The sequence below is a fragment of the Corynebacterium sp. HMSC058E07 genome, from assembly GCF_001809885.1.
Taxonomy (GTDB): Bacteria; Actinomycetota; Actinomycetes; order Mycobacteriales; family Mycobacteriaceae; genus Corynebacterium; species Corynebacterium macclintockiae.
The window spans coordinates 1-57671 of record NZ_KV799274.1 but is presented as its reverse complement, the minus strand read 5'-3'; the positions used below and the strand labels follow the sequence as shown (position 1 = coordinate 57671).

Below are 57671 nucleotides of genomic sequence, written 5' to 3'. Positions count from 1 at the left end.
TGACCACCCTGGGAGCCATTAGCTCCGAGGCCTGGGTGTGCGCACTAGTGCCGTGGGTATTGCTGCCGGTGGCCAGTGCGGCGCTGCTGGCGCGGGGAACTAACGATCGCACGCGTGGCTGGCCCGACAAGCGCACGCGGGCCTACCTGGCCAAATACGCCCTGCTAAGCGCACTGGCAGTGCTGTGCCTGGGTGCGGTGAACGCCGTCGCCACCGCCGTCGCCATCCTGCCCGCCGTGATCTTCTGGCTGGGCATGTGCATTCGCCGCCCGCGGGTGGGCCTGTACTTTGCACTGTGGTGGGTGCCCGCCGGGCTGCTGGCCACGTTCTGGTGGATCGGCCCGCTACTTCTGCTGGGCAAGTACTCCCCGCCGTTCACGGACTACATCGAGTCCGCATCGCTGACCACCAACTGGATGAACCTAGCCGAGGTTCTGCGGGGAACCACCAGCTGGACGGCCTTCCTTTCCGCCGAGCGCCAAGGCGGGTACGCGCTGGTCGGCGAACCCATTTTCGTCGCCGGCACCCTGCTGGTCGCATTCCTGGGACTGTGGGGGCTGACCCGCCCGCGTCTGCCTTTCGCAGGTCGCTGGCTGGTGATCCTACTGGTGGGTGTAGCTGCGATGGTGTTCGCCACCGCCCCGATCTCCCCGTTCTCCGTCTGGGGTCGCGTATTCCTCGATGGCGCGGGTGCGCCCCTTCGCAACCTGCACAAGTTCGATCCGCTGGTGCGGTTGGTGCTGGTGGTGGGTATCGCCCACGGGTTGGCGCGCTTGCCGTGGCCGGGGTTAAGCCGCGAGCGTTGGGCGCGGTGGCGCAACCCGGAGAAGCACGCCGAAGTGCCCCGCGCCATCGCCGTCAGTCTGCTGGTCGCCGTGGTCACCGCCACCGGCTGGTCCGGGCGAATCGCCGCCGCGGATGCCTACCGCACGGTACCCGACTACTGGACCGAGGCCGCGGACTGGCTGAACTCCGAAGTAGCGAAGGAAGCCGGGGATTCGCACGTCCCCGCCCGCACGATGATCCTCCCCAAGGCCCGCTTCGCCCGCCAGACCTGGGGAAACACCCGCGACGAACCCGCCCAACCGCTCTTGGACGTACCGTGGGTCGTCCGCGACTCCGTGCCGCTGGTGCAGCCAGAGGCCATCCGTGGCCTCGACGGCGTGCAGCGCGAGTTGGAAACCGGCACGGCCATCCCCTCCCTCGCCGCCACGTTGTGGCAGCAGGGGGTGAGCTACCTAGTGCTGTGCTATGACCTCACGAGCGCCGCCGATACCCCCGGAGCCAAGCGGATTCAGCACACCCTCGAACGCTCCGGCGGGTTCGACGAGGTCGCCTCCTTCGGCGACGACCAGGTGCGCATCTACCGCGTCGATGCTGGCGCTGGCGGTCCTGGCGCTGGTAGCTCTGGGGACCTGCGGATTATTGACGCCGAACGTCTCGACGTCGCCCATTCCGGCCCCGAATCCCTCCCCCGCCTTGCTGCGGCAGACGCTGCCCTGGGTAGACAGGGTTCAGCGAGGACGCGCGTGGGGGCGTCCCAAGGTAAAGAGCTAGGGCTGGCAGCACAGACAGTGACCGATACGCCTGCGCTGCGCGACCACAACTACGGCAACGTGGTGGGCGCGGACAGCGAGATCCGCAGCATCGACGACGAAAGCAAGGTGCTCAACCCCGTGCGCGACTACCCCGTGCGCGACGCGGATGGGCGGGAGCTGGCGCCGGAACAGATGACGCGCGTGGAGGGGCGCGGCGAAGTGCGGGTCTCCTCAACCGCCGCGGATCCGACGGGCTTCGGCGGAGCGGAAACATACTCGTCCGCAACCTCCGCGGTGGATGGATCGCGCCGCACCGCGTGGCGGCCGACCGTCGGCAACGTAGCTGGCCAATACATCGAATTCCGCCTGGAAGAGGCACACAACCAACTGGCGCTGCGGCTGGACATTCAGGGGCGGCCGACTCGGGTGCAGGTGACAACCTACCTGCAGGATCGGGTGGTGGCAGGCACCTTGAAGACCCTGGAACCAGGCAAGACCAACAAGGTGAATGTGCCGGCGGGCAAGGCCGACAGGATCCGCCTGACCATCGTGGGAGCCTTCGGCGATTTCGGCGTGGCCGAGGCGAAGGTGCTGGCGGGCGAAGAGGACGTCACGCCGCAGCGAGTGCCGACGGTGCCTCCGGTGGACGCGGCGGACGGGGACAATGCACCGGGCGCTGGCGCTGGCTCCGCAGTGAACAGGTGGGTGTTCGGCCAGGAAATCAACGAATCCGTGATGCTGCGCAACTTCGAGGTGCCAGAATCCATCGGCAACGGTGCGGGACAGCTGCCGGTCGTCGTACATTCCTCCGAATGCGCCGACGACGACCAGGCGCCGGTGACAATCGACGGCCAGGACTATTCCTGCGGCGACACCCTGAACCTGCCTGCGGGGAAGCACGCACTATCCGCCACCGCGCGCTGGGTGGCGCTTTCGGTAGCCGAGCCCCTGTTCGGCGCTGCGGTGCGCGAGACCCCGGCCACGCAGACCTTGGAGCAGGCCACCCCGCGGGATCAGCTTGCCCCCGGCGAGCAGTCCACGCACCTGGAGGCCTCGGACAAGAAGCGCATTTTGTTTAGCCCCTCGCAGGCGAACCCGGGGCGCATCGCCACGCTGGAACACGACGGCGAGACCACACAACTGACCCCCATCACCGTCAACGGTTGGCAGCAGGGCTGGATCGTCCCGGAGGGCGCGTCCGGGCTGGTCACCATACATTTCGAGGGCACTGGTTTGTATCGGACGTGGCTGGCCATCGGGCTGGTAGCGGCGCTGGTGCTGGTGGGCTTGTGCATCTTTGTGGCGCGGCGGACGCGCCGGATGCCGGTGCCCGCGGAGATCGCTGCGGGCTCGGCTGGCACGGGCACGGCCGACACAGACTCAGTCGACGCTGCTGCCGATACCTCTCCCCACCTCCGCCGCATCCTGTTGGCTGTTAGGGCCATCGTCGGACTATCCGCACTGACCGCGCTGACGCTCTGCATCCGCGGCGCGTGGGGCAGCGGAAACTACTACGCGGGCGGGTTCGTGGTGAACGGCGCGCTCGCCGTCGTGCTGCTGGCCGTGGTTGCCTCGGTCCTCGCCTCGGCCTTCGTGGAAGCCCGCACCGAACGCCACCAGGAGTTAATCGCCCGGCGCGCGGGCTCTTCCACCAGCGCGTAGCTCAGCGCAGCGACGGGCACGCTCAGCACGAACGTCGCCACCAACACCAACGCCGTGTGCCCACTGAACAGATGCACCCCCAGCAGCGGGAACACCAGCGACAGCAGCGACATGTGCCACAGGAAGATCGCATACGACCAGCGGCCCAGCGCCTGCATCGGCGCCGACTCTAGGAACTTCGACCGCGGCGCCAGCGTGTACGGGATGATCAGCGCGGCGGCGAACACTAGCCCGTACAGCGTCCGGCGGGCGAACTCCGCCGGCGCCGCGTGAGTCAGACCCTCCGGCCCGTCCGAAGCCGCGACCGCCAGCGCGCCGATGGCCAGCAACCAGAACACCCAGCGGAACTTCGCGATGGCTCGAACTTCGGGCAGCTGGTACCGGGCGTCAATACCTTCGGCCCCATCCTTTCCCGTGCGCGCGTAGGCACGGTCCTGCACGATCGACTCCAGCTCCGCGCCGAGCAACCCCACCCCAAACCATGCGATAAACGCAGGTGGCATGATGTGCGGGTTCAGTCCACCGGGTGCGGGTGGCTCAGCGAATGCGGGGATGAAGGCCCAGCCGAAACTCGCCGCCGCCACTGCGACGATGCACACGATGCGCCATTTTCTTTCTTGACGCCCCCACGCCACCGCAATCACAGGAAGCACAAGGTAAAAGGCCACTTCTACGCACAAGCTCCACAGGTGGGTCAGCCCGCCGATCAGGCCACCGTCGACGTAGATCTGCACCATGATGACGTTCGAGAGCATCTGCCACACCGTCGGCGCTCCCGCGACCGGGAAGAATAGCAACACGATCGCGACGGTGACCAGGTAGGCGGGGAAGATTCGCCCCAGGCGTTTGACGTAGTAGCCCGCAAGGGTCAGCAGGTTGTCGCGCGAGGTCGATACCGCGAAATCCGCCCGGTGGCGGCGCCACAGCAGGAAGCCGGAGAGGGCGAAGAACACAGGCACGAAGAAGTCGGTGCGCGCCATCATGCGGTTCAGCAGGTTGCCGGTATCCGCCCCGGTCTGGAAGGCGACGTGGGTGATGATGATGCCGGAGCAGGCAATCGCGCGCAGCCCTTCCAGCGCAGGCAGAAAGGGCGCGGGGCGGGCAGTGGCCTTATTCGTGCTCGAGTTCTTCGTGCTCGGGATCTTCGTGCCCGGGATCTTCGTGCTCATCGGGATCAGCATAGCCGACGAACCGGACAAGCAGAGCCAAAAACGCTAGCCCCACATATGCACAAACCCGCAGGAAAACGGCCTTTCACAGACTTTTCTTGAAAAATATGTTGAAACTACGAAGTATCTAGTTTTGATTGGCTAAAGTATTGGAAGCTTTCAAGGCTAAATGAAGTCACCGGATAAATTTCGACAGATAGAGTCAGGAACCCCCTCCTATGAAGAGAATCCTTTCCTCCGTAGCGATTGTGCTCGGCGTAGCGATGCTGGTCCTAGCCATCGCCCTGCCCACCTATGTCGTCCCCAAGGGCAAGGTACTGCCGCTGGACCTGGTTTCCACCACCGGCACCCCGAAGACCCCCGGTAACCTGCTGGATTCCGGTGCGCTAGCCTCCGGCAAGCCAGTGGGCGATAACAAGGACAAGCCGGAATGCAAGGGCGATAACCCGCAGATCAAGTGCTTCATCAACAAGGGGCTGGAGATGCAGTCCCAGCGCTTCACCACTGCACAGGAGCCTTCGGACAAGAAGGTCGTCACCCTGGAGGCCGGCCAGACCCTGTTCCGTACGGACAAGGAAGAGCCGAAGAACCTGATCAGCGCGTCGATCGACCACGTCACCCTGGATCGCAAGACCCAGATGCCGGTGCCGGATCCGACTTCCTCTATTGAGCTGAACGCACCGGCGCTGGATGCAGCCGCCAAGGAGGGCAAGGACGAAGAGGTTGAGGCTTCCGTAGCTCCGTTCACCCGCCCGGGCATCACCTACCAGTTCCCGATGGGCACGGACCGCAAGTCCTACGACTACTTCGACATGCAGATCCTGAAGACCCAGCCGATCGACTACGTCGGTGAGGAAGAGCAGGACGGAGAGAAGGTCTACCGATTCGAGCAGACCGTTCCTCCGACCGAGCTGTACCCGGCACTGCGCGAGCGCCTGGAGGCCGACGGTGAGCTGTCCAAGGGCGACAAGGGCACCCTGGCCGCGCTGCGCCTGAAGTTCCCGGCGAAGGTGTGGGGCCTGAAGCCGGAAGAGATTAAGAACAAGGGCGGCGAAGGCGAGAAGAAGGCCGACGAAAAGAAGGACGGCGAGAACGGCGAAGGCGAGGACAAGAAGGAGGACCTCGGTCCCGAGGTCGAGATGTCCCGCTACTACACCGTCCACCGCGTGCTCCGCGTGCTGCCGGAGACCGGCGTGATCGTCAACGGTTCCGAAGAGGTCTTCCAGTACTACGCGCAGGACGACGAGGACGCACAGCGCATCTTCGACAACAAGGAAGAGGAAATCAACAACCCGACCCGCACCGCCGTGTACTTCCCCGGCGCATGGGACGACGATTCCCGCGCAGCGCAGATGAAGAAGGCTTCCGAGGGTAAGGAAAAGCTGAAGCTGATGGGCACCATCCTGCCGTGGATCCTGGGTGTTGTTGGCCTGATCCTTCTGGTTATCGGCTGGATCGCACACCGCTCTGCACGCCTCGCCAGTAAATAATTCCCTTTGACCCACTAGACTGTTCGCTGTGAGATCGCAGCAACCCAAGACCACCGCCACGCGCGATCGTTTGATCGTGCAGGGGTGGTCTTTTCTTATCTCGCTGGTCACGCTGTGGCCTTTTTGGCTGGGGTTGCGCCCTGATTCTTCGAAGGCCTTCATGCTGCGGGATATGTTCGTCCCGCACTCGCTGCCGGAAAACTCCAACAACTTGGGCATCAACGATGGAGCCCCGCGCGCGTTGCCGCAGGATGCGATCCTTGCCCTGTTCTCCCCCACGATTCCCTCGACAATGCTGGCCAGCGCGTTGGTCATCGGCTCGTGTCTTCTGGGCTGCTATTTCGCCGGCGCGATGGTGCGCGATATGGCGGGTGGGCGGTTGTCCGCACAACTCGCGGCGGCTCTTTTCGTGGTGTGGAATCCCTTCGTCATTGAGCGTTTCCTGCAAGGCCAGTGGACGGTCGCCACCGCGGGTATGTTGTTGCCCGCCGTTGCTTATCTCGCGGCCGCGCGGCGCCACGGGCTGCTGTATGTGGCGATCTGCCTGTGCGGTTTCGTCCCTACGGGCCTGGTGCTAGCTCTGCTGACGTCGCTGGTCTTTGCCCCTTCGCACGGGGAGCGTATACGCAATCTTGTTGCCAGCGCCATTGCCTCGCTGCCGTGGGTGCTTCCTGCCCTGTGGGTATCTAATTCTTCGGAGACCCGCTCCGATGCCCTATCTGCCGCGTTGTTCTCCACCCGCGGCGAGACCTTCCTGGGTCCCCTGGCCTCCACCATGGGTCTATCGGGAGTATGGAACGCGGATGCCATCCCGCCGTCGCGCACCCTGTTTTCCGTCGTCGTCGGCGTGCTTTTGTGCATGGTTCTGCTGCGCGGCTTCAAGGAGCTGTGGCAGGTCTACCGCGCCGTTGCGGTGCTGACGGTTCTTTCCTTAGTGACGCCCCCTCTGCTGGCCACCGGTTGGGGCGTGGATTTAATGGGCTTTGCCATTAGCCACGTTCCCGGCGCGGGCATGTTCCGCGATACCTCGAAGTTCGTCTGCCTGGCCATCCCCGGATTTGTGCTGCTGATTGCGGTGGCCGTGGAACGACTGGACCCCAGCCGCACCGATGGGAAGTCTGCCAAGAAGTCCGCTGGAAAGTTCGCGCGCGCCACATGGGCGCCGCGCGCGGCAGCGGCCGGGTTGGCAGTTGCGTGCGTGCTGACCGTACCGGCTTTCCCCACCGACGTTGCTCCGCTGAAGCGAGTACAGATATCCAGCACGTGGGAACAGATGGCGAACATCGTTTCCGGGGCTCCTAATGGAAAGATCGTTTTGCTGCCCCCGGGCAACTACCGCACTCGGCACGATCGTCCGCACGTCGATCCGGGGTTGAAGTTGCTACCGGGCTCGCCGATGGATCCCGGGTTCCTGATCGTGGACGGCAAGATGGTGGACGGCAATCCGGCCAGTATGAGGATCCTGTCGGACCTGATGAGCGGCAAGAACACCCTGCAGCGCAATGGCGTGAGCTGGGTGGTGGTGGACTGGTATTCCATCTCTGATGGCGCGGCCATGTCAAAGGCTTTGCAGGTGCTGAATTCGCAGGGCATCCGGCGCGTCCTCAGTGCCGATAATTACGACCTCTACCGCGTGCAAAGCCCTACCCTGCCGCGTTCCCCGGTGCAGGATCAGGCGCCGCTGTTCGTTGGCATGACGTTCTATTGGATGCTCATGATGTGGGGCCTGTGCATTTGGCTATGGCGTAGCGTCCGCCAGATGCAGGTACCGGGGCGGGCCAAGACAGAGGAACGCTAGCTCCCAGCCGCCGCGCGGGCTTCTGCGCCGACCTCTTCGCACAGGAGGGTCTCCCACGCCCGGCCGGTGGCATCCCAGGAAAACTCCTCCGCCCGGCGCTTCGCCGCGCGCCCCATTTCCCGGCGCTTGTCCGGGTTATCCAGCAGGTATTCGACGGCGTTCATCAGCCCGCCGGGCGAATCGCACAGCAGGCCGGTCTGCCCGTCGATGATGGAATCGCGCAACCCGGCGGAAGATTCATAGCCCACCGTCGGCACCCCGTGCTGCCCGGCCTCGATCACCGCCAGGCCCCAGCCCTCCTTGCGGGAGGGCATCACGTGAACGGAGGCGCGGTTGAGGATCCGGTGCTTCAGCTCCTCGGAAACGAAGCCATGGAAGATCACCAGCGGCTCGATCCCCAGTTCGCGGGCGTAGTCCCGCAGGCGGTCAGCCCACCACCCGTCGCCAATGATGTCCAGGCGCACGTTCGGGTGGGTGCGCGCCACAGCCGCCACCGCGTCCATGGCGTGCTCGATCTGCTTGTGCGGAACCAGTCGGGAAAGCGCCACCAGGTGAATCGTCTGCTCTTCGCTGGCGTGGTCGGAGTTGGGGCTAGGGGCGTCCGGAATCAAAGAAGGAGCAACCGGATCGATGCCGTTACGAATGATCTCGATGCTGCCACGCGGCACACCGAGCTCCACGAGCTCCTCGGCGGACGGTGCGGAGACGGTGACCCAGCGACGGCGGCGATGGATCCACGGCGAGAGGGTTGATTCGATCAGCCAGCCGATGCGGGACAATACGGGGCCAGCGACGGACCACTGCTCACGGTGGCAGTGATGAGTCAGCACGACGGTGGGAGCACCGCTGACCAGGGAGGCGAAGAAGGGCACGCCGTTTTGGGTATCCACCACAACGTCCGGGCGACCGATATCCGCCAGCGAGCCGCGCCCGAATCGCGCCGCCACGATCGCCGCCAGGGCGCGCGGGTACACAGTCAGGTTGCCGCCGCCGCGGGAGAAGCGAAAGTTGCGGCTGACCTGCTGCGATCGCGTAGAGCCGGGATAGTGGGCGGTGCGGAAAACCACCTGATGGCCCTGGGCAGCCAGGTGCTGGCCTACACGCTCCAAGTAACGCTCACTGCCGCCACCTTCGGGGTGGTCCGTGTCGCGCCAGCAGAGAAGCAATACTTTCATGATGAACACAATTCTAGCCAGCCCCACCCGCGCCTTAGATAGCTTTGGCGAATCTTCCGTAGAACCGGCGCCGAACCTGCAAAGATAGACACTCGATGAGCCCGAATAACCGCCCTTCCCGCCAGCACTCCCAACAGCGCTCCCGGCAGCGCCAAGCGTTGAGCATCTTCCGCCGCCGCGCCACCCTGCGCCGTTCCTTCGGCCTGCTGAACGACTTTAAATACGAGCAGACCCAGCCCGATATCTTTTACGGCCACCTGGCCGAGGACACGGTCGGGTTGATCCGCGACATTTACGCGGGTGTGCGCGGCGCAGGCCAGAACGAGCCCCTACGCGACGCGAAGATCCTGGACGTCGGCGGCGGACCGGGTTATTTCGGCGTGGCCTTCGACAAGGCCGGCGCGGACTACTACACCTGCGAACCGGACGTTGGCGAGATGGCCGCCGCGGGCATCAAGCTGCAGACCTCGGTGCGGGGTTCGGGGCTGGACCTGCCTTTTCTTAGTGACGCCTTCGACATCACCTACTCTTCCAATGTCGCCGAACACGTACCGGATCCGTGGCGGATGGCGGACGAGATGCTGCGGGTGACGAAGCCAGGCGGAGTGATGATCTACAGCTACACGGTGTGGTTGGGTCCATTCGGCGGGCACGAAACCGGCCTGTGGCAGCATTACGTGGGTGGCGAGTTTGCCGCCCGGCGCTACGAGAAGAAGATGGGCAAGCCGCCGAAGAACCGCTGGGGCGAAAGCCTGTTTAACGTCTCCGCCGGCGAGGGCCTGGAGTATGCGCGCAAGGTGGACGGCGCCGAGCTAGTGGCCACATTCCCCCGCTATCACCCCTGGTGGGCATGGTGGATGGTGCAGGTTCCGGGGCTGCGCGAATTCGCGGTCTCCAACCTGGTGCTGGTGTTCCAGAAGAGCTAGCGCAAGCTCCGTTGGAGCGGGGGCACCATAAAGGGGCAGAAAAAGACATAAGACTACAACTATTTCCCCGAAGAACGGGTAATGTGGCGTGAGACACAAGTCTAGTGTTGTGACCTGCTAGGTCACTGGATTAACGAGCCACTGCCCTAGCCGATCATTGCACTAATGAATCACTGTCGAGAACGATAGGAAATAGGACTGACATGACCAGTAACACTGGCGCCCCTGAGGCATTCATTTACGACGCCGTCCGCACCCCCCGTGGCAAGGGTAAGCCGGGCGGTTCCCTGCACACTGTGAAGCCCGTTGACCTGCTCTCCGGTCTGATCGAGGCCATCATCGAGCGCAACCCGGGCATCGACCCCAACCGCATCAGCGACGTCATCGCTGGCTGTGTCACCCCCGTCGGCGACCAGGGCATGGACATCGCCCGCACCGCCGCCCTGAACGCCGGCCTGCCGTATACCGCCACCGGCTTCCAGGTGAACCGCTACTGCGCCTCCGGCCTCACCGCCGTGAACCTGGGCGCACAGAAGATCCGCTCCGGCTGGGACGACCTGGTCTTCGTCGGCGGCGTGGAGTCCATGTCCCGCGTCCCGATGGGCTCCGACGGCGGCGCCCTGGCAATGGACCCGGCCTCCAACTTCTACAACGACTTCATCCCGCAGGGTATCTCCGCTGACATCATCGCCAGCCTGGACGGCCTGACCCGCGAGGACCTCGACACCTTCGCTGCCCGCTCCCACGAGCGTGCATCCAAGGCCTGGGAAGAGGGCCGCTTCGACCGCACCGTCGTTCCGGTGAAGGACCAGAACGGCATCACCCTGCTGGACCGCGACGAAACCATCCGCCCCGGCACCACCGTCGAGAGCCTGTCCGGCCTGAAGCCCGCCTTCGCCATGATCGGCGACCAGGGCGGCTTCGACGCTGTCGCACAGACCAAGTACCCGCAGCTGGAGCGCATCAACCACCTGCACCACGCCGGTAACTCTTCCGGCATCGTCGACGGCGCAGCCCTGCTGGCCATCGGTTCCGAGCAGGCTGGTAAGGACTTCGGCCTGACCCCGCGCGCCCGCGTTGTCTCCGTCGCCACCTCCGGTGTGGAGCCGACCATCATGCTGACCGCCCCGGCACCGGCCTCCCGCGCCGCTCTGGCAAAGGCTGGCCTGAAGCCCGAGGACATCGACATCTGGGAGATCAACGAGGCATTCTCCTCCGTCGTTCTGCGTGCACAACGCGAGCTGGACATCCCGGACGAGAAGCTGAACGTCTCCGGTGGCGCCATCGCTATGGGTCACCCGCTGGGCGCAACCGGCGCGATCATCACCGGCACCGCCGTCGACGAGCTGCACCGCACCGGCGGCCGCTACGCCCTGATCACCCTCTGTGTCGCAGCCGGCATGGGTGTGGCCACGATCATCGAGCGCGTCTAACCGACCTTCCCGCAGACCAAAACACAAGAAACACTCAATTTTCCTCTGACAACCTCCCGCGAACGCGAGCGTGAGGGCGTTAATAAATAAAACAAGGAGCATCACACATGAGCATGTTCAAGTGGGACCAGGATGGCGACGGCATCGTAACCATCACCATGGACGACCCGAACCAGCCGGTCAACACCATGAACGACACCTTCCAGGGCGAGCTGCCTGAGCTGGTGGAGAAGCTGCAGGGCGCAGTGGAATCCGGCGAGGCCAAGGGCGTGGTCATCACCTCCGCGAAGAAGACCTTCTTCGCCGGCGGCGACATCAAGTCGATGATCAAGTCCACCCCGGAAGACGCAGAAGCAATCACGAAACAGATCAACGGTATGAAGGCCGGCCTGCGCGCAATCGAGACCCTCGGCGTGCCGGTCGTCGCCGCCATCAACGGTGCGGCGCTCGGCGGTGGCCTGGAGATCGCTCTGGCCACGCACCACCGCATTGCTTCGGACGCCAAGGGCCTGAAGGTTGGCCTGCCAGAGGTCACCCTGGGTCTGCTGCCGGGTGGCGGCGGCGTGACCCGCGTGGTCCGCATGCTGGGCATTCAGGACGCACTGATGAAGGTCCTGACCACTGGCCGCCAGTTCCGTGCGGAGGACGCACTGAAGACCGGCCTGATCGACGAAGTCGTCCCGGCAGACCAGCTGATCGACGCTGCCAAGAAGTGGATCAAGGAGAACCCGGAAGCATCCCAGCCGTGGGACCAGAAGGGCTTCAAGATCCCGGGCGGCACCCCGACCAGCCCGCAGCTGGCACAGTTCCTGCCCTCCTTCCCGGCTAACGTGACCAAGCAGATCAAGGGCGCGCCGATGCCGGCTCCGAAGGCCATCCTGAAGGCCGCCGTTGAGGGCGCACAGCTGAAGAACATCGAAGAGGCTCTGGCCGTGGAGACCCGCTACTTCGTGGAGCTGGTCACCGGCACGACCTCCAAGAACATGATGCAGGCATTCTTCTTCGACCTGCAGTACTGCAACGGTGGCGGCTCCCGCCCGAAGGACGTTGAGAAGAAGCAGTTCAAGAAGCTGGGCATGGTTGGTGCCGGCATGATGGGCGCAGCGATCGCCTACGTGGCAGCGAAGGCTGGCATGGAGGTCGTGCTGAAGGACATCAAGATGGAGGCTGCCGAGAAGGGCAAGTCCTACTCCGAGGGTCTGGAGGCCAAGGCACTGAAGCGCGGCAAGACAACCGAGGAGAAGTCCAAGGCTCTGCTGGACCGCATCAAGCCTTCCGTCGACTACTCCGACCTGTCCGACTGTGACATCGTGATCGAGGCCGTGTTTGAGAACACCGAGCTGAAGCACAAGGTCTGGGCAGAGATCGAGGCAGCCGTGCCGGAGGATTGCGTGCTGGGCTCCAACACCTCCACCCTGCCGATCACCGAGCTGGCTACCGGCGTGAAGCGCCCGAAGGACTTCATCGGTATCCACTTCTTCTCCCCGGTAGACAAGATGCCGCTGGTGGAGATCATCAAGGGCGAGGAGACCTCCGACGAGACCCTGGCTGCGGCCCTGGACTTCACCGGCCAGATCCGCAAGACCCCGATCGTCGTGAACGACTCCCGCGGCTTCTACACCTCCCGCGTCATCGGCTTCTTCCTGAACGAGGCTATGCGCATGCTGGCTGAGGGCATCGACCCGGCCGTCATCGAGGCCGCTGGTCGCCAGGCTGGCTACCCGGCACCGCCGCTGCAGCTGCAGGACGAGCTGAACCTGAAGCTGGCCCGCAAGATCGGCGCCGAGACCAAGGCAGCTCAGGAGGCCGCTGGCCTGACCGTCGACGACGGTGGCGTGACCGAGATCGTGGACAAGATGCTGGACGTCTACGACCGCCCGGGCAAGCTCGAGGGCAAGGGCTTCTACGAGTACAACGAGGAAGGCCGCCGCACCGGCCTGTGGCGCGGCCTGTGGGACGAGCTGGGCGCCGGCAAGGTGAAGGTCGCCGACGGCGAGTCCACCGTTGCAGGCACCGGCCTGGATACCGCCGCTGCCGGCGCAGCCCAGAAGGCTGCTGCTGACCCGAGCGGCGTGGCTGCTGGCTCCAACGTTCCGGCTGACGCACCGGCCTTCATCGACCTGGTGGAGCGCCCGCTGTTCGCCGAAGCTCTGGAGACCCAGAAGTGCATCGACGAGGGCGTGCTGACCTCCGATGCGGATGCCAACATCGGCTCCATCATGGGTATCGGCTTCCCGGCATGGACCGGTGGTACCCGTCAGTACATCAAGAACTACGACCGCCCGGCCGCCGCTACCCTGCCGGAGGGCAAGGTTGCGGACCGCGACGGTGGCGACTACCCGACCCGCGGCGTTGCAGGCTTCGTTGCCCGCGCTGAGGAGCTGGCCGCTAAGTACGGCGAGCGCTTCACCCCGCTGGAGTCCCTGAAGAAGTAGTTCTTCTGTCGCCCCTTTAGTGACTAGCCCCGGCTATTGGTTCTGCGGAGCCACTAGCTGGGGCTAGTCCTTAACCTCCGTCTTGTGCAGCTGCGCATCCAGGTCCTCCGGGTCCAGATTCGCCTCGGAGAATGCACTAGTCAGCGGCAGGCGTAGCTCCAGGTCGGTCCCCGGGCAGAGTTCGATCTTTCCCTCTTCCAGGGTGAAGTCCAGCACGTGCCCGCCGACGGTGCGCGAATCGTCGATAAAGTGCACGTGGCATCCGGGGACGGAAATCCCCTTCTCGTAAACCGGCGTGCGGAAGCCCGCGATAATTCCCGTGACGTCGGTGAAGTGTTGCTCGGCGTCCTCCTCCGTCACCTCGACCATCGGCCGATACGGCGGCTCTTGTTTGACGACCGTGCGGGTGACCACGCTGCTGAAGTGCCCGGTGATGCGGACGGCGTACATGTAGTTCGAGGAGGGCGTCATGCCGTCGATGAATTTCGACAGGTCCGCGCGGCGGATGTTCTCCGGGGCGCGGCGACGGATGCGCGGCACGAAGTTGGTGGCCACGGCGTAGGGGCTCCGGGTTTCCAGGTCGGCGCGGGTGGCGGTGCCGTCGTGGCGCAGTTGGTAGCAAACGCCAGCGATGATGACCATCTCGCCATCCAGCGCGTCGAACGTCCCCAGCCCGAAGTTGCCTTTGCCCAGCAGCTCCCCGACGGTCATCTCGCCGTCGTAGATGCCGTCCAGCAGGGCGGTCATCAGGGAGTTCTGGAAGATTGTGTGCCTAGTTACCGGTGAGTCGCTCATGCCCCCATTGTTGCTGCGCTCGCCCGTCGCTCGCTTTTCTTAGTGACGCCCCTCCCGTCCCAACTACCCCCAATGTGGGGACGGGGGCGCCGGATCGGTGGGTTGGAAACTAGCTGCCCTTCTTGATGGTGATGGTCCAGCCAGCGTCGTTGGTTTGCTCGAAGTTTGTGACTTCGTGGCCGTCGGTAGCTGCCCACCGCGGGATGGCATCCGTGGCCTGGGTGCAGTCGAAGTCGATCTTCAGGGAATCTCCGACTTCCAGGTCGGCCATGGCTGCCTTTGCGTCGACCAGCGGAAACGGGCACACCGCACCAAGTGTGTCGAGCTTGTAGGTGCGATCGCCGACCAGTTCGAGGTCACTCTTCGCCGCCGTGCCGCCCACAGCTGCATTGTCCGCAGCCGGAGTCTTTCGATCCAGCAGCAGGGTTCCGGTGGTGTGGAATCCCAGCTGCTCTGCCATAGCGTTCAGCTCTGCGGCGGACTGTGCGTCGCGCGGAGTAGACTGCGCCTGACCAGCGTTCTGGCCGGTTGGCTGGGCAGTTGGCTGGACAGTTGGCTGGCTGTCCCTTGGGCTGGATGCCTGCCCCGGCACCGCGTCGGTGGGCTTGAGCCATAGCTTGGCGGCAATTCCGATTCCAATCGAGATGAACAGCAGCGCGACCCAGCCTTGGTAACTGAACAGGGAGGTCTGCACCATGCCGTTGCCCACGGTGCAACCGCCGGCAGCAGAGGCTCCCACACCCATCAGCACGCCGCCGATGACGGAACGAACGGCCTGCTCGGCGGAGGGGACGCGCAAGCGGAATTCACCGGATGCCTTAGCTGCAAAGAAGGCACCCACCAGCAGGCCGAGCACCAGCATGACTCCCCAGTCAACGGTGTCTTCGCCACTGATGAGGAACTTGGATAGGTTGGACGACGGGCTGGTGATGCCAAGGCCGTCGTTGCGACCCGTCGCTGCTGACAGTGGCCACGCGAGTACGCCCAGGGCGCCAACGATGGCTGCGGTCGGGTAAAAGTGCCAAGGCTTCTCCGCCAGCAGGTGAGCCAGACCAGTCTTCTTTGGCTTCAGAGTCGCCATCTTCGGCGCCTGAGCTTCCTGCGCCAGGAAGCGGCGGGCCAGGAAGGCAACTCCCAGGGCAAATGGAATAACGAGCCACCAGACCGAGATACCCAGGGAGGCGTGCACCGTGGTAATCGGCAGCTTCCAGCTGCGCAGGCCTTCGTTGAGGGCGGCCAGCGAGCCGCCCTTCATAGCGGCAGCACTGCCGGCGTAGAAGACCAGCGCCAGCCACGAGCCGATGAGACCCTCAGCGGAGCGGTACCAAGTACCGGATGCACACCCGCCCGCCAGCACGATGCCCATGCCGAAAAGCAGGCCGCCCAGAACAACGGCGAGCGGTGCAAACGGCTTGTACTCGGGAGTAATTACTCCCGCAGTTGTAAGCGCAGCCAGGCCGACCGCGTGCACCGCAATGACGATGAGCAGGGCGGTAAAGCCCCGCCAGGTCTTGTTCAAGAAAATGTCTCGGATCATGCCGGTCACGCAGAACCTGCCGCGTTGCATAACCCAGCCGAGGACAGCGCCTAAAGCTAGTCCGGTGAGAATCATGGGTTCCCCTACTCTAAATCAAAAATGAACCGATCTGTCTAGTTTGTTGCGGCCATACTAGTCCGCACTTACCTCCCCTTGCAAAAACGCAGCACCACAGACCGCCGCCACAAGGTCGCCGACGAGTATTAATAACGGCGGTTGGTTCAATCCCATAACCCACAACCAATAGCAACCTATTAATCGTTGAGACTTTACAAAGCCAATGCTATAATGAGTGGTGAATCGCAATCGCACCGCCTACATTGCCGACCTGGAATCTATTTCAACTTCGCGACGTCGCCGAAGAAAATAGGTAGGCTTTGTGGCGACGGTTACGAAACAACTGCCAAGAAAATCCATCGAAGCCAAGCCTTTAGGAGGCACAGCATGTCCCTCATTAACACCGAGATTCTGGACTTCAAGAACCCCGCATTCCACAACGGTGAATTCACCGAGGTCTCCAAGGACGACGTCCTGGGCAAGTGGTCCATCTTCTTCTTCTACCCCGGCGACTTCACCTTCGTCTGCCCCACCGAGCTGGGCGACCTGGCTGACCACTACGAAGAGCTGAAGGGCATGGACGTAGAGGTTTACGCGGTATCCACCGACTCCCACTTCGTGCACAAGGCATGGCACGCAGAGTCCGAGCAGGTCGGCAAGGTGAACTACTACATGCTGGGCGACTCCACCGGCCAGCTGACCAACAACTTCCAGAACATGCGCCCGGGCGCCGGCCAGGCCGACCGCGCAACCTTCCTGGTAGACCCGGAGGGCAAGATCCAGTACATCGAGCAGACCGCCGAAGGCATCGGCCGCGACGCTTCCGAGCTGGTTCGCAAGGTCAAGGCTGCTCAGTACGTTGCAGCTCACCCGGGCGAAGTTTGCCCCGCCAAGTGGGAAGAAGGCGAAGAGACCCTGACCCCGGGCATCGACCTGGTTGGCAAGATCTAACTAAACCTTCCACTCCCCTCCCCGCTGAATAGAGGCGGGAAACCCACGGCGGGCCGGGCTTTCCTTACACGGATCCCGCCCGCCGTTTTTAGTACCTCCCGAAGAACCCACGCGTGGCGCGTTTTCCCCTTGGGTGGCGTCAATAAGAAAAGAAAGCGAGCAACCCACAATGGCTAAGCAACTACTAGACGACAACCTGCGCAAGCAGCTCGGTCAGCTCGTCCCGCGCATTACCGAGGACGTCGAGCTGGTGTACGGCCTGGACAAGCGTTCGGCCTCCGAAGACCTGGAGAAGCTGCTGCAGGACATCGCTGAGCTATCCGACAAAATCACCGCGCGCCGCGACGACGACGCACACGACCGCAAGCCTGCCTTCAGCATCGTGCGCACCGGCAGCGACATCTCCGTGACCTTCGCAGGCATCCCAATGGGGCACGAATTCAGCTCCCTGGTACTGGCACTACTGCAGGTCGGCGGTAACCCGATCAAGGAAGACAAAGACCTGATCGAGCAGGTAGAAAACCTGGACGGCGACTACGAATTCGTCACCTACATGTCCCTGACCTGCCAGAACTGCCCGACCGTCGTGCAGGCACTGAACACCATGGCGGTGCTGAACCCGCGCATCAAGCACACCGCGGTGGAGGGCTCGCTGTTCCAGGACGAGGTCAACGAGAACAACGTCCTGGCCGTGCCGACCATCTACCTGAACGGCGAGGAGTTCGGCCAGGGCCGCACAACCATCGAGGACTTCGTGCGCAAGCTGGACAGCGGTTCCGCAGCGCGCGAGGCGAAGAAGCTGAACGAAAAGGACGCCTACGAGGTGCTGGTCGTTGGCCAGGGCCCGGCAGGTGCAGCAGCCTCTATCTACGTCGCCCGTAAGGGTCTGAGCGTAGGCCTGGTCGGCGAGCGCTTCGGCGGCCAGGTGCTGGACACGAACTCCATCGAAAACTTCATCTCCGTACCCGCCACCGAAGGGCCGAAGCTGGCGGCGGAATTCGAGGAGCACGTCGGCCAGTACGACATTGACGTAGTGAAGGCCCAGGCTGCGACCGGTCTGACCCCTGCCGCCGAGGAGGGTGGCCTGCACACGGTGCACTTTGGGGATGACGCCACCCTGCGCGCCCGTGCCCTAGTTATCGCTACGGGCGCACAGTGGCGAACCCTGGGCGTTCCAGGCGAGGAGGAGTACCGCAACAAGGGCGTGACCTTCTGCCCGCACTGCGACGGCCCGCTGTTCAAGGGGAAGTCCGTGGCCGTGATTGGCGGCGGAAACTCGGGCATTGAGGCTGCGCTGGACCTTGCCGGTGTGGTGAAGCACGTGACGGTTCTGGAATTCGGCGAGGCCTGCCGCGCGGATGAAATCCTGATGCAGCGCGTGGAGGAAACCGCGAACATCGACGTGATTACGTCGGCAGCTACTACGGAGATTGTGGGCGATGGCAAGAACGTCACCAGCCTGAACTACACGGATCGGACGAACGATGAGTCGAAGTCTCTGGACGTGGCGGGCGTGTTCATCCAGATCGGCCTGGTGCCGAATACTCAGTGGCTGGGCGAGAGTGGCCTGGAACTGAACAAGATGGGCGAAATCGTGGTGGACGAGCACAACGCCACCAGCATCCCCGGCGTGTACGCCGCCGGCGACTGCACCGCCGTGCCTTTCAAGCAGATTGTGATCGCCCAGGGCGCCGGTGCCAACGCTGCGCTGGGCGCGTGGCAGTACACGGTGACTGCGCCGAAGGCGTAGCTGGTTTGGTGGCACCCTTGCGGTGCCCTATACCAGGCTTAAATGTCGGAAAAGTTGCAAAACGTTATTGGGTACGTTCTTCGCTTATGCAAATTACCTGGTCAGAGCGTTTTACGTGACCAGAGTTTTGAGCCAACATTTACGTTTTGCAACTTTTCCGACATTTTCGTACCTAGCCCCCCTTCCACGGAGCGGGTTTTGCGCCACAGCGCCCCACAAAAGCCTCTTCCGCCCAGGCCGAACAGCCCACCACATACTCGTGAGCGCAGCGACTGGTGCGAAAACCACAGCCGCGTGAATAAACACATGCTGCCCAAACTGTGCCAATACTCGCTTTAGGAATTGAGGAACCCTAGGGAGCCCATCCAATAGCCAGCGGAAATATTGTACTTATGAGTAAACTCTAAGAAAAGGAACCTAATTCTCACCCTCGACAAAAGGATTATCCATGCGTTTGCGTTCCATCCTCACCCGCCCCTCGTCGAAAACCGAAGGCCACTTAGGCGCCCGCGCGAAGCGGGGTCGGTGGCAGGTTGGGGCGGTGGGCGTCATGACCATAGCAGCTTTAGCAATGACCAGCTGTTCGAGCGACGAACCGCAGGACAACACGGCGGCAAGCAGTACAAATAGGGGCGATGCGAAGGGCGGCGAGAAGGCGGAAGCAAAGGCCGACCCGACGCAGCAGGCGATCAATGCGTACAAGGATGTTTTGGATAATCCGGAAAAATACGAACGCGATTATTCTGACCGCGACGATTATTATCCGACAGGCACCTATTCTTATGCGTTGATTGAGGCGAATAATGATGAAGCTCCGGAGCTGCTGCTGAAAAACGATTGCAAGGAATTTTCTCCGGTGACTTTTATTGCAATCGGCAAGGACGGAAAGCCTTTCGCGTCAGACACTGCGCTGGTGACGGGCGCTGGATCAACCGGTTCCCGGGCTAATGTTGTGGCTTCGGGCGAGGGCGATGGCATTTTCGAGTGGGCTTATTCGTCTGGACGGCCGGAAGTTCCTACAACTCATTACACATTCGACGGCAAGCAGCTGACCAAGGGCGAGAGAAGCGAATGGAGCCAGGTCACGGGCACTCCGGCCGACCAGATCGAGCTGGAATGGTACGCCACCGACGACGCGAGCGGTCTAAAGAAAAACCAGTCTGGCCCTAATTTCGGCTCCGGCGAGTCTTCCGGAAAATCCGAAAACAAGGAAAAGAAAGGCAAGAAGAATAAGGGAAAGAAGCCGAATCCCGATCTGCCTGCGGGTTACGTAAAAAAGGACGATGCGGAAAATGACGCCCCAGCCTCCCCGAATAAGAACCTCCCCGAAGGAGCTTACGCGAAGGCCGGTGGGCCAATTCCTTCGGATGCTCTCGAAGCAACGGTTGTAAGGCGTTATAAGGAGTCTTACATGCACGACCGGGCGGTATTTCAGTCACCAAGCGGAAAAATCAAGTGTGCAGTAGACGCTTCTTTCGCAGGATGTGGAATTCCCTCTTACCGCGATACGAAACCCTACGGATACAGCAAAACCGTTGGTGCAAATTGGTGGGTGGATTTCAACAACTGGGAACTCATGTCGAGGGACGACGTACCGCCTTACGCTCCCGATGATGGAGGTTCAGAAATCGAGGATGTGCCCTACGGCAAAACCATTTACTTCGGCAACCATGTCTGTCACTCGGAATACAACGGCATGACGTGCTGGAACGCGAAAACCGGTAAGGGCGCGTTTATGAGTATCAGCAGGACGGAGTTCTTCGACTGACTTTCTAATAAACACTCTTATAATCCACCCCCATAGAAGGGTGTTTTCGGTTATCAGAATGATAGACCTTAGCCTTATAGCTCGATTACAAAATACGCTTGTTAAGCGATTTAAGGGTAAACAAACAACCTTAGAACTTCCCACAGTTCTATAATATTCACTTAGCCAACCTCTTCTTCGCAGCTCTTTAACTAGCGTCGGAATCGAGCCAAAACGCTCAATCCATCGAGAGAACAAGGAGTATAACTATGCGTAAGAAGCGCATCGCAACAGGCACTCTAATTGCAGCCTCTGCAGTTCTGCCTATGTCACTCGCCCCAGCAAGCGCACAGGTCGCCACGAGCGCCGGAAGTCCTGGCACAATCATTACCCAGCCATACGGTTTTCTTAAAGACGTTGGAAAAGGAGCTGCCCAAGGCGCTGCCGGTGGTTGTATCGCTGGACTTCCTGAAGGTGGCATTGGTTGCGTCCCGGGAGCAGGAGTTGGCGCCGTTGGAGGAGCTGCCAGTGGTGCAATCGGCTGGGCTGCGGATAAGCTTTTCGGTGATTAATCGTTTGCACCTTGTCTGCCCTTAACAACCAAAGATCGGGGTCGGAGTAATCACAATCGGCCCCAGATGAAAGGAAAATCGCTATGTCTTCCACTAAGTCGTTTGGAGTACCTTCCACTCGATCCGCTGAGGCTCTTATTCAAGCTCTGCAGAGCATGCCCAACTACAAGGCTAAGGACGCAAACGGAACGGAGGCACGTGCACGCGTAGGCAGCGAGTTCCTTTTCCGCATGATCGGTGCAGGGATTTACAACAAGTACACCGCACCGGTAAAGGTGGATATCACAACGAACGGCAGCGAAGCTAACGTCACTTTGTCGGCGACCCCGAACATCAATATTGTCGCCAAAGACCGCGTGAACGAGTTTTTCAACCGGACCTTCAGCGAAATCGAACGGAACATCCGCGCTGCCGCATAGACCTATCAAGTCCCCTCCGATGCAACTCCTCACTGACTGCACGATAGGCCGCTCCAGCACCCCGCTGGCCAGCGGCCTCAACCTCGTTGTAACCCCCGGCAAGGTCTACCGCGTGACCGGCGCCAACGGCATCGGTAAATCCACGCTGGCGGATACCATCGTCGGCTTTATCCGCCCTCTCGAAGGTTCCCGCAACGCTTGTCTTCCCCTCCCCGGAACACGAGCTCACCAACACCTATTCGGCTATTTGCCGTCGCGCGTTAGCCCGCTACCCTCCCTGAACTTTCAGCAGTGGTGCCGAGCGATCTCCACAGGCTACGGCATCCAAGAGCAGCAGGTCGAGTCACTCTGGCAGCGCCTCGGTGGACGTGCCACTCAACGTAGTCGACTAGATCAGCTTTCCAGTGGCAACTTGCGCAAAGCCTTCGCCCTCAACGCCTTCGCGATCCCACGCAAGATCCTCATTCTCGACGAGCCTTTCGAGGAACTCGACTCCCACGGCCGCAAGACCATCGCCGAGCTCATCACAGAACAGGCTCGGGCCGGCGCCGCCGTCCTGGCGATTTCCCACACTGACTTCTCGCCGAAAGACCACATCCTCGAGCTAACTGAAGACGGCCTGCAGGAGCTATTCCAGTGACTTCCTTTCAACGCCTTGCACGCGAAGTCAACCTGGTTCGCCATTCGCACTGGCTCGAAGGCACCAAACATGGTCGCCTGCTGACTGTTCTTCGCATGGCTCCGGCTTGTCTGCTAGCCGTCCAAGCGATCCAAGCTCCGGTCATCGGCGCGGAGGACACTCAAGCCGCCCACGACGGCCAGCACATCCTACCCATTACCTTCGCACGCCTAGCCATTGCGTGGTTCTGCCTGCTCATGGTCCGCCCGCCGGACACAGCCTGCATCAACCTACGCCACCCATTACTTCCCGTCGGCCGCCCGGCAATCATCCTCGGTGCATTCCTCGGTTGGCGTTTCTGGGAGCTCCTCCCCGCTCTCGTCACAGCCGTCGTCGCGACCTTTGTGGCCTCGCGGACTCCCACTGACACCTCCGACGCGACCAATATCTCCAACGTTTTCGTGACCATCGCCCAGGGGCTCGCCATCGCAGTAATCGTGCTAGCTGTGATCGGCCTCGTCCGCCTGCTCTTCGACTCCTACCTCCGCGACATCCCCACTCTCACCAGTGTCTTTGTTGCACCAATCTTCTTCGCCGCCAGCCTTTCGCTCACCCCTCTTCCGCCAAACCTCACGGTGCTCTACATCGCCCCGGTTCTGACGTTGTTGGGTCTTAATTTGGGGTTTTATGACGCCTCCCTGCGCGCCACCTCGGCCGTCCCAGGCCTTGTCACGCACATGTATTGCTCGAAAGCTTTCGCATCCTCAACGCTGGCTGGCGCCGGCCTATTCATTGCGGGCATCATCTCCTCGGCTCCCTTGTGGCATTGTCTGGCGCTCGGTTCGGCGCTATCAGCTTGCTCCCTGCTGTGGTGGCGCATCGTATGGGCGTGTAGCAGGGGGGCGACCTTCGGATTCACGCTACTTATCCAGGCGGTACTCCTCGGCGGGTTTGTCGGATTCATCAGCGCGCCCTCTGCGTTCCACTACCCACCCGCCCGAGGGGCGTTAGTTGCAGCCGTCGCTCTGGTCGGAGGCTGCGGCGTCATCGGCTTAAAGAACCTGGGCACAAAGAAAGCGCCGGGAGAAAAGCTCTCCCGGCGCCTCGCTCAGATCAGCGTCTAGCGCTAGCGCAACTAACAGCTACTTCGCAGCCTGCACGCGATCCTTCAGACCCTGGAACTCGTCCCACACCTCGGACGGAACCTTCGGACCCAGGAACTTCAGCCATTCCTCATTGTCGGCCAGGTCGCGCTCCCAGTCAGCCGGGTTCACGGACAGTGCCTCGCGGATGTCCTCCTCCGTCTCCTTCAGGCCATCGGTGTAGATATCCTCGTAGCGGGCGGTGTAGCCAACGACGGTTTCGTCGGCCTCCACGCGGCCTTCGATGCGGTCGACGATCCACTTCAGCACGCGGGAGTTCTCGCCGAAGCCCGGCCACAGGAAGCGGCCGTCCTCGCCACGGCGGAACCAGTTGACCAGGAAGACCTCTGGCATCTTGTCGCCGCCCTTGTTGCCCATGTCGATCCAGTGCTGCAGGTAGTCACCGGCGTTGTAGCCGATGAACGGCAGCATGGCCATCGGGTCGTGGCGCAGGGAGCCAACGGCAGCCTCCGCAGCAGCCGCGGTCTGGCCGGAAGCGAGGGTGGCGCCGATGAACGTGGCGTGGTTCCAGTCGCGGGCCTGGGTAACCAGCGGCACGGTGTCCGCACGGCGACCGCCGAACAGGATGGCGGAAACCGGCACGCCCTTCGGGTCGTTGAACTCCGGTGCGGCAACCGGGCACTGCTCGATTGGCACACAGTAGCGGGAGTTCGGGTGCGCGGCCTTGTTGCCGGAATCCGGGGTCCACTCGTTGCCCAGCCAGTCGATGAGGTGCTGCGGCTCACCTTCCTTGGACTCCCACCAGACGTCCCCGTCGTCGGTCAGGCCGACGTTGGTGTACAGGGTGTTGCCCGGCTCCATGGACTTCATAGCCATCGGGTTGGAGGCGTAGTTGGTGCCCGGTGCCACGCCGAAGAAGCCGTTCTCCGGGTTCACGGCGTACAGGCGGCCGTCCTCGCCGAAGCGCAGCCATGCGATGTCGTCGCCGACGACCTCTGCGCGCCAGCCCGGGATGGTCGGCTGGATCATGGCCAGGTTGGTCTTGCCGCATGCGGACGGGAAGGCCGCACAGATGTAGTAGGCCTTGTCCTCCGGGCTGATCAGCTTCAGGATCAGCATGTGCTCTGCCATCCAGTCCTCGTCGCGCGCCATGGCGGAAGCAATGCGCAGTGCGTAGCACTTCTTAGCCAGGATGGCGTTGCCGCCGTAACCGGAGCCGTAGGACCAGATCTCGCGATCCTCCGGGAAGTGGGTGATGTATTTCGTGTCGTTGCACGGCCAGGTGGAGTCTTCCTGCCCTGGCTCCAGCGGCGCGCCCACGGAGTGCAGGCCCTTCACGAACTCGCCGTTGTCGCCGATCTTGTCCAGGGCTTCCTTACCCATACGGGTCATGATGCGCATGGACATAACCACGTACGGGGAGTCGGTAATCTCGATGCCTAGCTTCGGGGACGGGTCGGTAATCGGGCCCATGCAGAAAGGCACGATGTACATGCGGCGGCCCTTCATGGAGCCGGAGAAGTGCTCGCGCATTTCGGCGCGCATCTGCTCCGGGTCCATCCAATTGTTGGTGGGGCCGGCGTCTTCCTCAGTCTTAGAGCAGATGAAGGTGCGGGATTCCACGCGCGCAACGTCAGACGGGTTGGAGCGCGCCAGGAAGGAGTTCGGCTGCGCCTCTTCGTCCAGCTTGATCAGGGTGCCGTGCTCGACCAGCTGCTCTGCCAGCTGGTTCCACTCCTCCTCGGAGCCGTCACAAAACACGACCGATTCCGGCTGGAAGAGCTCCACAGCCTCCTCGATCCAATTCAGCATCTCCTGGTTCTTGGTGGGTGCCTTGCCGACAAGCCCTCGAATTGTCATCGATATTCTCCCTACGTTTTTGTTTCCCACAACCCGACTCAGCCACATATGCGCAAAATGCACTAGCCAGCCGTATGTTTAAACGTCCTGTTCAAACGCGGTTGTATTCACCTAAAGTCTACTAAAACCTGCGATATTTAGGCGCACGGTATCGCTTTGATCTGTAATTTTCCGGGTCTGCGCATTGGCACACGAGTCCCCTTGCACCCCCAGACTATCGCGTTGCCCAGGGGTGTTGTTCGGTTCTGGTGCCTGTGGACGCAGATCACACCCGCACTAACCCCATTCACCCCGATCAACGCATTTCCAGGCGTCCGTTTCCCACTGCCCACCCCCCGTATCGGGGGTGTTCTTGTTGTTTCTTAGTGACGCCCCCTCGGCCTCCCCCGGCTCAATCCATCGCCAGGCTGACCATTGTCCGTCGTAGGACACTGTGGAAACGTAGTCCACTTTGCCGTCCCCATCCGTATCGCTGAGGATGCTCATTCCGCGGTCGTCGGCAATGGTGACGGACTCTTCGACTCCGCCCCAACCCCGACCGGTTCCGTCCACGCCGGTATCGGCTCCCCGGTTGGGGTTGTGAGCATTGGGATCATGGACGTTGAGCGCGTCGACAAAGTATTCGCGCCCCTTAAATTCAACGGTCAGGCCACCACCCAAACCATCGCTGAGACCATCGCCCAGCCCATCGCCCAGCCCATCGCCCAGCCCAGAGGGCAGCGCACTGTGCAGAGCACCCTGCAGTCCATGTCCTTCGACCAGATCCGCCAAAGGATTCTGCGGCACAGCGCCTTCCGGGGAATCGAACATTCCGTCAAACATGTCCATGCTCATCAGCGCACCTCCATGGCCAGGTTGCGGATCCGTGGCGCTACCGGCGGGATGTCTAGGCGGGCAACAACCTCCGTCACCACGCCCGCCCAGTGCTGGCGCAACACAGCGGATTCCTTAGCTGCACGAGTCTTCCACGCCTCGTGGCGCAACATCGCCAGCCGCGCGCCGACCACGGCCAACGCCACCAGCAGCCCGACCACGATTCCAGCAATCACTCCGAAGATCCTGCCGACCATCGTCCCCAGGCCTAATCCCGCTGCAATGCCCGCCGCAGCCACTGGCACCAGGCTGGCTCGTGCCCCGGCCACCACCGTCGGTCGCACCGGCGGCTGCACCTGAGTTTCGGGAAGTGGTGGAAACTGCGCCCCCTGCTCCAGTACTGCCAAGCGCAGACGAGCCATGAAGGCAGAGTGCAGGTCCTCGAAATCCTCACGGTTACCTGCAGACCGCTCGCTTTCCTCGGCCGTATCTAACACCTCCTGGGCGATCCGGGTGGCGCTCAGCCGCGTGGCAATGCGCACCCGGTCTAGGCGCTCTGCATCCGCCCGGCGCGCATCGACCTCCCACTCCTCCAGATCCACTCCCAGCTCATGGATCCAATCGCATACCTCGTCTACGCCCTCGCACCAGACCCAACCTGGGGTGTCGACCCACGCGGACGAGGGGGCGTCACTACCAAAGGGCCACAACAGCACCACGCCCATGGCCTGCGCGACTGCCCGGGCGACCTTCCGATCCTCCGGGGTGGCGCTGCTGACCACCGCAACGACGATATCGGGGCGCTGCTGCGGGCCAGCACCCTCGATGACCACTAACTTTTCCCCTGTCTTACCTGCTGTTCTTTCCACCCGCGCACGCAACAGCGCCGCACATTCGGCTACCGCGCGCCCATCCGGGCCAATGACGGAAATAGTCTTCCCCACTTTGTTAAGTCCCCCACTTGGCTTAAGACATTCTGCAGCCTGTCTGCAAGAATGGTCTAGATGAATAATTCCGATGACACTTCAGGCAGCCTTCCCCCAGGCCGCCCGCTACAGACACAGTTTAACGACGGTCGCGACTATCCGCGACTGGGCAATTTCAGCTTTCGCCGCGGCACCTTGACCGACAACCAAGAGGCGCTGTGGAACGAACACTGGCCAGAGCTGGGCAAAGTGCTTGCCGATGAGGTCATCGACCTTCCCGAATGGTTCGGCCGCGATGCGGAAACAATTGTGGAAATTGGCTCCGGAACGGGCACCTCGACCGCCGCGATGGCGCCGCTGGAAGCAGATAAAAACATCGTCGCCGTCGAGCTTTACCGCCCCGGGCTGGCCAAACTGCTGGGCTCGCTGGTGCGCGGGGACATCCACAACGTGCGCATGATCCGCGGCGACGGGGTCGAAGTCATGCAGCGCATGTTCGCACCCGAAACGCTGTCCGGCGTGCGCATTTACTTCCCGGATCCATGGCCGAAGGCGCGCCACCACAAGCGGCGCATCGTACAATCCGGCACACTGCACCTGATCGCCTCCCGATTGAAGCCGGGCGGCATTCTGCACATCGCCACCGATCACGCGGACTACGCGGAGTGGATCGACGAATTGGTACAGGTCGAAGAGCAGCTGGAGTACCTGGGCTGGCCCGAGGACCAGTCGGACATTCCACAGCTGACGGACCGGCAGGTCATCACGAAATTCGAGGGCAAGGGGCTGGACAAGGAGCACGTGATCCGCGAATACCTGTGGCGGAAGAAATAGCTAACACACCCCGAAAGGTTTGCCATTCGCCCTGGTCGGGTTCGTAGACTATAGGGAAATCTGCCAGGAAGGGTCTGGCGAAAAGGAAAGGATCTTACGTTGTTTAGCTCTTGGGGCGATGTCGCCTACCGGTTCCGCCGGCTGATCCCTCTGGTGATCATTGCGGCGATCCTGGTGCTGTATGTCGTCGCCGGGCTGAAACTGGCCGACCGGATGAGCCAGGAGGGGTGGGACGACCCCCACTCGCAGTCCACGAAGGCCGCGCAGATCGAGCAAGACGTTTTTGGTCGGGACGCCAACGGGGACGTCATCCTGATGGTCACCGGCGACAAGCCGGGGTCCGCTACCTCTGACGAGGTCAAGCAGGCCATGACCCAGCAGATTGATCAGCTGCGCAAGGATCACCCCGCTGAGATCGGTGGGGTGACCAGCTTCTTTAACCGCGGTCCGGCCGCCATGGCCAACCCGGATGGCACTGCCGCTTTTGCAGCCATCGGGCTGAAGGGCGTGGAAGATGACGTGCTGATCAACTTCCGCAAGATCGAGGATGACCTGCGTGCTATCAGCGCCCCTGGCGTGGATGTGAAGATCGCCGGCGCCACAGCGGTCTCTGACTCTTTGGACGAGGGCATGGCCGGGGATATCCACCGCGCCGAGGTCTACGCCCTGCCCGCCGTCGGTCTGCTGCTGCTGATCGTCTTCGGCGGGTTGATCGCCGCGTTTATGCCGCTGCTGGTGGGCGGCCTGTCGATCCTGGGCTCCATGGGTGTGCTGGCGATCCTGGCCAGCTTCACGCAGATCAACGTCTTCGCCCAGTCGGTCGTCACGCTGCTGGGCCTGGGCCTGGCCATCGACTACGGCCTGTTCATGGTCTCCCGCTTCCGCGAGGAAATGGCCGAGGGCAACGACACGCGCACCGCTGTGCGCAACACCACTGCGACCGCAGGCAAGACCGTGGTGTTCTCCGCGGCAATGGTGGCCGTGGCGCTGTCCGGGCTGTTCATCTTCCCACAGGCCTTCCTGAAGTCCGTGGCCTTCGGCGCGATCTCTGCCGTGGGGCTGGCGGCACTGCTGTCCGTGGCCGTGCTGCCGAGTATCTTCGCGATGCTGGGGCCGAACATCGACAAGTGGTCCTTCAAAAAGAAGCGCGACCGCCGCCGTTCCGAGCAGGTCAACGGCATCTGGGGCCGCATCCCGGCCTTCGCCATGCGCCACTCCAAGCTGTTCACGGTCGCCATCGTCGGCGGTCTGTTGCTGGTGGCAGTGCCGATTGCGGGTATCAAGCTGGGTGGCATCAACGAGACCTACCTGCCGCCGTCGAACCAGACCCGCGTGAACCAGGAAGAGTTCACGGAGAAATTCCCGCAGTTCCGCACCGACCCGATCAAGCTGGTCATCGAGGGTGATTCCCAGGCCGTGGGCGCGGTCTACCAGGAGGCCAATGCTGTGCCTGGCCTGACCGCCCCGTTCCAGGTTTCCCGCCCCACGAAGGACGGCGTGACTGTGCTGTCCACCGGCATTGCGGAGCGCAAGGATAACGACCGCATCGTCGGCGCACTGGAGGACATCAACGTCGACGGCGCCAACGTGTACGTCGCCGGCACTCCTGCCCTGGAGGTCGAGTCCATCGACGCGCTGTTCGAGAAGCTGCCGTGGATGCTGCTGTACATCGTGCTGGTCAGCTTCGTCCTGATGGCCATGATCTTCGGCTCGCTGATCATTCCCGCCAAGGCCGTGATCATGAACATCCTGGGCACCGGCGCGACCCTTGGCCTGCTGACATTGATCTTCGTCGACGGCCACGGCGCCGACATGTTCAACTTCACCGCCGGACCGCTGACTTCGCCGGTGCTAGTGCTGATCATCGCCATCGTCTTCGGCCTATCGACGGACTACGAGGTGTTCCTGGTTTCCCGCATGGTGGAGGCCCGCGCCCGTGGTGCCTCCACGGATCAGGCGATCCGCTTCGGCACGGCCACCACCGGCAGCATCATTACCGCTGCTGCGTTGATCATGATTGTGGTCTGCGGCGCCTTCGGTTTCTCGTCGATCGTGATGATGAAGTACATCGCCTTCGGCATGGTCATCGCACTGATCTTCGATGCGACGATCATCCGCATGCTCCTCGTGCCCTCCATCATGCATCTGCTCGGCCCGGACAACTGGTGGGCACCGCGATGGGTCAAGCGCCTATCGGAGAAGGTCGGGCACAACGAGCAGCTGGAACCCTCGCCGCGCGAGGCAGCGACGGCTTCCCGTTCGTCGCAGGTGACGGTTGCGGAGCTTTCTGGTGTGGACGCCATCGCCCCCGTGCCCGCCCAGCATTCCGGTGATGCTCCCGCACGCCAGCGGGATCTGCCCTTCGCGGAGCTGATGCGCCGGGTGGAAGGCCAGCGCAACAATGACGGCAACGGCGAAGGCGGCGGTGAAGGCGACGTTGAAGGCGACGGGAATATGGACGAAAGGGGCATGAATGAGTAGCCTCTGGCGGCGCGCAGATGTGCGGGCACTGTTATCCCTGGCTCTGATCGGTCTGATCGCTTTCGTCGCCCGGGAACACCTGCACTTCATCGGCGAGGGTTGGCGGGAGCTTGCCCACGCCGATAAACGCTGGATCGCGCTCGCCGTCGTGGCGCTGGCGCTCTCCATGGTCGCGCAGGCCGAGGTGATGGTGGTGCTTCTGCGCAGCGCCGGTGTGAAGGTCAAGCGCACAACCGTGAACTGGCTGGGCCTGGCCGCTAACTCCTGGTCCTCTACATTCCCCGGCGGCCCGGCGCTTTCGGCAGCCATGATCTTCCGCGAACAGCTGAAGTGGGGTGCCACACCCGTTATCGCCAGCTGGTACATGCTGCTGTCCGGCGCCCTGGCCGGTGGCGGCATGGCGATCCTGGCCATCGGCGCAGTGTTTTTCCTCGGCCAGACCGTGAAGCCGGTAACCGTGGCTCTGTCCCTCCTCGCCCTGGTCGCACTGGCACTCCTAACCAACTGGGTGGCCAAGAATCGCGACGTGGTGGAGCGGTGGCTCGTCAACAGGCTGCGCACCTACAACACCCGCCGCGGCAAGCCCGCCGACCGCTTCACCGACAGCGTCCGTGGATTCTCCCGCCAGCTGTCCGCCGTGGAGCTACCACTGCCGAAGCTCGCGGCCGCTATTGCCGCCAGCTTGGGCAACTGGATTTTCGAAATCCTGTGTCTGTTGGCCTGCATCTACGCCGTCGGCGCCACCCCGCCCATCGCCGGCGCAGTGCTGGCCTTCCTGACCGCCAAGCTGGTGGGTCAGGCGCAGGTCACCCCCGGTGGCCTGGGGCCAGTGGATGTTGCTCTGACCAGTGCGCTGGTGGGATTCGGCACGCTTACCTCCGTCCAGGCGTTCGGGGCGGTGATCGTTTTCCGTATGCTCAGCTTCGTGGGTCTGACCATCGTGGGCTGGATCGTGTTCTTTGCCACCAAGATGGTCAACCCCAAGGGCGAGGCTGAACAGGTCGCGGCGGACAATGGGCGTCCTCAAGAAAAAGTGCAAGAGCCGGTCGGCGAAGCACAATAGAAAAAGACAGTAAGATACGAGGCCATGAGCACCCCCACTAACACCGCCACCGGCGGTCTACCTGGCAAGACGCAACGCTCGCCAGTGATGGCGCTGAGCTTCGACGTCCTCGCCGTACTGCTGTTTGCCCTGCTAGCACGCATTGCGCACAATACCCCAGAGATGCCACTGAGCTTCACCGGTTGGCTGGATACCTCCTGGCCATTCCCGATCGGGGTGGCGATCGTGTGGGCGCTGCTGTGGATCGGCGTGGTGCGGCCGCGAAAAAGCGCGCAGGTCACGGGCGCGGACGGCTTCAGTGGCTTCGAGTTCTCTACGGGCGCGATGGTGTGGATCACCAATGTGATCGTAGGGTTGGGAATCTGGGGAATTCGCCACGGGGAGGTTCCGCACTGGTCGTTCATGATCGTGGCGACCGTGATGAGCGGCCTGCTACTGTTCGGCTGGCGCGGGATGTTCCGCTTGGGTCGGCTGCGTAGGCTTTCGCGCATGAAGCGCATGGGGCGGATGTTCAACAAGTAGACGTCCGCTCGCGTCAAGGAACGTTCGAAGCACACTTCAACGAATTAACCTGACGTACACCTTGGCGCAATACGGGGTTCTTTCACGTTGCTTAAAGTCTTTTGAGGTATCTGCACAGTTAGCTGTGCTGATGAGCTGAAACCCCAACAAGACTATGGCCAACCACATCTAGACGAACGACATTGTGTGGGCATGGCCGACTGCAAAAATCGAGGAGAGATCCCCCATGGGCCTGAAGGGTCGCAATCTGCTGAAGAAAATGGACTTCACGTCTAGCCGTTCCCACCGCACCTGTGTGTACAAGTGTGGCGACGCTTGCTCCAAGCCGGTGAACAATAAGTCCGACAACAACTACTTTATGGATCTGATCCAGGGCACCTTCTCGCGCCGCAGCGCACTGCGCGCAGGTGGCGCAGCAGTCGTTACCGTCGGCGGTGCTTCCTTCCTGGCAGCCTGCAGCGACGACAACGGTGAGGGTGGCGCAAAGGGCGGCAACGGCGAGAACAAGGGTGGCAACGGTTCCGGCAACGCCGACGCACCGGACGGCCTGAAGTTCGAGATGGTCGAGCCGAACACCAAGGACGAAGTCGTCGTTCCGGCTGGCTATAAGTCCGAGGTCGTTATCCGCTGGGGCGACCCGGTGGTTGAGGGCGCCAAGGAATTCGACGTTGACAACCAGACCGCGGAACAGGCCGCCAAGCAGTACGGCTTCAACTGTGACTTTGCGGCGCTGCTGCCGATCGAGGGAGAGAACAACCGCTTCCTGCTGGTCTCCAACCACGAGTACTCCACCCCGCAGCAGATGATCCCAGACTACGACCTGGAGAACCCCTCCAAGGAGCACGTCGACATCGAGCTGGCTAGCCACGGCATGTCCATCGTCGAGGTTGAGGGCAACGACAAGGACGGCAAGCTGAAGCCCGTCATGGGCAAGTACAACCGCCGCCTGACCGGCACCACCGAGTTCGAGCTGCGTGGCCCGATCGTTGGCCACAAGCTGGTGAAGACCTCTGACGACAAGGAAGGCAAGATCGTCAAGGGCACCTTCAACAACTGCTCCGGTGGCGTGACTCCATGGGGCACCATCCTGTCCGGCGAGGAGAACGTTGACCAGTACTTCGCTGGTGGAGAGAACGTTAAGGACGAGAAGGTACGCGAGCGCCTGAGCCGCTACGGCATCGAGGACGCCAAGACCGCTCGTCAGTGGGAAAAGCACTACGACCGCTTCGACGTGACCAAGGAGCCGAACGAGCCGCACCGCTTCAACTACGTGGTTGAGGTGAACCCGTGGGATCCGAAGTCCACCCCGGTCAAGCACACCGCCCTGGGTCGTTTCAAGCACGAGGGCTCCAACATCCACGTCACCAACGACGGCACCGTGGTTGCATACTCCGGCGATGACTCCCGCTTCGAGTACATCTACAAGTTCGTCTCCTCCCGCAAGATCCGCAGCGGTAACACCGACAAGGATCGCGAGGAGAACATGAAGATCCTGGACGAGGGCACCCTGTATGTTGCCACTTTCGAGGGCAACAACAAGGACTTCGACGAGAACAACCCGCCGAAGGGCGAGAAGTTCGACGGCACCGGCAAGTGGATCAAGCTGGTCACCGTCAAGGAGGACGGCTCCGCCGAGTCCCACGTCGACGGCATGTCCGCCGAAGAGGTCATCGTCTTCACCCGTGAGGCTGGCGACAAGGTCGGGGCTACCAAGATGGACCGCCCGGAGGATGTCGAGCCGCACCCGACCACCGGCAAGGTCTACGCCGCACTGACCAACAACAAGTACCGCGGCACGCAGGAAGAAGGCAAGAACAAGGAGGGTGTTCGCGAGTACGCCCCGGTCAAGGAAAACAAGAACGGTATGGTCATCGAGATCGAAGATGACTTCACCGGCGAAGACCTCAAGTGGAACCTGCTGCTGGTTTGTGGTGACCCGGACGAGGCCGAGACCTACTTCGGTGGCTTCGACAAGTCCAAGGTCTCCCCGATCTCCTGCCCGGACAACGTCACCTTCGACTCCTTCGGCAACCTGTGGGTCTCCACCGACGGCAACGCCCTGGAATCCAACGACGGCCTGTTCGCCGTCTCCCTGGAAGGCGAGACCCGTGGCCTGACCAAGCAGTTCCTGACCGTCCCGGCCGGCGCCGAGACCTGTGGCCCGCTGGTCTTCGACAAGCGCGTGCTGGTCAACGTTCAGCACCCGGGTGAGGACGAGGAAGCTACCGTCAAGACCTCCAAGTCCCACTGGCCGGACGGCGGCGACTCCATCGCCCGCCCGGCTACCGTGGTTGCTTGGAAGGAAGACTTCGGCACCATCGGCGCTTAAGTTGTTGGGTTAGCTGCCTAACCCTCCCCAGCTCCCTCTCGCGGTTTTCCTCGAGAGGGAGCTTTTCTATACCGTGGATCGAGTAGAGCGAAAGGAGCACCAACGGTGACCGGCCCCCGCGAAGACACCGAGACCACCAACGGCATTCGCCCTCTCATACCGGAGGACATCGGCTACAAGAAGGCTCTCATCGCCTCCCTGTGCTCGGGTCTGGCCTCGTACAACGCCCTGTACGCCACCCAAGCAGTCCTCCCGGCACTGTCGGAGGACTTCGGTGTCTCCCCCTCGCTGGCTGCGCTGACGGTCTCCGCCACCACGGGTGGTCTGGCGCTCATGGTCATTCCGCTCAGCATCGTCTCCGAGCGCTTCGGGCGGCGCCGGGTGATCCAGGCATCCGTCCTGGCAGCTACCCTCTTCTCCCTGGCGCTAGTCACGCTGCCGTCGATCCAGTCGATCATCGCGGTGCGCCTCCTGCAGGGCATCGCCGTAGCGGGCGTGCCAGCCGTGACCATGGCCTTCCTCTCGGAGGAAATCGACCGGCGCTACCTCCCCCGAATAATGGGTTTCTATATCGCGGGTAATTCGCTGGGCGGCCTCATCGGCAGGCTCATCCCAGGCATCGCCCTGGAGTTCACGGATTGGCGCCTAGCCACCCTCCTGAGCGCGATCTTTGCCTTCGCGATGGCCCTGATGACCACCTGGGTGCTGCCCAAGCAGCGCTTCTTCACTCCGAAGAAAATCACGCTCGCCCACGAGTTGCAGGCCTTCGCCCATCATCTGCGCGACCCTATCCTGCTGAAGCTTTTCCTGTTGCCGTTCCTGCTGATGGGCAGTTTCGTTTCCCTGTACAACTACATGACCTTCCGGCTGATCAACACCTTCGGCCTGCCGGAATCCCTCGCCGCGCTCGTGTTCGTCATCTACCTGTCGGGCACCTGGACTTCCACGCGCACGGGCACGATGGTCAATCGCTACGGCCAGGCGAAGGTCGTGGTCGCCTGCATCGCCCTGGCACTGGTAGGCCTCTTCCTGGCCTTCATCCCGACTGTCCCCACCACGCTCGCAGCCGTGCTACTGTTCACCGCCACATTCTTCCCCGCCCACTCAATCTCCAGCGCGTGGGTCGGCGAGGTCGCACGGCAGGATCGCGCCGAGGCTTCGAGCATCTACATCCTGAGCTACTACCTCGGTTCCTCTATCATCGGCTGGGTCTCCGGCTATTTCTTCGCCCACAGCTGGGGATTGCTGGTCTCTTGGTTGATTCTGTTGACCCTTATCGCCCTGGTCACGGCTCTTGCCGCCATGCGGCGCGATAAGGCCATTTCTTCTTGACGCCCCCACGCCCCAACCGCTCTTTATTCCAGAAAAATATTAAGAATAGTTGATTTTTTTACATAGAAAACCTCCTACCGCCGAGCGGTGTGTCTAAGATCACTCGCATGGGACATACTCGCAAACTTCGATTCGCATCGATCTTCGGTGTAGGGATGCTGGCTACCGCTGGGATGGGCGTCGCAGTCGCTCAGGGTGGCGTCTCTGCACACCTCGCACTATCCGGCACGATCTTCAACATGGAGGTCGGTGAGCTGGACGGTAAGGGCTTCGACCTCTTCACCGACGTTGACGAGATGCACAACGGCAAGGAAGCTATCTCCCGCCTGCGCATTAAGGATGCCAAGGTGACTGACGTCTGCATGACGGCACCGATAAAGATCCCCGGCGTTGGGGAAAAGAAGTTCCAAATGACCGTTCCGGGGCAGAACTTCTCCGCAGAGAACATGCTGATCGGTGCGCGAAAGCTCTCCGGTGATCTAACCCTGATTAACCCACAAATCGGCGTTGATGCCGGCAAGATTGATAAAGACGCTCCGGACGGTGGCTGGGGTATCTTCGCCGACTCCCTGCAAGCGAAGGGGCAGGGAATCGAGGCGACCTCTCTGTCTGCGGATAAGATGACCGCCGGCGGCAGCAAGATTGCAATTGTGGATAGCGACAATGCCGAGTGCTAACCCCAACGGTTTCGGTCATTGGCGCCGCAACCGCCCGTTCGGGGCAGGGCTATTCATGCTGCTGTCGGGCATCATCATGATCGTTCCGGCATACCTGTCGTTCGAGGTATCGAACATCGTCATCCAGGTCTCCACGATCTCCGGCGTGTCCACCCTGTTGATCGGCGCGTTGTTGATCACCTCTGGGCTGATGACGTGGTTCAAGCCAGACACTCGCCTGCTCACGGGCGTAGCCTCCCTGATCCTCGGAATCGTGGCGCTTCCCATGTCGAACATCGGCGGCTTCGTTCTGGGCACCTTGTGCGCCGTTATCGGTGGAGCTTTGGCGCTGTCGTGGACGGAGGAAGAAAAGCCGCCTAAGGGCGTCAAGAAAAGGAAGGTAGATGAGCAAGCAGCGTAAACGCGGCGGCTCCAGCGCTGCGAAGGCCGTCGTTGCAGCGGCGTCGATGTGCGGGCTGGTGGCGGCGCTGGCGGTCGAGGTTGCCCCGAGCGCCGAGGCGCAATTGCAGCTGCCACCGCCTCCTGCGCTTCCGGCTCCGCCGCCACCTCCAAAGCTCCCGGCGCCCCCGGCTCCTCCCGAGGTGCCGGAGAACCTGCGGGTGGACCTCACCCCACCGGGGCCGATCAAGGGCGAGAAGCCCGTTCAGCAGGGCACCTACGTCATCAAGGCGGACAACACGCGCCTGCTCGGGCACGTCAAAATGTCGCTGGTGCAGCAGCCCACACCCCAGGGGCCTAAGCCGGCACTGCGCATTGATGCGGACAAGGCGATCCTGACGAACCTGTCGGTGCAGTTCCCCACGCCGGGAGCTGGGCCTGAAGGCGGAATCTGGCAGCGGACTGGTCCGGGGCAGACTACGACGCTCACCGGGCATTTTCACATCGTGGTGAGTTCGCTGAACGTCACGCCTCGCGTGGCTGGACTGCCTCTAATCCCGCTGCCGATCGATGCCAACATGGCACCGAAGGAGCTGCAGGAAGCAGCAAAGAAAATCGGCCTTGGCACTCCGGATGCTCTCTCCGAACACCTGGAAATGACCAACGGCACGATGCACACGTATTTCGTGAAGGCCGACGAGCTGAAGCTGCCTGCCAGCACCAAGATCGGGATATAGTCGGCCACAGCGATGCTGCATGCATTCATCGATGAGTCAGAGTCGGGAGCCAACTATTTCTTTCTTGGCGCGCTCATTGTCCGCGAAGAAAACCTGGCCAAACTAAACCAAGCGCTGGACAAAATAATGGTGGAGTTTTCCTCCACGACTTCAGTCCAACCGGAGGCTGAGTTACATGGCTATGACATGATGCAGCAAAAAGGTGACTGGAATGGCATCCCCCTCCGACTTGCCACAGCAGTCTTTACACAGGCGATGAAGGCGATCGACGCCTATGCGGATGCATTTTATGGAGAGGGGATAGACAGGGTTAAACAGGCCGAGCGGTACAGAGTTCTTTACCACCACCGCACGGTCGCTATTGGTTACGTCTTAGAGCGAATTCAAGAGCATGCAAAGCGTCTAGACGAAAGGGCAATTGCCTACCTGGACAACCACTACACCGCACCCGAAGGCCGCAAGGAGTTCATCCAATACAAGAGCAAGGGAACCTTCGGCTACAGAAGCTCAAAACTCGACAGAATCGACGAGATGGATTTCTATGATTCCCGAAGCTATCGCGGGCTCCAGGCGGCAGATCTCTGCACCTATATTTACAACCGCACTGTGACCTGTACGCACGCCGCTCCCAAGGCACTCAAAACACAAAACTTACTTTGGGAAATGATCGCGACAATTCGAAACGAAGGGCGCTGCCGGATCTGGCCTTAGATGCACGAAACCCGCCGGTCAATCCGGCGGGTTCGGCGATGTGGAGTCGCTTACAGGCGATCTCTACATTCATCATCCTACGGGCAGCAATCCAGTGGATCAACTACTTTCACCGATCAAAACCAGCTACATCGGCATGATGGTGTGCTTCTTCGGTGGCTCCTGTACCTGCTTGTTGCGCAGCTGACGCATCGCTTGACGCAGTCGGATACGTGTCTGGTCCGGAGTGATCACGGAGTCCACGTAGCCACGCTCGGCCGCCACATAAGGACTGGTCATGTTGGCGTTATAGAAGTCCATGAACATTTTCTTGGCGGCGGGGCGCTGCTCCTCCGGCATGGCAGCCAGAGCCTTGCCCTGCATCATCACCACGGCAGCCTCCGCGCCCATCACGGCGATCTGCGCAGTCGGCCACACCAGGTTGATGTCCGCGCCCAGGTTCTTCGAGCCCATCACGGCATAGCCACCGCCGAAGGCCTTGCGCACCACCACGGTCACCTTCGGAACCGTCGCTTCGACCGTGGCGAAGCCCAGCTTTGCCCCGCGGTGAATCAGGCCAGCCTTTTCCTGCTCCACGCCCGGCATGTATCCGGGTGTGTCCACAACCCAGACGAGGGGGACGTTGTAGGCGTCACAAATACGGATAAAGCGCGCAGCCTTATCCGCAGCGTCGGCGTCCAGGCAACCGGCCAGCTCCATCGGCTGGTTCGCCACCACGCCCACCGAGTGTCCGTCGATACGAGCGAAGGCGGTGACGACGTTCGAGCCGTAGTCGCCCTGGACCTCCAGCACGTTGTCGTCGTCGAAGATGCGGGTCAGCACCTCCATGATGTCGTAGCCCGCGTTCGGGTCATCCGGGATGATGTCGTTCAGTTCGAAGTCGCGCTCAGTGAGCTCGTCGTTCGGCGCCCAGAACTCCGGAGTCTCGTCGAAGGTACTGGCAGGCAGGAAGTCCAGCAGATCCTTTACATAGTTAAACGCATCTTCTTCGCTGCTCGCGACGTAGGAAACGTTGCCGTTGCGGGCCTGTTGACGCGCACCGCCGAGCTCCTCCATCGAGATCTTTTCGCCCGTCACCGATTCGATCACGGCCGGGCCAGTAACGAACATCTGCGTGCGACCTTCGACGGCCACCACGAAGTCGGTGGTCACGGGCGCATACACGGCACCGCCGGCGGACGGGCCAAGCAGAATGGAAATCTGCGGGGACTGGCCGCTCAGCGGCAGCTGGCGGCGGGAGATCTCGGAGTACATCGCCAGGGACATCACGGCGTCTTGAATGCGGGCGCCACCGGAATCGTTAATGCCGATCACCGGGCAGCCAATGCGAATGGCCATGTCCATGACCTCGCAGACCTTCTTGCCGAAGGTCTCACCTACCGAGCCGCCGTACACCGTCTTATCGTGGGCATATACCGCCACGGTACGGCCGCCGACCTGGCCGTAACCGGTCACCACGCCATCGCCGTAGGGGGCATCGTCCTCGCCGGGGGTGCGACCCAGGGCGCCGATCTCCACGAACGTGCCCTCGTCCAGCAACGCGGCAATACGCTGGCGGGGCGTGGTCAGCCCCGCTTCGTCGCGCCTTGCCTTTGCCTTCTCAGAGCCCGGATCCTGCGCCTGTTCCAGCCTGCGGTGCAGCTCCGCCAGCTTTTCGGCGGTGGTGCCGGTGGTGCCGGTGCCGTTGGTGCCGGTGGTGCCGGTGCCGTTGGCGCCGGTTGCTCCCTCGTCGGCAGCAGTCACAGTGAAAGTCCCTTCGTTTCTCGACAAGCCTGGTTAAAGGTTATCTAGTTAATCGCCGTCTAGTCGCCATCCGTGATGTGCTTGGCGATCACACGTCCCACTTTAGAGATCTCTGGTTCATCCACAATAGCCAGGTGGTCGCCGCGGAGCTGGATGATTTCCAGGTCCTTGACGATCTCGCCCCAGCCACCGTCCGGCGCTACCTCGGCGTAGGCCGGCTCCAGCTCAATCGCGCCGTCGTGCATTCGCTCCGCGCGGAACAGCGTGACCGGTGCCTGCACGTCCGCCCAGGCTCCGAAGTCCAGGGATTCCAGGATGCGGTTGTCCACGAAGCTGGCGCGCTGGTGCTCCAGCACGCCCGCGGGCAGGCCGAGCCCCTTGGCCTCCGGGGAAGCCAGGAACTGCTGGAACATCTGCATCATCACGCCTTCGCCCTGCTGGTCCAGCAGCTCGTGCGGCACCTCCAGGGGCAGCCCGTAGGTCTTCTGGGCGAACGCGGCGTAGCGGTCCCAGCGCGCGTGCATTTCTTCCTTCGTATCCGGCGCGGGGTTCTTCGGCTGCACGGTATCCAGCAGCACGATGTGCTCGACCTCTGCGCTCGGCTCACCTGCGGTGGCTCGCTTACCCAGCTGGTAGGCAACCTCGTAGGCCAGGGCGCCGCCGAAGCTCCAACCACCCAGCACCACCGGGCGGCCGTCGGACAGCTCGATGATCTCCGCCAGGTAGGCGCTGGCACGATCCGCCAGCTCGCCCTCGAGGCGCTCCACGCCGTACACCGGCACGTCCTCCGGCAGGCGGCGCATCAGCGGCGCGTATACCACGGACGAGCCACCAGCCGGGTGGAATAGGAAGACCGCCGGTCGGGTGCTGCCTTCGGGGCGTGCCCGCAACACGCGGATGTTGCCCTCCACTTCGCTTTCCAGGCTGCTGCGCACCTTTTCGCTCAGTGGCTCGAGGGTCTCGGCAGCCAGCACATCTTCCGCGCTGACCTCCGCCCCGGAGCGTTCGGACAGGCGCTCCGCGATCCCGCGCGCCTGCTCCTCGTCGATCTTCGGCAGCTCACTGGTCACGCCCGCGGCGGCCTTGCCGGTCACCTTTGCCCAGGTCGCGAACACCAACCTTTCGCTCGCGTCGCGCGGGGCCACGCCGCCGGCGGTGGCGGTGTAGTCGGTTGCCGCCTCGCCGCCGTTGTTGTCGCTATTGCTTTCTTCCTTAGTGACGCCACCTTCTCCACCAGCAGCCGCATCAGCCGACTCGCCGGTCTCCCCGGCGTGACGCTCCGCGATCATCTGCTCCACGAGTGCGATCACATCGTCCACCGAACCATCGCGCAGCGCCTGAACCTGCAGCGGTGGCAGGTCGAAGTCGTACTCCACACGGTTCTTGATGCGCATTCCCATCAGGGAATCCAGCCCCAGGTCAATGAGGGGAAGCTCGCCGGGCAGATCCTCGATGTCGTAGCCCATGGATTCGGAGACGATGGCGCGCAGGCGGTCACCGGCGGACTCCCCGGAGTTGGGATCCCAGCGGTCAGCGGTCTCGTCGACCTCGGGCAGAGTGTTGCCGGCGCTCTCCTTCGCGGAAGCCTTGGCGGCGGAAGCGCTCAGCTCCTCGTTGACAGCGGTGGCGGCTGGGGCCGAGGGGGCGTCATTAACCCCAAGAGTGGCGATAAAAGCCTCCGCAACCAGCGGCATTGCCTGTCCGGCAGGGCCATCGGCGGCGTAGACGGACAGGGACCAGCCGCCGAGGGAACCGGTGGCGATAGTCGTCAGCTGGCCTGCGGTCGGCAGTGGGGAGTGCTCGCGCGTGGCGGCGACGGTGGCGTTCTCGGAAGCGCCAGTAGTGCTGCCAGAAAGCACCTCGGCGGCGGCCTCGGCGAGCAGCGCGATGCTGGGTACGTCCTCCGCCGCTGCGCTGAACACAACGCGACCATCGGGCAGGTTCACGCGAATACCGGGCAGCTCCACGGCAGGGCCCGACGACGGGCGGGCGCTGGTCCAGTAGCGCTGCAGGTTCCAGGTAGTGCCCGGCACCTTCGGCAGCGCCTTAGAGCGGGCATTAGTGCCAGCGCCAGTGCCAGTGCCCGCACCGGTAGCCGAGCCCTGCGCGCCGCCCATCGCAATGTCCTGCAGGGTTCGCGAGCCCGCAGCCAGAGCCTTGAGGTTCAAGTTAGCGCCCTGAACGTACAGCTCCGCGAGGGTGGACAGCAGAGTCTGCGCGACCGGCTCCTTGCGCTTCAGCAGGAACAACAGCTTGGAATCGCTGGCGTTGTGCGCGAAGGAGTTGTTCATCAGCGGCATTAGGGCCACCGGGTTCGGGGAGATCTCGATGAAGGTGCGGAAGCCATCGTCGAACTGCTTACCCGTCGCCTCCGAGAACCAGACCGGCTGGCGGGTGCAGCGCAGGAAGTAGTCGGCATCGTGGACGACCTCGCCCGGGGTGTACACGCGACCGCGATCCACGGTGGAGTACAGCGGGGTGTGGATCGGCTGGGGCTGCAGATCACAGATCTCGTAGTGCAGCTCGCCCAGGATGGGGTCCAGCATGGAGGTGTGGCCAGCGCCCTTGACCTTCAGCAGGCGGGCGAACTTGCCCTCGCCCTCCAGGTATTCGACCAGCTTCTGCACCGGCTCCGCGGGGCCACCGACGGTGGTCATGCCCGGCGCGGCGTACACGGCGGGCTCCACCTTGGCGTATTCCGGGTGCTCGGAGGTAAAGGTGGCAAGTTCCTCCACGCCGAACTCCACCACAGCCATGGCACCCTGCTTGTCCTCCGGCAGCAGGCGCTCCCCCTCGCCCATCAGGCGGGCGCGGTGGCAGGCGATGCGCACGGCTTCCTCGGCGGAAATGCCGCCCACGGCGTAGGCCGCTGCGATCTCACCCATCGACTGGCCGACGACTGCGGCGGGCTGCGCACCCAGGGTGCGCAGAAGGTCGTTCAGCGCGATCTGCACGCAGGTAATCCCCACCTGGGCGCGCTCCGTGTCGTAGTTCTGCTCGTCGTCCAACACCATCTCGGTGAAGGACCAGCCGGACTCGGCCCGCACGACCTTATCCAGCTCATCCAGGCGGGCGGCGAAGAACTCAGAGAGTTCGTATAGGTCCTTAGCCATCTTGCGGTGCTGCGAACCGAAGCCGGAGAACACCCACACCGGGCCATTGGCCGACGGAGAATCAGCGGTCTTTACCGTCGCGCCCTGCTTGCCCGCTGCGATGCGCTGCAGGCCAGCAATAGCTTCGTCGACGGTGGCGGCGGACACCACGCCGCGGGAGCGACCGTGGTTGTGCCCTGCCAGCGCCAGTGCCAGGTCGCGCAGGTGCAGCGCTTCCGTGGCTCCGTCGCCAAAGGATTCCCGGTTGTCCTCCAGGTATCCGGCCAGTGCTTCGGCGGCCTGGCGGCGGCGCGAGGGTAGCAGGCCACTGACGGGCAGCAACACTCGCGGGGCCTCCCCCGCCGCATCCTCACGGTCCAGCCCAATCGGGGCACTGTCCTCGGTCTCAGTGACAGCCGCGTAGCCCACTCCCGCCGCAGCTTCCTCAGCCAGGTTCGGCGCCGCGATCACGACGTGCGCGTTCGTGCCACCGAAGCCGAAGCCAGAGACACCGGCGATGGCGCGCCCGGAGTACTCCGGCCATTCGCGCGGATCTTCCACGACTTCCAGGTGCTCACGGCCAAAGTCGATGTACGGGTTCGGGCCGCTGTAGTTCAGGCTCGGCGGCAGCACGCCCTCGCGCATCGCCATGACAACCTTCATCACGCCCGCGACACCCGCAGCGGCTTCAGTATGCCCGAAGTTAGTCTTCGCACTTCCCAGCAGCAGCGGCTCTGCCACGTCGCGCTGGCGCCCCAGCACGGTGCCCAGCGCGGTAGCTTCAATCGGGTCACCCAGAATGGTTCCAGTACCGTGAGCCTCCACGTAATCCACCGACTGCGGGTCGATCCGCGCGTCCGCGTAAGCACTGCGCAGCACGTCGACCTGCGCATCCGGGTTCGGGGCGGTCAGACCGTTGGAGCGGCCATCGGAGTTCACCGCCGAGCCCTTAATCACGGCCAGCACATTGTCGCCGTCGCGGCGGGCATCCTCCAGACGCTTTAGCACCACCACTCCGGCTCCGTCGGAGCGCACAATGCCGTCCGCGTCGTCGCTGAAGGCACGGATGCCACCCGTCGGGCTCAGCACACCGAGTTCGGAAAACGCCACGGTCGCAAAAGGACTGCATAGGAGGTTGACGCCACCCGCCACAGCCACATCAGAATCACCATCGCGCAGAGAACGCACCGCCTGGTGAATTGCCACCAGCGACGAAGAGCAGGCCGTATCCATCGCCACGGACGGACCACGGAAGTCGAAGGCATAGGAAATGCGGTTGGCAATGATGGAGCTGGAGTTACCCGTCAGGGCGTAGGGGTGCGCCTCCGCCGGATCGGCGGAGATCAGCATGCCGTAGTCGTTGTTGGTATTACCCATGAACACGCCGACGGGCTTGCCGCGCAGCTCGTTGGCGGGGATGTGCGCATCCTCCAGCGCCTCCCACGTCAACTGCAGCACGATGCGCTGCTGCGGATCCATGTTCGCCGCTTCCAGCGGGGACAGGCCGAAGAACTCCGCGTCGAAGGAAGCAATGTCCTCGATATAGCCACCCGTCAGCTGGGCTTGCTCCATGCGGCGGGTCATCTCCGGGTCGCGGGAGTACTCCGCCCAGCGCCCGGCGGGCAGCTCGCCCACGCCGGAGCGGTAGTTGGAAAACAGCTCCCACATCTCATCGGCGCTATCGGCACCGGGGTAGCGGCCTGCCATGCCGACCACTGCGATATCCCGCTTACCCAGCGGCAATGGGCCACCTGCGCTGGCATCGGTGGTTGCGGAGGCGGTGGCGTCACTACCCAAAACAGCGCCAGAACCGCGGCCGTTCATCAAGTGATCGGCCAGCGCGGCAATGGTGTTGAACTCGTAGGCAATCGTGGCATCCAGGGTGGTGCCCAGCAGGCGTTCCAGGTCGCCGGACAGCACAACGACATCGCGGGAAGACAGGCCGAAGTCCTGCATAGAGCGTTCGTCGGAAATCTCGGCGGCATCCAGGCCAGTAGCGTCCGCAACCCACGCGCGCAACCATTCCCGCATCTGCTGAATCGTCGCGGGGCGGGTGTGCTGGTTGTTCTGCTGCCCGTCCTTCTGGTCGCCCTGCTGATTGTCTGCCATGGAAAGTCGCCGTTTCCTTTCGTGCATTAATTCGTGAGTGAGCCGTGTGCAGTTATGTGGGTGTGTGCCACAAAGCAATAAACGACCACCGAGATACCGGCTTAAACGCTGTCGAAGGCCGCACGGGGGTCGCTAGTATCGCCATATTTTAACGCGCCTGAAGCGCTTTATGGATTAAGCGCCCAGCGTGCCCTCCAGATACGCCTTCGCAGCTACGCGGCGGGCGATCTTGTTGGCGGAAGAACGCGGGAGGGTGCCCGGCGCGATGATGCGCACGTCCGAGGGCTGCACGCCGTGGGTGGCGGTGACGGCGGCTCGCATGGCCTCAATGGCCTCCGCATCGCCATCTTCGGTGGCCTCCGGGTCGCGCTCGGCGATGATGACCAGCCCCTCGACGGATTCGCCGTCGGCGCCACGGGCCGCAGCAGTGCCCTCGCCGGCGCCCACTGCGAAGGCGGCGATAACGGCCGGAGCGGTCTGCGCGGTGGCCTCGTCGGCGGTGGCCTCGATGTCCTGCGGGTAGTGGTTGCGGCCTGCGACGATGATGAGGTCCTTCAGTCGGCCGGTGATAAACAGGTGCCCGTCGACGATGACAGCCAGGTCGCCGGTGCGCATCCAGTTGTCCTCCGGCACGTCGCCCGCGTGGCCACCGGATTCCAGACGGTTGGCTACGGGCAGGTTGTTGCGGAAGGTTTCTTCGCTTTCCTCGGGGCGGTTCAGGTAGCCCGCTGCCATATTGTCGCCGTGCACCCAGATCTCGCCAACGTTGCCGTCGGCGAGCTCCTTGCCGGTCTCCGGATCCACGATAGCCAGCGTCTGCGGGGAACAAACCTGGCCCAGGGAAACCAGGGAGAGGCTGTCTACGTCGTCCGCACTGCCCTCTACTACGGCTCCGGCGGACAGCTCTTCGCGCTTAAACCACTTCGTCAGCGGGCGCTCGTCAGTCTGCGGGGTGGTGACAATCAGCGTGGCCTCGGCCAGACCATAGGACGGACGCATGGCCTCCTTCTTAAAGCCGTAGGGGCCGAAGGTATCCAGGAACTTCTGCACAGAGCTGTGGTGCACCGGCTCGGAACCATTGATGATGCCGTCGATAGCGGACAGGTCCACGTCGGCGAGCTCCGCGACCTTCGCCGGGTCGGCGTAACGCACGGCCAGTTCCAGGGCGAAGTTCGGAACGACGGTGTAGATGTTCTCGCCCTCGCTCTTGCGGTTCAGCTGGCGGACCCAGCGGGCCGGATCCTGGATGAAGTCGCGCGGGGACATTAGCTCGAAGGGAAGTCCCAGGATGATCACGAAGGCGGACAAGATCACGCCCATGTCGTGGTGCAACGGCAGCCAGGTGGAAAGACGCAGAGGGGTCTTCAGGTTAACGGCCTTAAAGATCTGCAAAACGTTGGTGACGATCGACTTGTGCGTCAGCACCACGCCAGCCGGGGTGCGCGTGGAGCCGGAGGTGTACTGCAGGAATGCTTCCTCGCTGGACTTCGGGGCCAGGGATGGATCCGCCATGATGGCGGCCATGGGGTTCTGCCAATCGTCGGCCAGCGCATCCGGCAGCGCGTCCACCGTCAACACGCGCGGGCGCTCGGTCGCGGGGATGGCAGCGAAGTGCTTGCGTACCGCAGCCGCGGAACGCTTGTTAGTCAGCACTACCGTCGGCTCGGAGGAACCCAGCACGGCGGTTAGATGACCGGTGTGGCCCGGCTCGTTGGGGTCGTACAGCGGAACCGGCACCATGCGGGCGTACATCGCGCCGAGGAAGGCGTACATGTACTCCGGGGAGTTATTAGCCAGAATCGCCACGCGGTCGCCGGGCTTGGCGACCTGCTGCAGGCGCACGCACACGGCCTTAATGCGGGTGTTCACTTGCGCGCGGGTGATCTCGTGTACCGTTCCCTCGCGCGACTCGGAGAAGTCCCAGTGGCGGATCAGCACATTATCTACGGTGCCTTCCATCTGCGCCATCGTGTACAGCATCTCGCACATACCGGAAAGGGTCAGCTGATCAGGGATGTTGATATTGCCCTGCTCGTCGTAAAACTGCCCCATTGCCGAAGTGATATCCACTGAGATCTCCTCTATCTGTTTCTATAAACACTTAGTTTTACTTGTGAAACACATCGTACCGGGAAAGGCATTCGTTACCCTGCAATTGCGCAATGCTGTGTCTCGCGCCCGGCGGCATGCAGTACCTTCGCCCCCGGCGCCGTATGGTGCACTCGCGCCCGGCGCCATGCCAACTACTTGCCTGTGCGCTCGTTAATCAGATCCCGAGCCCAACCAACGATGTACTCCGGCACGGTCTTCCCGTCCACGACCGTGCCATTCGTCGCGTACTGAGAGTGGACAGCATTGGCAGCCACCAGGTCCTTAGCTCGCACAAGAGCATTGCCCAGATCCCCTGGGGCGTCACAAATAAGATCGGCAGGCGCACAGAAGTTATTCACGCGATCGTTGAGTTCACCAAAGCCATCCGGGCGCGGACCGCGCATCGTCGCCCCGGGGACGATCGTCTGGATCAGCCCGCTCACCGGGTTCAGCGCAATCTCCGCGCCCGTACCGCGGATGCCTTTCGCACCGACCAGCGTGCCCTTATCCAGCTCCTGGCGACCATCGGCGATCAGAGCCACACCCAAGATCCTGTCTGCGGGAACCGGCCCCCGGTTGTTGCCGATCTCCCCAGCCATGTCGCCCGTGATCACCGCGCCCTGGCTGAAGCCGGTCAGCACGAAGGACGTTGCCGGGCATGCCTTGTGCATCTCCCGCAACTCGTTTTCCAGCCGCTTGAAGCCCTGGTTACGGGAGTCGTCGTAGGTCATCTCCCCTCTCGCGTTGATGTTGCGGAACTGCGCGGTGTACGGCAACGTCCACACCTTCACTTTCTCCTTGGGGAACTCCTCGGTCAGGGGGCGGGTGACATTCAGCAGCAAGGACCGCGGGTTGGCGCGCGGAGCCAGCGGATCATCGTCCGCCTTGGATTCCCACGTACCCGGGGCCGCCAGCACCTCTACATCCGCACACCCTGGCGGGTTCTGCGCTTCAGGGCTCGGCGGTGCAGAGGGCTTGCCCGGCCCGGGGCCTCCCGGTTGATCATTTGTGAGTAGCCAATTCCCCACGCCCACCACGATCAGAGCAAGGAGGACGAGCACGGCCAGAATGGTCAAGACCTTTTTCATAAATTCCTTCTAGAACAAAACCAGGCTGCCCGCGCGTAAGTGTGGACAGCCTGGTTACTCGAGACTTCGGAAGCGCTGAAGCCCTAACAATACGCCGATTTCGCTGCGTTGCGAATAGCTTCCTCGGCCTTTTTCGGATCACCGTCGATCACGCCGTTCTCCTTCAGCTGCCCCGCAGCCAACGGAGTGTAGACGTCCGCCTTGCCGCCGCCTTCGGCGGTACAGTGCGCTTGACCAGCTGCAATGACCTGATCTTCCAGGCCACCAATATCGGAGGCATCATCGGCCTTCGTCAGGTCAATGCCGCCATCCTTCAAGCGGTTCAGGAAGTCCTTGTCCTTGTCGCTACGCTGCGCGCCATTGGGGATCTCATCCACCTCATCTACGCCGCCGTCGTGCGCTGGCGCACCGCCTTGGCCGGCGGAGCCTGGGGCGTCACTACCTTCCGTAGAGCTAGAGCCCGACTCACCGTCACCGTCCTTGCCGTCTTTGTCTTTGTCGGACTTGGACCCAGACTCTGACGCAGACACCGACGGCACTGAGGATTCGGTGGAATTGTCCACCGTCTCGTCGTCGCCGCAGGCCGTCAGCGCACCGAGGGACAGCAGCGCCACGCACGCAGCACCGACAACGGCACCGCGGGACGTGCGTCCGGTGTTTTTCTTAGTGACGCCCACCGTTAGAGCACCTCTACGCGTCCGTTGACCTCGCGGATCTCACCGTGCTGGAACTTGATCCTCGTTCCGCCGGCCGGAATGTCCTCGTAGTCGCTGGTCGGGTAGCCGAGCTTGCCCTGCTCCCAGCCACGCTTGCCCCACTCGTCGAACACATTGCCGTAGTAGATCACGTGCGCGCCGGTGAACGGGGACCAGTAGATGTTGCCGTGCTCGAACTCGGAGAAGCGGCCGCCCTTGATCTCCTTTTCACCGCTCTTCGGCTTGCCCAGCTTGGAGTTCAGGCCACCCAGCTGCAGGTACTTCTCGGCGATCTTGCCCTGGACGTAGTTGGTCTTGTTGTCCTTATCGCGGACGATCAGGCCGTTCTGGAACTTCTGCATGTAGCTGTCGCCGACCTTCTCGACCTCAGCGATCGGGTAGCCCAGCGGGCCGTTCTCCCAGTTGGTCTTGCCCCACTCGTCGACGAAGTCCTTCGGCACAGCGAAGGCGCCGGTCTCGTGGGTCCAGTAGATCGCGCCATTCTCGAAGGCCGTGAAGCGACCGCGACCGTTGGAAATGACGTGCTCTTCGGAGATCGGGTAGCCCAGCCAAGAGTCCGGGCCGTTCATCGACGCGTAGCGGGCGCCAATGCGGCCCCAAACGAAGTGGGCGCCGGTCTTCGGGGACCAGTAGGCACGGCCACCGCGGAAGTCCTGAACCTTGCCGCCGTCCTTAGCGTCGTACTCGTTAGAGATGCAGGCGCCCAGGTTCGGAACCTTCTTGACGTTCTCTGCGATAGCGCCGCCGACCTGGCACTTCGCACCGCGGTCAGCTTCCGACAGGCCGAGGGCATCGGCGATGTGCGGCCATGCCTGGATCATCTCGTACTGCCAGTACGGCCAGTCGTGGGTGCCGGACGGACGGAAGGCGGTGATCGGCTTGACGCCCGCCTGCTTAGCGCGCTTGACAAAGGTCTCGGTGGTCATACGGGACATGGCTTCCAGACCGAAGCCCGCCATGTTGCTCGGCAGCCCGGGGATAGCACCCGGCTTGTCGTACTTGCCGGCGTTGCCGTTGCCTGCGGAGACGTAGACGGTCATCTTCTTCAGAGCTTCAACGCCCAGCTTCGGATCGTGGTCGATCCAGTCCTGGGAGCCGAATTCGCCCCACATCTTCTTGGCGTCGTAGCCATTGCCGTCATTGGTGGCATAGGCGATGGCCTCGGGCATGCCGTAGGAAGTCGTATCTAAGTAGCCGGAGAAAGAACCAACGAACTTCCACATCTCCGGGAAGCGCTCGGCCAGGTTCATCGCGGCGGTGCCGCCCATGGACAGGCCGGTGATGGCGCGGTCTTCGTTGGCACGCCAGCCTTCGCGCAGCACCGGCGGCAGTTCCTTGGTCAGGAAGGTCTCCCACTTGTAGTGCTTGCCTTTGTCTGGCTGCTGCCAATCGGTGTAGAAGGAGGACTCGCCGCCGACGGGCAGAATCACGTTGACGTTGCGGTCCGCGTACTGGTTAGCAATGTTGGTGGACAGGGTCCAACCCGACTCGTCCTCGCGGGCGCGCAGGCCATCGAGGGCCCACACGGTCGGGAACTTGCGGTCCGGCTGGGAGTACCAGTCGCGAGCCAGCAGGATCTGCACCTTGATCGGCTTGCCCGGCATGGCGGCAGAGTTGATGAAGACGTTCGCCCAGCGCTCGGTGATCCACTCAACGCGGTCCACGCTGACACCCTCCGGCAGGCCCTGCAGGTGCTGCTCGGTGACCTGGCGCGGGGTGCGCTTCGGGATGCTCTCGGGGTCCAGGTAGCTGGTGCCGGAGCCGGGGCCCAGGGATCCGCCCAGGGAGCTCTGGGCGGCAGCGACCGGGGTCAGCGGCATTGCAAGTGCAACGGAAAGCGGCAGTGCCAGGAACGCGGCGCTTCCGCGGCGGAGGTTGCTGCTGTTCGTGCTACCGGTCTTGCTGCTGGCGGAGCGAGTGCGACGGGAAATTTTCGCTGCAAGGCGCATAGTCTTCATTCTTTCTGTTGCTCTTTGGTTGTTTGGTTGTAGTTCTGCAGTTGTCCTGGCTTCCACCCTGCAGTTGTGCTGGTCGTGCGTAGTTGTAGGCCAGCTCAGCGCTGGTGCTGTGTCAGCCGAAGCAGGTTCCCCTCCTGCTTCGCACTGCCGGCCATTACTGAACTTTTCGATCCAGGTACTCTATTCAGATTCTGTTTATTGCTGTCAATCACGGCCTGGGGCTTCCCGCCGGGACGCCTCGCTGAGCAGTCACGGCAAGCACTTCCCACAGGCGCGCTTCAAGCACGTCAGTAATTATGGCAAGCAAAAGCGTATTCACATGGACAACACGCGGAACATTTAAAGTTTTACTTTAGGGTTAGCCTAGCACGTAACCACTGTTACCCATGTGACCCTTTTTACTCTTCCTTTTTCTTGACGCCGCCACGCCCCAACCACCCCACCTCGACCACCCCGCCCAGATAGCCAACACCGGCAAACCCTCTTCCCAGCCCCACGCCCCAGCCATCCAGACCAGCCCCACACCCCGGCCTAAATGTCGGAAAAGTTGCACTTCTTTGTTGGTAACTATTTCCATTTCGCAAAACCGCTGGTCAGAGCGCCACAAATCGTATCCACAAAATGGCCGACTTGAAGCTTTGCAACTTTTCCGACATTTACCCCCAAGAAGCGCAAAAGCCACCGCCGAAGGCGACCGGCTATTCAAGCCGGCACCTCAGACAGTGGCTTCGGGACCTAACCAGGCCCCCAGTTAGCAAGGCCTCCGTTTAACAAGGCCCCAGGCTAACTAGTCACAAAATTAACTAGGCACCCAGCGCGCGGAGGATGTGCGGGCGAGCCTTGCTCAGCTCCACATCCCAGTACGGCCATGCGTGCAGGCCGTTGATCGGGTAGCTCACAACTGGGCGAGCGCCTACCGCACGAGCAGCCATCTCAAACTTCGCAGTGGAGGTACGCGCCATCCACTCCAGGCCGATGCCGGCAGCAACGCCACGCGGGTTCTCCAGGAACTTCTCGCCGCGAGCCGGAACTCCACCGGATGCAGCCAGGTAAAGCGGCATACCGCTGAAACGGCCAGCCTGAACAGTCGGATCATTGCGGAAGCGCAGCGGGTCTACTGGGCTGCCCCACATGTCCCAGATGTTCGCACCCTTGTCCGCATCGGACATCGCGTACTGGATTCCGGCGTACATGCCCGGCCAGGTCGGGTTCAGGTAACCAGACAGGGAGGTCGCCTGCTTGAACTGGTTGCGGTGCCACGCAGCCAGGTTCATCGCGGCAGTACCGCCCATGGACAGACCGACAATGGAGTTGCGGTTCGGGCTCACGCCAAAGTTACGCTGCAGGTAACCCGGCAGTTCGCGGGTCAGGAAGGTCTCCCAACGCGGCTTCTTCGGACCACCCTTGCCGCCGTACGGGCCCTTCCAGTCCGTGTAGAACTGAGCCTGGCCACCAACGGGCATAACCAGGGTCACGTTGTCGTTGACGAACTTCTTCACAGCGTTGCCAGACCAAACCCACGCGTTATAGTCCTGGCGTGCGCGCAGGCCGTCCAGCATGTAGACGCCAGCGTTACCGCCACGCGAGGAAGGCTTGATCTGCACCTGGATCTTCTGCCCCATCGCCGGGGAGTAAACCCAGCAGTTCTGCAGGTAGTACTTGTGCTTGCTCCAGCTGCAGCCCGGGCGCAGGTGGCCGCGGTTATCCGCAGCAGCCGTAGGTGCAGTTACAACAGCCATGCCCAGCGCAGTGGCCACTGCAACCAGGAATGCAGTGAGCTTCGCGCCCAGTCCCTTACTCTTCATCGTCGAATTCATACAATCCTAAACAGCTCTAGTCAGTCTTGAAATCTCTCGAAACGCAGTTGCTCTGCCGAGAAACACAGAATGCGAGTACGTTATCAAATCTTTACGATCCTGCTCAAGATAACTATCGAATCCATTAAGTAAATCGCTACATCTTCCAATAATTAAGGTCTCTCCTCCCCTCCCCCGCCACAGCAGTCACACACCCATCTCTCGACGCCACATTTTCACCCCCAAAAGTGTAACGCCGTTCACACCCAGCCCGGCTGCTTAAGAAAAGCAAAAGACGCCAACCTTCCGCGGGGGAAGAGTCGGCGTCCAAAAGAAAACAGCTAGAACATCGGCACGATGTAGACAGCCATCGCCACACAGAACAACCAGGCCAGCGCCAGCAACTGCAGGGTGCGATCCTCGAGGGCGATCTCGTCGGGCGCGCCACCCTCGCCTCGGTCAACGTCCGCAGCATAGCGCAGAATCGCGATGGTAAACGGCACCATCGAAACCTGGTACCACACGGCAGCCACTCCGGAATCGACGGTCTGCGCCAGGCCGAAGCCCCACAGCGCATAGCTCAGCACCACGGCGGTGGCGGCCAGAGTCCAGACAAAGCGCAGGTAGGTTGGGGTGTAGCTCTCCAGGGACTTGCGGATCTTCGCGCCCGAGCGCAGCGAAAGCTTCAGCTCCGCGTAGCGCTTACCCGCCGCCATAAACAGCGAGCCGAACGCCGCGACCAGCAGGAACCACTGCGACAGCAGAATCGCCGCCGCCACACCGCCGGCCATGGCGCGCAGCATAAAACCGGAGCTCACCAGTGCAATGTCGATCACCGGCTGGTGCTTCCAACCGAAGCAGTAGCCCAGCTGCAGGGCGATGTACACAGCCACGACGATCGCCAGGTTCGTGCCCGACGAGGCCAGCAGCGAGCCGCCGATCGCCGCCAGGATCAGCACCACCGACATCGCATACGCCAGCCCCACCGGCAGCACGCCAGCCGCAATCGGACGGAAGCGCTTCGTCGGGTGCGCCCGGTCGGCTTCCACGTCGCGCGCGTCGTTGATCAGGTAGATCGAGCTAGCCGCCAGGCAGAAAGCCACGAAAGCGATCAGCACGTCCAGCAGCACGCGGCTGTGGAAGAGCATGTCACTACCCGCAGCCGCCGGAGCCGCGACGACCAGCACGTTCTTCACCCATTGTTTCGGGCGCAGTGCCTTGATCATCGCCTCCGGCAGGTTGCGCGGCGGGCGCAGCTTCTTCGTGTCGGTGGCGGTGCTGGTCGCCTGGTTCGGGTCTTCCAACCCGGACGTGTGTGGCTCCGCGCCGATCAGCGGCTCCGGGCGGCCGTCGCTACGCTGTTCGCTCACTGGCTTTTCTCCTCACTGTTTTTCTTTGTGACGCCCCCACGTCCCCCATCCACAACCCTGCGCACGGCGATGGCCGTGGCAGCGCCGATGCAACTTCCGAGGGCTACGTCAGAGGGATAGTGTACGCCTAACACCAGACGCGACAGCGCCATCGCCGGGATTCCCACGAGGGGAAGCGCCCCGGTGCGGTTGTTTGCCGACTGGGTAAATGCCACCAGAGCTGCGGTGGAGCTGGTCGCGTGGGAAGACGGGAAGCTCAGCTTCGAGGGCGTGCCCACGCCGATCTTGATCCGCGGGTCGTGCGGGCGCGGGCGGCGGACGATGCGCTTGAGGACCACGCTGGCGGCGTGGGCGAAAAAGGCGCTGGCGCCCATGGTCAGCCAGCCGCGGCGCTCTGGGCCGTCGGCGGACTTGCCCTGCGCCAGGGCCAGGCCGTAGCCCAGAGCAGCGGTGCCCATCCAGCCGAGGGCGTGCTCACCGAAGTGGCTCATGCCACGGGCGGTGGGCAGGATTCCCGGCTTGTCGGCCAGCTGCTTTTGCAGCGCGACCAGAATGTCGGATTCGCCCAGCGGGTCGCCACTGACGTGTGTGGAGCTCATTGTCTTTGCGTTGTCCTTACTTCGGTCTGGCTCGGTTTCGGTCTGGCTCGGTTTCGGTCTGGCTCAGCTTCGGTGCAGCTAGCGTCGGCTCGCTACTTGTTTTCCACGCTCTCGGGCTCGAAGATCTGTGCCCAGCCTTCCCGGCTTGTCAGGTGCGGGTGGGCTGCGCGGTAAGCGTTGCGCAGCTCGTCGAAGCGGTCGTAGACCTGCTTTTCCAGGCGCGCATACTCCTTCACCAGCGCCAGCATCTGGCCTCGGTCGCGCTTACGGTAGAACACGCCCTTGCCATCGGCGGTGGTCACGGTCGCGCCGTCGACGCGGGAGAGGCTGAACCAGCGGGCCTCGACAGGCGGGAGGTTCACCTGCGGTGCGTGGTGGTGGCGGGCGTCTGCAGGCTTGGCGTTGTGCAACAGCCCCTTGGCAAGAGTGACGATCTTGGCCTTCTTGCTCAACGGGATGCGCGTGAGGCCCGCCGGGCCACCCGTCGCTGGGGGCAGGTCGGTAGCAGATGGGACGACAACCGCATCAGAGTAGTTCTTACGCAGCTTCGCGATGCGCGGCAGAGAGGTATCCAAGATGTCAAACAGCTGGTCCGGGCCTGCCAGGAAGTCCTTCATTGCCTCGATGTGCAGGGCAACGGTGGAGTACTCCAGGCACAGGAGGTGCTTGGTCGCGAGCTTGGCCAGAGAGACCAGCAGCCCTCGCGGGGAACCTTCCATCTGCATGGCCGCCACGATCAGGCGGTTGCGGATGTGGAAGTAGGACTGCCAGTCGATGGCATCGTCCTTGCTTGACCAGGCCATGTGCCAGATCGCGATGCCCGGCCAGGAGGCCGTGGGGAAGCCAGCATCCTTTGCACGCAGGCCGTATTCGGCGTCATCCCACTTAATAAACAGCGGCAGGGGCTGGCCGATGCGATCAGCGACATAGCGTGGGATCAGGCACATCCACCAACCGTTGTAGTCAACGTCGATGCGGCGGTGCAGATCCTTGGAGTTCTCCGAGTTATTCGGGGTGCCGTAGCCCTTGTCGATGACGTCCCGGGCCACCGGCGCGATCGGCTGGCCTGCAGCGTTGTGGGCAGTGCCGTCGCCCAGGTCGCGCAGCGGGTGGCGGTAGAAGTCGTGAGTGTAATGGGTGTGCGGTGCCCCACCCCACATGAACACGTCGCGATGGACGACCTCGCCCATGCTGTGCAGGAAGCTGCGCTCCTGCAGATCCAGCATCTGGCCGCCGATCAACATCGGGGACTTCGCATAGCGGGCGGCCGCCAGGGCGCGCAGGACGCTATCGGGCTCGATGGCGATGTCGTCGTCCATATACAGGATGTACGGGCTGGTGGTGCCACGCTCCGGGTGGCGGGCTTCGTACATGATGCGGGAGTAGCCACCGGAGCCACCCAGGTTGCCCTGCTGCACGATGCGCAGGCGATCGCCAAAGTGCTCCGCGACCTCGTCGAAGTCGGGCTCGTCGGCGGGGTGCTTGTCGCCCTGGTCAGGCATGATGATGGCCTCGATGCGTCCGTCGACCTCGGGGTCGGAGGCCAGCGCGTGTAGCGCGGCCACCGCGTCGGTCGGACGGTTGAAGGTCGGGATGCCGATGGTGACGCTCGGCTCGGCGACCGGCAGCGTCTCGCCCTCGAAGGCCTGTTCGCCGGCCTCGACGGTGGCGTACCAGCCAGCGGAGTGTAGGCGGGTTTCCTTCTCGCAAGTCAGATCGAACCAGATCCAGCCGCCGTCCTCGAACGGGGCCAGGGAGATGATGAACTCAGCGATGCCGTGGCCGTTCTCATCTGTTTCGATCTGGGCACCCTCGATGCCGATGCGGGATCCGTCGTACTTGGAGCGGTACAGGTCAACGCGAGCCTCGCCCGTGATCTCGATGCGCAGCTTGACCTCGTCCAGCTGGGACCAGCGGCGCCAGTAGGAGGCGGGGAAGGCGTTGAAGTAGGTCTCGAAGGAGGTTTCGCTGCCCGCAGGCAGGATCGCCTCGGTACGGGAGACTGCGTTGACGCGGCCGGGGGTGGTGGCCTCGTTCTCTACGAAATACAGGGAACGCACGTTGCGCGGTTCGCCACGCTTCGGCAGCAAGATGCGCGCTAAGCGGGTGGCGTCGAACCCATCGTTGGTACTGGCTTTCACTGGCTGAGCGTTCATATGCTGAACACAAACCTCCGCATAGGCATTAAAGACATTGGAATATATCCGATTATCCATGAAAGCCGGTCACAAGCGCTTGCGCGACACAGCCACAGTTCAGCCCGAGTTGGACTCTTAGTCGAGGAGCGCCCGCTAAGTGACTGAGAACTTCCCACCAGACATAACACTGTGGGAAGTTAAGTGGGAAGCTAGGCGTGATGCTCTCGCCACCTCCTCATCTAGCTGTAGTTTTCCACTTTTCCACTATCAATTAGGGGAGTTCTGATCTTCAAGCATTCGATAACGTTGCTTCGGACTCCTCGCAGGTTCGGTTCGTTCTACCAAACCTTCGTTAATTAGAGCGTTGACTGCTTTTTGGACAGCTGTCCGGCTCAACTGGGTTCTCTCTACGATTTCGCTGGTCGAAGAAGAGGATTCTTCCTCCAGGATTGCCAAAACATGATCCCGCGCCGTCGTGTACCTCTCCTGAGTAGCAACCCGCCGGCGGCGGAATATTATGGTGAAACTGTCAAGCCGATTGATGTACTCAGGTTTTGGCATAAGAGCATCTTCCAAAGACTGATTTATCGTTGCAATGCCCGTACCACGATTTTCAGCCACGCGCCCCGCCTGTTTTCCTTCACCCGGCAGGGAAACTTCCTCTAAGAAACTTGAAATCCGTTGGTTGCGAGTCGAGCTAACTCCGGGTTCACCCAAATGACGAACCGTTACGCCACCGTATAGACCACCTGGACTTGTAATCTCTAGCCGATCTACAAACATATTGATCTGCACCTGGCTCCCCTGAGCCGACGGCGAGTAATCTCGGTGCATCAGCGCGTTCACCAGGGCTTCACGCACGGCAATTGGTGGATAGTCGGGAAGATCGGTCCGGAACTTTTCACTAATCATGGCTCCAGTGCGCATATTTCTTTTAACTATATCGACACCGGCTTCTACAAGTTCGGGAATGGTACCTGTCAGTCTTGCACTGTCGAGAAGCCTCAAACCAGTGGTTACACTTCCTTTACTTGTCCCTGGAAAAAGCGCGAATGTAACAGTCAAACGCGGGAAGAATTCTTGAGGATAGTCACCCATGACGGTTGCGTCCCTTAGTGTGGTGTAACGCTTG

At 62.4% G+C, this 57671-nt stretch carries 39 protein-coding genes and 1 pseudogene (1 of these 40 running past the window's edge); 22 read left to right on the top strand and 18 right to left on the bottom strand.

The features are described from left to right. On the top strand, positions 1-3200 hold the 3' portion of the coding sequence (locus HMPREF2678_RS10630) for a DUF3367 domain-containing protein (RefSeq protein ID WP_070551233.1). Its footprint begins 406 nt before the window's first position; 3200 of the gene's 3606 nt are visible here — the last part of the coding sequence; the start codon falls outside the window, past its left edge; the stop codon is at positions 3198-3200. A gap of 14 nt (positions 3201-3214) precedes the next feature. Here the strand turns inward: HMPREF2678_RS10630 and HMPREF2678_RS10040 are convergent. Then, positions 3215-4369 (bottom strand): annotated as a pseudogene (locus tag HMPREF2678_RS10040) (acyltransferase family protein); the annotation flags it as partial. A gap of 218 nt (positions 4370-4587) precedes the next feature. Here HMPREF2678_RS10040 and HMPREF2678_RS05225 point away from each other — a divergent pair. Further along, positions 4588-5859: a cell envelope lipid trafficking protein PgfA gene (locus HMPREF2678_RS05225; protein WP_043012022.1), complete on the top strand. Its 1272-nt coding sequence runs from the start codon at positions 4588-4590 to the stop codon at positions 5857-5859. A 28-nt stretch (positions 5860-5887) separates the two neighbouring features. Beyond that, entirely contained in the window at positions 5888-7657 is a 1770-nt protein-coding gene (locus tag HMPREF2678_RS05220; RefSeq protein WP_070551230.1) for an MmpA family trehalose lipid delivery protein, read from the top strand. Here the strand turns inward: HMPREF2678_RS05220 and HMPREF2678_RS05215 are convergent. After that, positions 7654-8832: a glycosyltransferase family 4 protein gene (locus HMPREF2678_RS05215; protein ID WP_070551282.1), complete on the bottom strand. Its 1179-nt coding sequence runs from the start codon at positions 8830-8832 to the stop codon at positions 7654-7656. The genes HMPREF2678_RS05220 and HMPREF2678_RS05215 overlap by 4 nt on opposite strands. Before the next feature lie 95 nt (positions 8833-8927). Between HMPREF2678_RS05215 and HMPREF2678_RS05210 the strand changes: the two genes are divergently transcribed. The 3 genes from HMPREF2678_RS05210 (at position 8928) to HMPREF2678_RS05200 (ending at position 13626) form a co-directional block, all read left to right on the top strand. Continuing rightward, positions 8928-9758 (top strand): class I SAM-dependent methyltransferase, encoded by an 831-nt coding sequence (locus HMPREF2678_RS05210; protein WP_080719987.1) that lies wholly within the window; start codon positions 8928-8930, stop codon positions 9756-9758. Positions 9759-9961: 203 nt separating this feature from the next. Continuing rightward, complete coding sequence (locus HMPREF2678_RS05205) at positions 9962-11191, top strand: acetyl-CoA C-acetyltransferase (RefSeq protein ID WP_070551228.1); 1230 nt, start codon at positions 9962-9964, stop codon at positions 11189-11191. Positions 11192-11298: 107 nt separating this feature from the next. Further along, positions 11299-13626 carry a 3-hydroxyacyl-CoA dehydrogenase NAD-binding domain-containing protein gene (locus tag HMPREF2678_RS05200; protein WP_070551226.1) on the top strand — a complete coding sequence of 776 codons (2328 nt, stop codon included), beginning with the start codon at positions 11299-11301 and terminating at the stop codon, positions 13624-13626. A 63-nt stretch (positions 13627-13689) separates the two neighbouring features. Here the strand turns inward: HMPREF2678_RS05200 and budA are convergent, their stop codons facing one another. Together budA and HMPREF2678_RS05190 are read right to left on the bottom strand one after the other, a co-directional pair. After that, positions 13690-14421, bottom strand: a complete 732-nt coding sequence (gene budA / locus HMPREF2678_RS05195; protein ID WP_034969436.1) for an acetolactate decarboxylase — start codon at positions 14419-14421, stop codon at positions 13690-13692. Between the two features lie 109 nt (positions 14422-14530). Next, complete coding sequence (locus tag HMPREF2678_RS05190) at positions 14531-16033, bottom strand: YeeE/YedE thiosulfate transporter family protein (RefSeq protein ID WP_070551224.1); 1503 nt, start codon at positions 16031-16033, stop codon at positions 14531-14533. Positions 16034-16402: 369 nt separating this feature from the next. On the opposite strand from HMPREF2678_RS05190, the gene ahpC reads away from it, so the two are divergent. The 6 genes from ahpC (at position 16403) to HMPREF2678_RS05155 (ending at position 23197) form a co-directional block, all read left to right on the top strand. After that, complete coding sequence (gene ahpC / locus HMPREF2678_RS05185; protein WP_034969440.1) at positions 16403-16966, top strand: alkyl hydroperoxide reductase subunit C; 564 nt, start codon at positions 16403-16405, stop codon at positions 16964-16966. A 169-nt stretch (positions 16967-17135) separates the two neighbouring features. Then, entirely contained in the window at positions 17136-18716 is a 1581-nt protein-coding gene (ahpF, locus tag HMPREF2678_RS05180; protein WP_070551222.1) for an alkyl hydroperoxide reductase subunit F, read from the top strand. 448 nt (positions 18717-19164) lie between these two features. Next, entirely contained in the window at positions 19165-20484 is a 1320-nt protein-coding gene (locus HMPREF2678_RS05175) for a hypothetical protein (RefSeq protein WP_246817891.1), read from the top strand. Positions 20485-21118: 634 nt separating this feature from the next. Beyond that, complete coding sequence (locus HMPREF2678_RS05165) at positions 21119-21454, top strand: hypothetical protein (RefSeq protein WP_034981612.1); 336 nt, start codon at positions 21119-21121, stop codon at positions 21452-21454. Between the two features lie 19 nt (positions 21455-21473). Beyond that, the gene (locus HMPREF2678_RS05160) at positions 21474-22094 is read left to right on the top strand and encodes an ABC transporter ATP-binding protein (RefSeq protein WP_034981610.1); all 621 of its coding nucleotides are present in this window, start codon (positions 21474-21476) and stop codon (positions 22092-22094) included. Then, complete coding sequence (locus HMPREF2678_RS05155) at positions 22091-23197, top strand: hypothetical protein (RefSeq protein WP_070551220.1); 1107 nt, start codon at positions 22091-22093, stop codon at positions 23195-23197. The genes HMPREF2678_RS05160 and HMPREF2678_RS05155 overlap by 4 nt, the downstream gene beginning before the upstream one ends. A gap of 18 nt (positions 23198-23215) precedes the next feature. On the opposite strand, the gene HMPREF2678_RS05150 is transcribed toward HMPREF2678_RS05155, so the two are convergent. The 3 genes from HMPREF2678_RS05150 to HMPREF2678_RS05140 form a co-directional block, all read right to left on the bottom strand. Beyond that, positions 23216-25036, bottom strand: a complete 1821-nt coding sequence (locus HMPREF2678_RS05150) for a phosphoenolpyruvate carboxykinase (GTP) (RefSeq protein WP_070551218.1) — start codon at positions 25034-25036, stop codon at positions 23216-23218. Between the two features lie 276 nt (positions 25037-25312). Continuing rightward, positions 25313-25870 carry a DUF6802 family protein gene (locus HMPREF2678_RS05145; protein WP_051879647.1) on the bottom strand — a complete coding sequence of 186 codons (558 nt, stop codon included), beginning with the start codon at positions 25868-25870 and terminating at the stop codon, positions 25313-25315. Further along, a complete protein-coding gene (locus HMPREF2678_RS05140) occupies positions 25870-26793 on the bottom strand; it encodes a hypothetical protein (RefSeq protein ID WP_141747026.1) in 924 nt (307 codons plus the stop codon). Before HMPREF2678_RS05140 ends, HMPREF2678_RS05145 begins: the two co-directional genes overlap by 1 nt. A 60-nt stretch (positions 26794-26853) precedes the next feature. On the opposite strand from HMPREF2678_RS05140, the gene trmB reads away from it, so the two are divergent. From trmB to HMPREF2678_RS05090, 10 genes are all read left to right on the top strand, one after another. Then, positions 26854-27609 carry a tRNA (guanosine(46)-N7)-methyltransferase TrmB gene (trmB, locus tag HMPREF2678_RS05135; RefSeq protein ID WP_034994390.1) on the top strand — a complete coding sequence of 252 codons (756 nt, stop codon included), beginning with the start codon at positions 26854-26856 and terminating at the stop codon, positions 27607-27609. A 99-nt stretch (positions 27610-27708) separates the two neighbouring features. After that, on the top strand, positions 27709-30090 hold the full coding sequence (locus tag HMPREF2678_RS05130) for an MMPL family transporter (protein ID WP_051891543.1): 2382 nt from the start codon (positions 27709-27711) through the stop codon (positions 30088-30090). Further along, on the top strand, positions 30083-31153 hold the full coding sequence (locus tag HMPREF2678_RS05125) for a lysylphosphatidylglycerol synthase transmembrane domain-containing protein (protein WP_034994393.1): 1071 nt from the start codon (positions 30083-30085) through the stop codon (positions 31151-31153). Before HMPREF2678_RS05130 ends, HMPREF2678_RS05125 begins: the two co-directional genes overlap by 8 nt. 24 nt (positions 31154-31177) lie before the next feature. Further along, the gene (locus HMPREF2678_RS05120; RefSeq protein ID WP_070551212.1) at positions 31178-31675 is read left to right on the top strand and encodes a DUF3054 domain-containing protein; all 498 of its coding nucleotides are present in this window, start codon (positions 31178-31180) and stop codon (positions 31673-31675) included. Positions 31676-31901: 226 nt separating this feature from the next. Next, the gene (locus tag HMPREF2678_RS05115; RefSeq protein WP_034976255.1) at positions 31902-34004 is read left to right on the top strand and encodes a PhoX family protein; all 2103 of its coding nucleotides are present in this window, start codon (positions 31902-31904) and stop codon (positions 34002-34004) included. 105 nt (positions 34005-34109) lie between these two features. Continuing rightward, a complete protein-coding gene (locus HMPREF2678_RS05110; RefSeq protein ID WP_034976256.1) occupies positions 34110-35336 on the top strand; it encodes an MFS transporter in 1227 nt (408 codons plus the stop codon). Between the two features lie 107 nt (positions 35337-35443). Continuing rightward, positions 35444-36013, top strand: coding sequence for a DUF6230 family protein (locus tag HMPREF2678_RS05105; protein WP_034972603.1), 570 nt, complete (start codon positions 35444-35446; stop codon positions 36011-36013). Beyond that, positions 36000-36413 carry a DUF6114 domain-containing protein gene (locus HMPREF2678_RS05100; RefSeq protein WP_034981591.1) on the top strand — a complete coding sequence of 138 codons (414 nt, stop codon included), beginning with the start codon at positions 36000-36002 and terminating at the stop codon, positions 36411-36413. The genes HMPREF2678_RS05105 and HMPREF2678_RS05100 overlap by 14 nt, the downstream gene beginning before the upstream one ends. Further along, positions 36397-37128, top strand: coding sequence for a hypothetical protein (locus HMPREF2678_RS05095; protein ID WP_070551210.1), 732 nt, complete (start codon positions 36397-36399; stop codon positions 37126-37128). The genes HMPREF2678_RS05100 and HMPREF2678_RS05095 overlap by 17 nt, the downstream gene beginning before the upstream one ends. Positions 37129-37140: 12 nt before the next feature. Continuing rightward, on the top strand, positions 37141-37839 hold the full coding sequence (locus tag HMPREF2678_RS05090) for a DUF3800 domain-containing protein (RefSeq protein ID WP_035002771.1): 699 nt from the start codon (positions 37141-37143) through the stop codon (positions 37837-37839). Between the two features lie 126 nt (positions 37840-37965). Here HMPREF2678_RS05090 and HMPREF2678_RS05085 read toward each other — a convergent pair whose 3' ends face one another. From HMPREF2678_RS05085 to HMPREF2678_RS10035, 11 genes are all read right to left on the bottom strand, one after another. Continuing rightward, the gene (locus HMPREF2678_RS05085; protein WP_210382705.1) at positions 37966-39489 is read right to left on the bottom strand and encodes an acyl-CoA carboxylase subunit beta; all 1524 of its coding nucleotides are present in this window, start codon (positions 39487-39489) and stop codon (positions 37966-37968) included. 152 nt (positions 39490-39641) lie between these two features. Beyond that, positions 39642-44783 carry a polyketide synthase Pks13 gene (pks13, locus tag HMPREF2678_RS05080; RefSeq protein ID WP_070551206.1) on the bottom strand — a complete coding sequence of 1714 codons (5142 nt, stop codon included), beginning with the start codon at positions 44781-44783 and terminating at the stop codon, positions 39642-39644. Between the two features lie 174 nt (positions 44784-44957). Further along, complete coding sequence (locus HMPREF2678_RS05075; protein WP_070551204.1) at positions 44958-46853, bottom strand: FadD32-like long-chain-fatty-acid--AMP ligase; 1896 nt, start codon at positions 46851-46853, stop codon at positions 44958-44960. A gap of 173 nt (positions 46854-47026) precedes the next feature. Next, on the bottom strand, positions 47027-47962 hold the full coding sequence (locus HMPREF2678_RS05070; RefSeq protein ID WP_043011696.1) for a cutinase family protein: 936 nt from the start codon (positions 47960-47962) through the stop codon (positions 47027-47029). A gap of 83 nt (positions 47963-48045) precedes the next feature. Further along, entirely contained in the window at positions 48046-48639 is a 594-nt protein-coding gene (locus HMPREF2678_RS05065; protein WP_070551202.1) for a DUF732 domain-containing protein, read from the bottom strand. A gap of 2 nt (positions 48640-48641) precedes the next feature. Continuing rightward, complete coding sequence (locus HMPREF2678_RS05060; RefSeq protein WP_210382704.1) at positions 48642-50627, bottom strand: alpha/beta hydrolase-fold protein; 1986 nt, start codon at positions 50625-50627, stop codon at positions 48642-48644. An 812-nt stretch (positions 50628-51439) separates the two neighbouring features. Next, positions 51440-52453 (bottom strand): alpha/beta hydrolase, encoded by a 1014-nt coding sequence (locus HMPREF2678_RS05055; protein WP_034968475.1) that lies wholly within the window; start codon positions 52451-52453, stop codon positions 51440-51442. A gap of 320 nt (positions 52454-52773) precedes the next feature. Beyond that, the gene (locus HMPREF2678_RS05050; RefSeq protein WP_034981568.1) at positions 52774-53802 is read right to left on the bottom strand and encodes a decaprenyl-phosphate phosphoribosyltransferase; all 1029 of its coding nucleotides are present in this window, start codon (positions 53800-53802) and stop codon (positions 52774-52776) included. Further along, positions 53799-54401 (bottom strand): phosphatase PAP2 family protein, encoded by a 603-nt coding sequence (locus HMPREF2678_RS05045; protein ID WP_034972213.1) that lies wholly within the window; start codon positions 54399-54401, stop codon positions 53799-53801. Before HMPREF2678_RS05045 ends, HMPREF2678_RS05050 begins: the two co-directional genes overlap by 4 nt. 92 nt (positions 54402-54493) lie before the next feature. Then, the gene (locus HMPREF2678_RS05040) at positions 54494-56557 is read right to left on the bottom strand and encodes a glycosyltransferase (RefSeq protein ID WP_070551198.1); all 2064 of its coding nucleotides are present in this window, start codon (positions 56555-56557) and stop codon (positions 54494-54496) included. Positions 56558-56806: 249 nt separating this feature from the next. Next, positions 56807-57671 (bottom strand): ATP-binding protein (locus HMPREF2678_RS10035; protein ID WP_141747025.1); only part of this gene is annotated, 865 nt, incomplete at its 5' end.

What these genes read in the sequence shown, in the direction of transcription:
- pks13 (WP_070551206.1), bottom strand. Translation starts at nt 44,783, where the DNA reads ATGGCAGACAATCAGCAGGGCGACCAGAAGGACGGGCAGCAGAACAAC.
- HMPREF2678_RS05060 (WP_210382704.1), bottom strand. Translation starts at nt 50,627, where the DNA reads ATGCGCCTTGCAGCGAAAATTTCCCGTCGCACTCGCTCCGCCAGCAGC.
- HMPREF2678_RS05150 (WP_070551218.1), bottom strand. Translation starts at nt 25,036, where the DNA reads ATGACAATTCGAGGGCTTGTCGGCAAGGCACCCACCAAGAACCAGGAG.
- HMPREF2678_RS05225 (WP_043012022.1), top strand. Translation starts at nt 4,588, where the DNA reads ATGAAGAGAATCCTTTCCTCCGTAGCGATTGTGCTCGGCGTAGCGATG.
- HMPREF2678_RS05040 (WP_070551198.1), bottom strand. Translation starts at nt 56,557, where the DNA reads ATGAACGCTCAGCCAGTGAAAGCCAGTACCAACGATGGGTTCGACGCC.
- ahpC (WP_034969440.1), top strand. Translation starts at nt 16,403, where the DNA reads ATGTCCCTCATTAACACCGAGATTCTGGACTTCAAGAACCCCGCATTC.
- HMPREF2678_RS05090 (WP_035002771.1), top strand. Translation starts at nt 37,141, where the DNA reads ATGCTGCATGCATTCATCGATGAGTCAGAGTCGGGAGCCAACTATTTC.
- HMPREF2678_RS05070 (WP_043011696.1), bottom strand. Translation starts at nt 47,962, where the DNA reads ATGAAAAAGGTCTTGACCATTCTGGCCGTGCTCGTCCTCCTTGCTCTG.
- ahpF (WP_070551222.1), top strand. Translation starts at nt 17,136, where the DNA reads ATGGCTAAGCAACTACTAGACGACAACCTGCGCAAGCAGCTCGGTCAG.
- HMPREF2678_RS05210 (WP_080719987.1), top strand. Translation starts at nt 8,928, where the DNA reads ATGAGCCCGAATAACCGCCCTTCCCGCCAGCACTCCCAACAGCGCTCC.
- HMPREF2678_RS05145 (WP_051879647.1), bottom strand. Translation starts at nt 25,870, where the DNA reads ATGAGCATGGACATGTTTGACGGAATGTTCGATTCCCCGGAAGGCGCT.
- HMPREF2678_RS05055 (WP_034968475.1), bottom strand. Translation starts at nt 52,453, where the DNA reads ATGAATTCGACGATGAAGAGTAAGGGACTGGGCGCGAAGCTCACTGCA.
- HMPREF2678_RS05200 (WP_070551226.1), top strand. Translation starts at nt 11,299, where the DNA reads ATGAGCATGTTCAAGTGGGACCAGGATGGCGACGGCATCGTAACCATC.
- HMPREF2678_RS05165 (WP_034981612.1), top strand. Translation starts at nt 21,119, where the DNA reads ATGTCTTCCACTAAGTCGTTTGGAGTACCTTCCACTCGATCCGCTGAG.
- HMPREF2678_RS05100 (WP_034981591.1), top strand. Translation starts at nt 36,000, where the DNA reads ATGCCGAGTGCTAACCCCAACGGTTTCGGTCATTGGCGCCGCAACCGC.
- HMPREF2678_RS05160 (WP_034981610.1), top strand. Translation starts at nt 21,474, where the DNA reads ATGCAACTCCTCACTGACTGCACGATAGGCCGCTCCAGCACCCCGCTG.
- HMPREF2678_RS05205 (WP_070551228.1), top strand. Translation starts at nt 9,962, where the DNA reads ATGACCAGTAACACTGGCGCCCCTGAGGCATTCATTTACGACGCCGTC.
- budA (WP_034969436.1), bottom strand. Translation starts at nt 14,421, where the DNA reads ATGAGCGACTCACCGGTAACTAGGCACACAATCTTCCAGAACTCCCTG.
- HMPREF2678_RS05045 (WP_034972213.1), bottom strand. Translation starts at nt 54,401, where the DNA reads ATGAGCTCCACACACGTCAGTGGCGACCCGCTGGGCGAATCCGACATT.
- HMPREF2678_RS05175 (WP_246817891.1), top strand. Translation starts at nt 19,165, where the DNA reads ATGCGTTTGCGTTCCATCCTCACCCGCCCCTCGTCGAAAACCGAAGGC.
- HMPREF2678_RS05215 (WP_070551282.1), bottom strand. Translation starts at nt 8,832, where the DNA reads ATGAAAGTATTGCTTCTCTGCTGGCGCGACACGGACCACCCCGAAGGT.
- HMPREF2678_RS05115 (WP_034976255.1), top strand. Translation starts at nt 31,902, where the DNA reads ATGGGCCTGAAGGGTCGCAATCTGCTGAAGAAAATGGACTTCACGTCT.
- HMPREF2678_RS05190 (WP_070551224.1), bottom strand. Translation starts at nt 16,033, where the DNA reads ATGATTCTCACCGGACTAGCTTTAGGCGCTGTCCTCGGCTGGGTTATG.
- trmB (WP_034994390.1), top strand. Translation starts at nt 26,854, where the DNA reads ATGAATAATTCCGATGACACTTCAGGCAGCCTTCCCCCAGGCCGCCCG.
- HMPREF2678_RS05120 (WP_070551212.1), top strand. Translation starts at nt 31,178, where the DNA reads ATGAGCACCCCCACTAACACCGCCACCGGCGGTCTACCTGGCAAGACG.
- HMPREF2678_RS05125 (WP_034994393.1), top strand. Translation starts at nt 30,083, where the DNA reads ATGAGTAGCCTCTGGCGGCGCGCAGATGTGCGGGCACTGTTATCCCTG.
- HMPREF2678_RS05095 (WP_070551210.1), top strand. Translation starts at nt 36,397, where the DNA reads ATGAGCAAGCAGCGTAAACGCGGCGGCTCCAGCGCTGCGAAGGCCGTC.
- HMPREF2678_RS05105 (WP_034972603.1), top strand. Translation starts at nt 35,444, where the DNA reads ATGGGACATACTCGCAAACTTCGATTCGCATCGATCTTCGGTGTAGGG.